We start from the raw sequence: 57,671 nt of genomic DNA, 5'->3' as shown, positions 1-57,671 counted from the left end.
CACGAACACGCAACGCGTGACGCTCGACACCCACGCAATCGCCTACCGTACGGCCGGTGCGGCCACCGGCGCGCCGGTGATCCTGTTACACGGGCTACTGGATACCTCGGCGACGTTCGCGAACCTGGTTTCAGCACTTGTCGCCCAGCGCGGTCCCGGCGATCGGTTCGTGGCCCCGGACTGGCGCGGCCACGGGGAAAGTGAATGGACGCCGGGGGATTATCACTTTCCCAATTATCTGGCCGATCTCGATGCCCTGCTCGATGCCCTGTGCCCCAACGAGACGGTCACGCTGATCGGCCACAGCATGGGCGGCCAGGTCGCCAGCCTCTACGCCGGTGCCCGCCCGTCACGCGTGGCGTGTCTGATCCTGCTCGACTCGATCAATGTCCCCGATGCCGACACCGCGCAGGCGCCCGACCGCTACGCGGAGTGGCTGGATACACGACGCGCGCCGCCCGCGCCGAAGACCTACGCGGATATCCCGGCCTTCACTGCCCGACTGGCCAGACGCTACCCGGAGCTCTCGGCCGAGCAGCAGGCGCACCTGGCACGGCTCTGGTCGACGCCGACCGATGACGGACGCATTCGCCTGCGTGCCGACCCGGCCCATATGAAAAAGAACGCACAGGGGTTCCGGGCGGCCGAGGCCAAGGCGGTATGGCAGGCCGTCGTGGCGCCGACACTGCTCATCGACGGCGGCGCGTCGCCGGCGGGTGCGCTGGTCCAGCCTGCGGAAATGGCCGAACGACGCGCCTGCTTCACACACCGTCGACACGTGGTTCTGGACGGCCTGGGTCACATGATCCACTGGCAGGCACCGGAGGCCGTGGCCGAACACATCGCGGCCTTCATGACGGCCCTCGGCGACTCGCCTGGCGGCGTTTCAGAGGTTTGAATACACCGCCTCCACGCCCCTCGGCCCTTCGCTCGGACCCGGCTGGCCGGGCGCGCAATGGTCTATCGCGCGTCGTCGGCGACCGACGCGCGAGCCGCGCCTGATCCAGTTGCGGCGGCCATGCGCCGCCGCCTATGCTCGAAGCCAATCTTTTACCCACCGTTCGCCCCGCCGCGGCGATGGAGGACTGTCATGCTTGCACTTCTGTGGCTGGTGATCTTTATCGCCGCGTTCATCGCTCTCGCCTACGCGCGAGCGCGACTGCGCACCGCAACCGGCCTGATCGGCGTGCTGCTGGCCGTCTGCACGGTCACCAGCTGTGGTTGGCTCACGGCGCTGATTCTCTGGGTAGTGTTCGGGGCCATCGCCGTCACACTGCACGTCGGCCAGGTGCGCCGAACACTGATCACGGCCCCGGCCCTGAATCTGTTCCGGCGCGTTCTGCCAACCCTGTCGGCCACCGAGCGCACGGCACTCGATGCCGGGACCGTCTGGTGGGAAGGCGAGCTGTTCTCGGGCCGGCCCGACTGGCGGCGTCTCGAGAATCTCCCGGGCGCCGAGCTGACGGCCGAGGAGCAGGCTTTTCTCGACGGGCCGGTCCAGACCCTGCTGGACATGTGTGACGAATGGCAGATCACGCACGAAGATGCCGATCTGCCGGCCGAGGCCTGGCAGTACATCAAGGACAACCGATTCTGGGGCATGATCATCCCGCGCCAGTACGGCGGGCTGGCGTTCTCGGCCTATGCCCATTCCTGTGTCCTGGCCAAGATCGGCTCCGGCCCGGCCGGCGGCACGGTCGGCCCGATCGTGGCGGTACCGAACTCGCTCGGCCCGGCCGAGCTGCTCATGCACTACGGTACCGGTGCACAGAAGGACCATTACCTGCCGCGCCTGGCCCTCGGCGATGAGATCCCCTGCTTCGGTCTGACCAGTCCGCATGCCGGCTCGGACGCCGGGGCGATTCCGGATCGCGGCATCATCTGTCATGGCGAATGGCAGGGCGAGCAGGTTCTGGGCATGCGCCTGACCTGGGACAAGCGCTACATCACCCTGTGCCCGGTGGCGACCGTACTTGGCCTGGCGTTCAAGCTCTATGATCCCGACGGTCTTCTGGGCACCGAACGCGAGCTGGGCGTGACCTGTGCCCTGATCCCGACCGATACGCCCGGCTGTCACACCGGTCGCCGCCATTTCCCGGCAAGCGCCCCGTTCCAGAACGGCCCGACCTGGGGTGAGGACGTGTTCGTGCCACTGGACATGATCATCGGCGGCCAGCAGATGATTGGCCAGGGCTGGCGCATGCTCATGGAGTGTCTGTCCGTCGGCCGGGCGATCTCGCTACCCTCCGGCTCGACCGGCGATGCCATCTCCAACGCCCGCCATACCGGCGCCTATGCCGTGATCCGCCGTCAGTTCAATGTCTCGATTGGCGCGTTCGAAGGCGTGCAGGAGGCGCTGGCGCGTATCGGCGGCAAGACCTATGCCTGTGAATCGGTCCGACGTTTCACCGCCAATGCCGTGGATCTCGGCGAAAAGCCCTCGGTGTCCTCGGCGATCGCCAAGTTCCATGTCACGACAATGGCCCAGGACGTGGCCAAGGACGCGATGGATGTACATGCCGGCAAGGCCGTCATGCTGGGCCCGTCCAATCCCGTCGCCCGCAGCTTCCAGGCCGCCCCGGTCAACATCACTGTGGAAGGCGCGAACATCCTGACACGGTCGATGATGATCTTCGGCCAGGGCGCGATTCGTTGTCATCCGTTCGTACTGGCCGAAATCGAGGCCGCCAACAATCGCGATCAGGAAGCCGCACTCACGGACTTCGACGATCTGCTCTATGCCCACATCGGCCATGATCTGGGGGCGGCCGCCCGCTCTCTGGTGATGGGTTTCACCGGCGGGCTGGGCTCCGCCGTCGGCGAACACGGCGATCTCAAGCCTTTCTATCAGGCCATGAATCGCTATTCGGCCAACCTCGCCCTGCTGTCCGATATCGCGATGGCCACGCTGGGCGGCAGCCTCAAATTCCGCGAATCGCTGTCGGCACGCCTGGGCGATGTGCTCTCACAACTCTATATCGTCAGTGCCACGCTCAAGCGATTCGTCGAGGACGGTGCCCACGCCGAGGACCGGCCCTACGTGGCCTGGGTCTGCGAGCAGGCCTTCGCGGATATCGAGACCGCCCTGTCCGGCGTGTTGCGCCATCTGCCCAACCGCGTCGCCGCCGCGATCGCTCGGGTGCTGATCTTTCCGCTCGGCCGCACGGCACGGGTGCCGAGCGATCATCTCGGGCGCCGGGTGGCACGGCTCGTACAAACGCCCGGGGCGGCACGCGACCGGCTCACGCCGCGCTGTTATCTGTCGGCCACCAAGACCGACACGGGTCTGACCCTGTTCGAACGTGCGATGCAGGCCACGCTGGATACCGCCGAGCCGATGCGCGATGTGATCAAGGCCCGCAAGGCCGGCACGATCATCGCCGATCATCCGGCCGACCAGATCGACGAGGCCGAAACCGCCGGCGTGCTGTCCGCCGAGGATGCGGCTCGCCTGCGCGAGGCGCATGCCCTGCAGATGGCCGTGATCCGGGTCGACGATTTCGATCCGACCGATATGCGGGCCGGTCGTGCGAGTCCGGCCACCGACGGAGCCGAAAACGCCGCCTGAAACCCCGCCGGCCCGCCTCGACAGCGGGTCGGCACCGCCCGAGAAATCGGTTTTACCCTACGCTGTATCAAAACCCGAAAGGAACGCGTACGGGCAGACATCGACACATCCTGCTTGCCGATTGGCAGCGCCGTCAGATCACCGGCCGTGGCAGCACATCCTGCGCCGGTACCACGGATGCGGCTCACCGAAATCATAAATTTTCAGATAAGCGCGTTTTGCCGCCTCGAACGCGGTCGGCGGCCTCATTCCGACTAAGGTATAAGCCATCGTTTGCGGCCATCGCGCGCCTCCCGACAAGCGACGTCAGGTTGCCATATCGCTTGCAAACACGGGCTTTCGGCGTGCCCTGTCCGGCTGTATTCGGTCACGGTACGCCACCGACACGCGCTGGTTGGGCGCATGCGGCTACTGCGGCCTCGCGACATTCGCTACTCTCGATCGCGGTAGAACAAAAAAACGACGCTCTACCGGCTTCGATGCCGCAACAAGGGAGACACAAACGTGAATAGTCAGCGTTTCTGCAGGGGGCACGCGCGCACCGTTCCAGCGCCCGGCGCCGACCGCGCGAAATCCATCATCCGCCACGCCGGGCTGGCGCTCTGTCTGGCTGCTGCCAGCGGGTTCGCGCTCACGGGCTGCACCAGCGGCGACGGCGGCAGCAACGGTAACCCGGATTATGAGAGTTCGGTCGACAACGCGACCGGCCTGCTGTTCAGCTATCCGTACAACGGCCAGCAGAACGTGACCCTCACCTCCCAGATCGCTCTGCGAGCGGCTTCATCCTTCGACGGCCAGGCCGACGGCGCATTCCGGCTGCAGGCCGGCAGCGGCGACGAGGCCCGTAACACGGACATCACCGTCACCCAGGATGATGACCAGCCCGGCATCTATCGTATCGACACGTCCCAGCCGCTGCGCGGCAGCACGACCTACCGGATCGTGGCGGCGCGCAACCTGACCGCCGGCAATACGACGTTCGACAGCGGCGATGTGTTGTTCCAGTTCACGACCGCCCCCGCCCCGGGCCGCCCCGCGGCCGGCGCCTTCCGGGTGACCGAGGCCTCGCCGGGCGAGACCAATCCGGCGACCGGGCGTACCTCGGTCTTCGCCCAGTTCAACACCGTGCACGTCTCGCTGTCGGAAACGATCGACCCGACCAGCGTCGTGGACGGCGACTCGTTCCGTTTCACCAACAGCGACGGCGATGAAGTCCGCGGCGCGCTCACGGTGTCCGGACACGAGATCACCTTCGATCCGGCCGAGAATCTCGCGCCGGGCACATACACGCTGGCTCTGACCGACGATGTGAAATCGGCGTTCGGCAAGAGCCTTCGTGCCTTCAACGCGCAGCGCACCGTGCTGGATTCCGGCAAGATCGTGCAGCAGAACCTGCTTGTCGATAACGACGAGGGCTTCTCCGGCGATGCCGACGACAGCATCCTCGACGGCCAGATGGACAATCTCGTCACGCTGCGCAATCAGTTGATCGGCGTGAACCAGCAGCCGGCGCGCAATCAACCGGCGCGTCAGGGTGTGCTGTCGAATCTGGCCACGCCCGGCATGCCCGGATTCGGCGACGTCTTCCCCAACAGCATCCCCGCCGGCCAGGTGATCCAGCTCAAGCCGCTGTCCGTGCGCCTCAACGGGGATATCCAGACGCCGGTCAACAGCGGCCCCATCCAGGTTCAGTTCGGCACCGATGCCAACGTCTACCTGATGTCCAACGACTATCGCAGCATCACGACGCCGACCGCCGTACGTCTGCGTTTCGACCTGAACAACACCACGCTGATATCGGCCGCTCCCGGCACGCCGGAATACATCGTTCAGGCTCTGGCCAACGGCGTGTTCAACCAGTCCGCACTGAACATCCAGGCCTCGGGTCTGGCGATCCCGCAGGACAACGGCGACCTGGTGATCAGCACGGTCGGTACCTTCCCGCTCACGGTCAACCGGACCGATGATCTGACCATCGACTTCTCGCTGACGCTGCGCCTGCCGGAAAGCACGCAGACGCCGGTGCAGTCTGATGATGTCCCGCCCTTCATCACCGCACAGGTGCCCAGCGCCTGTCTGTATACCTTCGGCACCCCGGCCTATGACGCGCTCTATGCGCAGCGCGGCGTTGCGCCTACCGTACTCCCGGAACAGGCCTGCGTGAGCGTCCTCAACGCCGGTAGTGCCCTGAACACTACCTCCGGCATCAGCGACTTCCAGGTCGAGGGCAGCCCGGCGCTGGTGTTCAGCGAACCGATCGATCCGCTGTCGGTGAACTCGGACAGCATCCAGTTCAATGGCCCGAGCGGCACGGTCGATGTCAGCTATCAGATCGACGGCTCGTCGGTGGTGCTGCACCCGGCCGACCTGCTCGAACCGGATACCCAGTACACCATCACGCTCAACGGCGGCGATTCGCTGCGTGATCTGGGCGGCAATGACCTGGTGCCCAACCAGGGTGGCGGCCCCGGCCAGACCATCAGCTTCACGACAGAACCGCGGGTCGACAACAATCCGGCCCCGGCGCTGCTCGGTGAGCTCACGCCGGGCATTCCCTGCGCGCTTGACACGGATCGCGGCGATTTTCGTAACGGCGGCGACACGGCCGGCCAGTGCGCCGGCGATGCCGACAACGGCACGACCAACGATCTCGCTGTATTCAGCAGTCCACGCAACGTGCCGGTCAACGCCTCGTTCTCCAAGTTCGTGCGCCGTGATTCGGTCGTGCTCGCCGACGGCTGCCTGACCGGCGGCTCGGGCGACAGCAACAGCGTTGACGGCGCCACGGTCGCGCTCGAGCAGATCGACGGCTCCGGTCAGTGCACCGGCGTTCCCGAGGCCCGTCTGGCCTTTTTCAACACGCGTAGCGATCTGGTCCGCGGATTCTCGATTCGCCCGGTCGACGATCTCGAGGTCGGCAGCCGTTACTGGGTTGTCGTCTGCGGCGACCAGAACTCGGTCTGCAGCCGTACGATCGTCGATGCCGACGGTCTAGCGCTGAACACCGATCCGCTCAACGGCACCGGCTCGACCGTCGCCCCGGACGATGCAGCCGGCGGGCCGGATATCATCGTGCCGTTCGATGCCACCGCCTACTCGGCCGACTACTACGCCGATCAGTTCACGCTGCCGACGACCGATACCAACGGGAACGGTCAGTTCGATGATGCCGACGGCAACGGGGTCTACGACTCGGGCGATGAGCGCCCGCAGGCGTCCAATCGCAGCCTGGTGGCGCTGAGCCTGCTGGGTCAGCAGATCACCAACTCGGATCAGGTTGGCCAGCAGACCAACGGCGCGTATCCGTCGTATCTGTCGCTCACGCGTCCGGTGGCGATCCGCAAGACACAGACGAACTGCGGCGATCGGCTGTCCGGCGTCGTCACCGATGACGGCGACAGCGCGGTCGGCGAGACGCCGCAGGAATGCATTCAGGTATCGCTGTTGCCCGGCGGCATCAGCGCGCTGACCGGCATCGGTATCAGCCTCAACGAGGCGTTGCCGGGCCTGTCCGATCTCCTGGGAACACTGGCCGAAGTGCCGGATCAGACACCGATCGGCGACATCCCGGTTCTCGGGCCTTTGCTCAGCGGTACGCTCAATGGCGTCGCGTCGACGGTGGCCGAGCTTGAAAACGGGCTCAACCAGGCCATCGGCCAGGCACTGCAGGGCGGTGGCACCACCCTGGATCCGATCAACACCGGTCGCATTCTCCTGCGCTTCCCGGACCTGGCCTCCAACGGCGACGACGATGCCGGCACGCAGTCGGGCTACATCATTCCGAAGTGCGAAGGTACCCGGGCCGATGGATCGACCTATGACTACGAGCCGTGTTTTGCGACCTCGCTCAATCTGGTCGCCAATGCACCCGACGGTCAGGGCGTGACGCTCGATCAGCAGGACTTCACCATCAATCTGGTCGGCCCCGTCTCGTTCCAGCAGAACGGTCGTCTGGTGATCTCGTTGCGCAACGTCAATACGGTCAATCTGCAAGCCCAGGCGCTGGGCCTGCTGCCGGCCGCGGCGACCATCAACCCCGGCGCGCTGAACTTTCAGCTGACCGGCAACGAAGCCCACGGCGGACGCGCCTTCCCGTCCCGCTAGACGGCAGACGCTTCGCGAGTGCGCTCGCAGCCCCCGATCTCATCGGAGATCGGGGGCTTTTTTGTGGGCCGTCGTCGATCTGCCCCTCGGCGGATCACGCCCATCAGACCCAACGGGGCGACCATGCGCGCGGGCCCGCGCCATAGCGCCATCGATACGTCCAAGAGAACAGTCACGACCGGTACCTGGATCGCGGCCGAGGTCTTACGGCGATCATGCCGCGGAGCGAGCTCGCCCGGACGCCCAAACCCGTGCCTTCAAGACACACAGGCCTCATATGGGCTCGGGCGATGGTACCGACACGAGCGCGCCCCGATCGGCTCCGACCCCATGATCACCGTGCGCATCCCCTACGACACGCAAGCACTTTCCGGATCGGCTCGACGACCGTCAATCAACCTCGGCTTTCGAACCGAGCAAGGAATGGCACAGCGCCCGTCAGGCCTAACGCGGTACTGCCCGCATCAGGTCATCCCGGCGCTTCGATCCGCACCGGCATAGGGCATACGCCAGCGGCCTCGGCCGGCCGCTCGGGTCGATATCGGTTCGATTCAGCCCGCGCGCGAGAGGATCTGCATGCCCAGCTCGCGTACCGCCGACGACATCGCACGACCGACGGCTTCCGGGCGATGTGTGGCGCCGGCCGGCAACGGCTCGGTGATCAACGCGCTGTCACTGGCGACCACCCGCTGGTCGTCGGTCACACGCCACTGGGCATTGAGCACGACGTTTCCGGAGGGCTGTGGCTCGAACGTATCCACCGAGACATGCACCACATAATGCCGGTCGCGACCGGTAAGCAGTTTCTCGTTGATCGTCTGCTGCAGCAGATTCGTCATCGCGACAGGCAGGCGAACCGCCCATTTCGCGTCGGCCATTCGATCGATGACGTAGTCCTCGGTGCGCAGCTGGATGTCGTAATTGTCCAGATATTCCGGCACCAGGACCCGACGGACAGTCCATTCGCTCGGCTGCGCGCTGGCCCGGTCGGTCTGTGGCGGGTTCAGCGTCACGCGCTTGAGCGGCGGCGCGCTGGCGCAGCCAGCGAGTACGGCCGCCGTGCAGACAACGGCGAGAATTTGACGAAGCGTCGATCCGGCCATTAGCGGGAGCCTTTTCCGTAGAGCAGCGCATGCGGGTTGCGCTCGATGGTCTCAGAGAACTGGCGAAGCGATGCCGCCGTGGCCGACAGGTCGCGAATCGTGCTCTGTATATCCTGTCGCGTGCCGGAATCCGGCGCCGTGATGTTCTGCAACTGGCGCGACATCTGCGCAAGACTCGCGCTCGTCTGCTGGACGTTGGACAGAATCTTGGCGACCTGTTGATCGTGATTGTCGATCTGGTCGTTCGCGGTGTCGGTCAGACGCTGCACGCTGGCCAGCGTCTGCTTGAGCTGCTTGTCGTTGTCGCTGACCGCCTCGCGCACCGCGGCCAGCGTCTTCTGCGTCGACTCACCGGTCTGATTCAGCGTCGGTGTGAGCGTATTCACGGCCGAGTCCATGTCCTCGGCCAGCTTGACCATGGTCTTCATCGCGTGATCGACACGCTCCATGGTCTGCTTCCAGGGCAGATCGGCCACCGTATCCTTGAGCTGGTCGAGCTGCGAGGGCACGGCCGGTATCTCGGGGACATCGAGCGCGGATGGGTCAACCACGAAGTTCGGCTGACTGTCCGGGCGGAAATCGAGGTTCACAGCCAGCTGCGAGGTGACGTAACTATAGACCACCAGCTGCGCGCGCAGTCCGCGCTGGACCATTTCATCCACGGTCAGATCCTGCGACGTCGCCTGACCGTTGAGCATGGTCAGGTTGTCGCCGCTCATGTCGATGGTCACCGCGATCCGGGCCCCCTGCCCGCTGTCGGCCAGACGCAGCTGCACTTTCTTCACGGTCCCCACCTGCACGCCGCGAAACAGCACGCGCGAGCCGTTGGTCAGGCCCAGAACCGATTGATTGAAGAAGATGATGGCCTGGCGATCCTGGCGAAACAGCCCGGTGTTGCCGAAGGCCAGAACGCCGGCGGCCGCCAGGATGATCGCGCCCAGCAGAAACGCGCCGATGACGGTGTAGTTCCGATTGCTCGCCATGAATCGTGATTACCGTTTGCAAACCCGGACCGGGCGACGATGCTCATGCATCGGCATCTGCCTCGATCGGCTCGCGTTTGAGAAAAGCCTGGACGCGATCGGGGCCGTTGCGGACCAGCTCGTGCGGATCCCCGTGGGCGATCGCCGTCTTCGATTGATTATCCAGATAGATACTGTCGTCCGCGATCGAAAAGATGCTCGGCAACTCGTGGGTCACCGCGATCACGGATAGTTTGAGCGCATCCCGCAGCCGCAGAATCAGGGCATCCAGGCGCTGCGAGGTGATCGGATCCAGCCCGGCGCTCGGCTCATCGAGAAACAGATAGTCCGGGTCAAGCGCGATCGCCCGCGCCAGCCCGGCGCGTTTCTGCATGCCACCCGACAATTCGCTCGGCATGCGCTGCTCCTGTCCCGCGAGCCCGACCAACGACAGCTTGAAGGCCACCTGGTCGCGAATCTCGGCCGGTCGCATGGCGGTATGCAGCTGCAGTGGCAGTGCGACGTTCTCGCCCACGGTCATCGAGCTCCACAGGGCGGTCGACTGGAACAATACCCCGATCCGACGTTGCAGCGCCGCCCGCGCCCGCGGATCATCGCTGGTCAGTCGCTGGCCGTCGAACAGGATCTCGCCCTGATCGGCGCGGGCAAGATCGATCATGTGGCGCAGCAGCGTGCTCTTGCCGCAGCCCGACACGCCCATGATCACGAACACCGAAGCCGGGGCGACCGTGAAGTTCAGATCCTTCTGCACCACGGTATCGCCGAAGGCAAGCTGCAGATCGCGCACGACCACGCCCTGCTCCGGATTGTCGTTCGAGCTGAGTTTCGCCATCGCAGAAAACGGTTACGGCACGCGGACGCTCAGATACCCAGCGCATTCGTGCATAGAGCGGCCACGGCATCGATCGAGATGATACCGATGATACAGACAACCACCGTTCGTGTTGCCGCACGGCCGACTTCGGCCGCATTGCGCCCCGCGTTCAGGCCGATGTAGCAGCTCGTCAGCGCAATCAACACGCCAAACGCGATCGATTTGACGAACCCGATCACGAACTCGGTCAGGCCCATCGCATCCTGCAGGCGTTCGGCGAAGGCGGCCGGTGGCGTACCGAGCACGATATTGGCCACGACCATGCCACCGATGATCGCCAGCGTTGCGCCGTAGAGAAACAGCAGCGGCATCATCAGAGTGAGCGCGGCCAGACGCGGCAGCGCCAGGAATTCGAACGGCGAGACCCCGATCATGCGCAGGGCGTCGATCTCTTCGTTCGATTCCATCGTCGCCAGATGCGCCGCAAACGTGGCCCCGATCCGGCCGGCCATGATGAACGCGGTCATGATGGCCGCCATCTCGCGGGCCGAGGCAATGCCCACCAGATCCGCCAGATACATGCCGGCACCGAAGGTCTGGAGCTGAACGGCACCGATGAACCCGAGAACCGCGCCGATCAACAGATTGACCACGGTCACAACCGGCAGCGACGCCGCCCCGGTTTCGCGCACGAGCTCGATGAAATCGCGCCAGCGGGTCTGGGCCCGCCCGGAGACCAGGGCCGGCGTCGTGGCCAGCGCGTGGCCGACGAGATTGGCCGTGTCACGTGCGGTGACCAGACGCCGGTTCAGTCGCAACCCGAGCCGTGCCAGCAGTCCCGGCGGACGCGCTGGCGCGCCACGGGGCGGCGCCGCGCTGGACAGCGCCATCAGCGCCGCCACATCCGACGGCAGTGCGCGATGTTCAACCGCGCGGTCGGCATCGTCGAGGCGTAGTCCCAAGCCGTGAACGAAAGCTGCGACACGCGGATGGCCGGTCGATAGCCCCTGGCCGTCGATCACCACCGCACCGGTGTCGCCGAGCCGCGCCGCGACATCCCGCGAGGCAGGCGGTCGCGCCGCCTGCCCCCAGTCGCCCTGCAGACGCAGTATGGTCCGGCTCTCTTCGCGCGAGACCTCGTAGAGCGACCGGGATTCTGCCTGGCTCAAGCCGTGGGCTCCCGGCTACGGATCGTTGCCGGGCACGGGCAGATTGGCCGTCGCGGCGTGGGCGCCGTCCTTGGCGTCCGGCACCGGGTCGTAGTCATGCGCGACTTCTTCGAGCGCCGGATCCAGCGAATCGCTCTGCTGCGTCCAGCCGCCGCCGAGCGCCTTGTACAGGTCAGCGGTCGCGGTGAAGCGATCGGCAATGGCCTGGGCAAGATTCAGCTGGCTGGAAAACAGATTCCGCTGGGCATCGAGCACGTCGAAATAATCCGTCCGGCCGACCTGATAACGCAGATTGGCCAGTTGCAACGTATCGCGATAGGAAGCGACCTGTTCCTGGACCGCGACGAAGCGCTGTCGACTGTACTTGACCTCATCCAGGGCGTTGTGGACGTCCTGGAACGCCTGGCGCACGGTCTGACGATACTGGATCTCGGCCTGGGCCTTCTGTGCCTTGGCACTGCGATACTGCGAGTTGATACGACCGAAATCGAGAATCGGCGCCGTGATCGAACCGCCGACCTGTTCGATTTTCGAGTAAGGCTCGAACAGATCGTCGACCGAAAGGGCCTGTGTACCGATCATCGCCGACAGATTGAAGGTCGGGAAGAAACGGGCCTTGGCCACACCGACGTTGGCATTGGACGCGATCAGGCTCGCCTCGGCCGCTCGAACATCCGGGCGACGCTCGATGAGCTGCGAGGGCAGCACCTTCGGCAGATCCTGCGGCAACGTGATGTCGTCGAAATCACCGTCCGGAATATCGGTGGCGGTCATGATCTGACGCGGCGTCTTGCCGGTCAGCACGGCGAGTGCTGTCTGCAGCTGGCTGGCCTGTTGTTCCAGCGGCGGCAGCTGTGCCCGGGCCGAGTCGAGCAACGACTTGGTCTGGAGCAACGTCAACTTGTCGATCGCGCCGTACTGATAACGCTTCTGATCCAGGGCGTAGGCCTGCTCACGCGTACGGATCGTCTTCTTCGTGACGTCGATCTGACGCTGATAATTGCGCAACGACATGTAGTTCGTCACGACGTCGGAGACGACCATCAGCCGCACCGAGTCCTCGGTGTAGGCCGAGGACAACAACTGCGCACGCGCCTGCTCGTCGGACCGTCGCAGCGCGCCCCAGATATCCAGCTCGTAGTTGAGCGTGCCGGCCACGGAATAATAGTTATAGCGCTGGGCGCCAGCCGAGGCGCCAGCAGCGCTCGAACTCGAGCCGCCGCCCGCACCGGCACCGCCACCAGACGACGATCCACTCCCCGCGCTGGAGCCACCACTGGCACCACCGGTAGCCGAACTGGCACGCTCGCGAAGCCCCTGGGCCTGGCCCTGGATGGTGGGATAGAGCTGGGCATTCTGATAGCCCAGCTCCGCCCTTGCCTGACGAACGCGCTGGAACTGCAGCGCGATGTCGAGGTTGGAATCCAGTGCCTGGTCAATGAGCTTGTTGAGCGTCGGATCCTTATACCGGGTCCACCAGTAGGCCAGCTTCTGCTGTTGATCGGCGGACAGGAGCGTCGAATCCAGCTGCGACTGCGGCAGGTCCATGTCGGGACGCTCATAGTCCGGACCGACCGCACAGCCTGCCAACAACGCGGCCGCACAGAGAATCAGGGCACTACGCATTGTCGTCTTCCCTGTTCCGGGTCTGATCGTCGTCGTGCGACAGCTGGCGGGAATCATCGTCGAACTCATCGTTTTCATCTTCGTCCTGAGTCTTGCCACGCGCGCGGGCGAGTTTCTCCGATCCCTTCTCGATCAGATCGTAGAACATCGGCACGAACAGAATGGCGAAGAACGTGGCGAACAGCATACCGCCGATGACGGCCGTACCGATGGCGATACGGCTATTGGCGGCCGCCCCGCTGGCCACAGCCAGCGGCACGGAGGCCAGCACGAACGTCATCGACGTCATCACGATCGGTCGGAAACGCAGTTTGGCCGCCGAATAGGCCGCATCGGCGGGGGATTTGCCGGCTTGTCTCTCAAGAACAGCGAACTCCACGATGAGAATCGCGTTCTTCGCCGCCAGTCCGATCAGCACCAGCAGGCCCACCGTGAAGTAGATGTTGTTATCCACCCCGCGCAGCCAGACCGCCATGTACGCGCCAAGCGTGGCAAACGGCACCGCCGTCAACACCGCGATCGGCAGACTCCATTTCTCGTACTGGGCCGCGAGGATCAAAAACACCATGACCACGCCGAACACCAGCGCGATGATTGCAGCATCCCCGACGTGCTGGGCCTGATACGCCGTCCCGGTGAAGGCAAAGTCGTAATTCGAGCCCAGAACCTGAGAGGCGACCTGCTGAATGGCCGCATTGGCCTGACCGGAGCTATACCCCGGTGCCGCAGCCCCCTGAACCTGTGCCGCCGGGAAGACGTTGAAACGCTGCACCACGTCGGCCGAGGTCGTGCGCTTGGTACTGACCAGCGACGACACCGGGATCATCTCGTCTGTCTTGTTCGATTTGACGAACACCTGACGCAGATCATCCGGTTGCATGCGATACGCGGCATCGGACTGCAGATTGACCTGCCAGTTACGGCCCAGGAACGTGAACTGGTTCACGTACAGCTGACCGAACGTCGACTGCAGCGTCGAGAACAGGTCGCCGATCGGCACACCCAGTTCCTTGGCCTTTTCGCGGTCGACGGTGACCTTGTAACGCGGCACGTCGGTGTTGAGCGTTGTACGGACCCGCTGGAGCTCCGGTCGCTTGTTGGCGGCCGCGATCAGCTTCTGCGTCTGCTTGAACAACGCGTTGTAATCCGAGCCTTCCTTGCTCTGGACATAGCCTTCGAAACCGCCCGTCGTCGACAGGCCGATGATCGGCGGCGGGTTGAAGGCGATCACCTGTGCACCGGGCACCTGCGCGCCGAGTCCGAAGGCCTGATTGACCAGGTCGAACGACGACGAATCGCGTTTACCCCAGTCCTCCAGTGTCAGGAACATGACGCCGGCCCAGGTGCGCGGTGCGCTGGCCAGGAAGTCGTAACCCGGCACGCTGACCACGCCGGACAGCCCGTTCATGTTGGCTCGTGCCTTCTTGTAGAACTCTTGGCTGACCTTTTCCGTACGTTGCAGCGACGCGCCCGGCGGCAGCTGGTAGTAGGCAAAGATATAGCCCTGGTCCTCCTGCGGGATGAGACCGCTGGGCACCTGGGTCGAGAAGAACCAGGTCGCGCCGATCACACCGGCAAACAGCAGCAGGCCGAGAATCGCGCGCTTGAGCAGGAAGTTCACGCCCCAGAGATAGGCATCGGCGCACTTGTCGAAGCCCTGGTTGAACTTGCGGAAGAACCAGTTCTTCTTATCGCTACTCGGTTTTAGGAACAGGGCACACAGCGCGGGCGTGAGCGTGAGTGCGACAAAGCCGGAAATGAGCACCGAGACCGCGATGGTGATCGCGAACTGGCTGTACATCTGCCCGGACAGGCCGCCGAGAAAGCCCACGGGGACAAACACTGCGTTCAAGGCGAGCACGACAGCGATGACCGGGCCGGTCACCTCCTCCATAGCCTTGATCGCCGCCTGCCGCGGTGGCGCTTTCTCCTCGGTCATGATGCGTTCGATGTTCTCGATCACGATGATCGCGTCATCGACCACGAGACCGATCGCCAGAATCATGCCGAACAATGTCAGCAGGTTGATCGAGAAGCCGAGCATGTAGATGCCGGCGAATGTCCCGACCACCGCGACGGGCACCGCCAGCATCGGAATGATGGTCGCCCAGAAGTTCTGCAGGAACAGATAGATGACCAACAGCACGAGAATCAGCGAGATGAAGAAGGTGAAGATCACCTCTTCGATCGACGCGTGCACGAACTGGGTCGTGTTGTACGGGATCTTGTATTCCAGACCCTGGGGCAGATTCTTGCCCAGGTCCTCCATCAAGTGCCGTACACGCTCGGCCGTTGCGAGCGCGTTGGCCCCGGGTTGCAGATAGATGGCTGCGGGCACGGCCGGCTGGCCGTTGAAACTGTGCAGCGTCGCATACGACTGCGCCCCGAGCTCGACTCTTGCCACATCCTTGAGCCGCAATACCCGCCCGTTGTCGAGCGACTTCAGAATGATGTTTTCGAACTGTGACGGTTTGGAGAAACGCCCGGCCGTGCTGGCCGTGTAGGTGAAGGCGATATCCGCGCCACCGTAGGGCCGCTCACCGAATTTGCCGGCCGCGAACTGCGAGTTCTGCTCGCGAATCGCCGACTCGACGTCGCTGGCGGTGATATCGAAACGTGCCATCTTGGCCGGATCCAGCCAGATGCGCATCGAGTAGTCCTCGGTCGAGAACAGACGCGCGTCGCCGACCCCGTCGAGTCGTTTGATGGGATCGATGAGATACACCAGCATGTAGTTACTGATGTAGGTCGTATCGAACTTCTTGTTCGGCGAGTACAGCGTGACCACCTGCAGAATACTGGTGGACTGCTTGCGCACGGTCACGCCGGTCTGTTGCACGGTGTCCGGCAACTGCGACAGCGCCGATTGGACGCGGTTGTTGACGTCGATCGTCGCCTGCTCGGGCTCGGTGCCGATCTTGAACGTGACGTTGAGCTGCATCTGCCCCGAGTCCGAAGACGTCGAGGTCATGTAGATCATGTTCTGGACACCGTTGATCTCGGTCTCCAGGGGCGCGGCCACCGTCTTGGCAATATCCTCGGCACTGGCGCCGGGATAGTTGGCACGCACGACCACTTCGGGCGGCACGACGTCCGGATACTGCGAGATGGGCAGCGAACGCATCGCCAGCACACCCGACAGCGTGATGATGATAGCCAGGACGGTCGCAAAGACCGGCCTGTCGATGAAGAATTTAGACAGCACGCGTACGTCCTCGCTTAGCTGTTCTGCCCGGACTGGCCGCCGCTACCGCCGCCGGACGCATCGCCCGACGACTGGGCGCCACCATTCGAGGCCGGATCGCCGTTCTTATTGCCGGCGCCCTGCTGAATCTTGATCGGCGCGCCGGACTGCAGCGAACCGATGCCGCTGACAATGACCTTGTCACCCGGCTTCAGGCCGCTGGAAATGACACGCCCGTCGCTGGTGTTCGGGCCGAGCTTGACGGCCTGGGTCTGTGCCTTGCCATTGCGAGCAACGAACACCTGAACCTGCTGGCCGCTGTCCGAAATCGCGCTGTCCGGTACGGTCAACGCCTTGTCCAGCGTCTGAATACGCAGACGCGTCCGAACATAACGCCCCGGCATCAGTTCATTGTTCGGATTCTTGACCACGGCGCGCAGCTGCACGGTGCCGGTATCCGGATCGATCGTGCTCTGGGTGAAATCCACCTGCGCCTTGTACGGGAAAGGCTGGCCATTATTGAGCAGGATCGTGGCCTCGCGAGTCGAGGCATCGGACGATTCCTTGCCCATGTCGGACAGCGCCTTGCGTCGGGCGAAGGCATCGTCCTCGGGTAGCGCGAACAGGACATAGACCGGATCGAGCTGCGTGATCGTGGTCAGCTGGGTCTGGTTGGCCGTGACCAGCGAACCGAGATCGATGTCGCGCAGACTGGTCACGCCGGTGATCGGTGCTTCCACGTGCGTATAGCCGAGATCGATCTGAGCCGAGTCGAGATTCGCCTTGGCCTGCTGAACGCTGGCGCGATCCGAATCATAGTTCGACAGAGCCTGATCCCGTTCGGCCTGACTGACCGCGTTGGAATCGTAGAGTTTCTTCGTGCGATTCCAGATACGCCGCGAATTGGCCAGCGACGCCTGTGCACTGGACAGCTCGGCCTTGCGCTGATTGACCGTGGCCTGGTAGGGCTTCGGATCGATCGTGAACAGCCGATCGCCTTTGTGGACGATTGACCCCTCTCGATAATTCTTGTCCAGCAACACGCCGGTGACACGCCCGATGATGCGCGCGGTCTGCTTGCCCTCGACGCGTCCCGGATACTCGGCGTACACATCGACCTGATGCGGCTGGAGTGTCTTGACTTGAACCGGTGTGGGCGGCTGTTGCTGCCCTCCGCCGCCCTGCGCCTGTCCGCCGTCGCCCTGACCGCATGCGGCCAGAGCAAGCGACGCCATGACGACGAACAGCGCACGGTGTACTGGAAGGCGCCGAGCGACGCCGAAATGGTAATCACGCATACCGCGAATCCCTGAGGTGGACTTCCCTGACCGTTCGCATCATACATACATTCGCGTATGTATGTAAGATAGGCGTCACGGCGACGGAGACGCGGCGCGAACAGAGCGAGTTATGGCACGTAAAACGAAAAGCGAGTCCGAGCAGACCCGCGAACACATCCTTGATGCGGCCGAAGCCGAAATGCTGGATCGCGGCGTTGGCAAGGCTTCCCTGGAACGCATCGCACAGCGCGCCAATGTCACGCGCGGTGCGATCTACTGGCATTTCGAGGACAAGAGTGCGCTGCTGGCCGCCATGGTCGCCCGGACCAAGATGCCGATGCGCGATCTGCGTCAATGCCTGAGTGAACACATCCCGGGGGCCGCGCCGCTCGAGCTGCTCAAGGAGATGATGCTGCACGGCGTCAACCGCCTGGCCACCGACGATCAGCACCGGCGCGTCTGTCATATCGTGCTGCATCGCTGTGAGATCGACCAGAGCGAAGCCGCCAGCGCCCGCCTTCTGGCCGCCATGTTCGACGAGACCCGGGCCGCACTCGTGGCGATTTCCCACGAAGTCGCCGAGCAGCGCAGCCTGCCGGCGGGACTGACAGCCGAAGACATCGCCGACATGATCATGGCGTACATGGCCGGCCTGTATGAATGCAGCCTTCGTCATCCGGATACCTACCGCGTCGAACACGGCGCGGAAACCAAGATCGAGGCGCTTCTGAATGGCCTCTTTCCCCTGCCAAGCCCCGAGCAAACCGCGACGTCGTCCTGAGCGACAACGTCCCGCCAGCCGGCGGCAAGCGATCGACACGTCGGCGGCGAGTCCACCTGTCGCCGGCCGGGCTGACCCGCTGCGGCATCGTGTTCGACCTCGACACGGTCGGCATGCAGCACATCGCGCGACCGTCGCATGTCATTACGCTCGCTGCGCGTAATAGCCACTCATGTCGGGTGGCTGCAGATTGATCGGCCGCTTCGGCCCCAGAAACCGCGGCGCGGTATGAAAGACGAACAGGTCGAGTAACGCCTTGATCCGCGCGAAATACTCGCGGGCTTCAGTACGCAGCGGCTGGCGCCGATCCTCGTCCGGCCATGTATAGCCGATCGCGCTCAGCCCCGTATGACGGGCGATGAACAGGGCCCGGTATTCATGGTAGCGCTGCGAGACGATCACCACATGCGTGAGCGTGAACACCCGTCGGGCCCGCATGACCGAGTCCAGCGTGCGGAACCCGGCGAAATCCAGCGTCATCGCCTCGTCCGGCACGCCCCTGCGGCGCAGCGCCTGATACATCTTCTGTGGTTCGTTATACGCCTTGCTGGGGTTGGCGCCCGACAGCAGCAGATGACGAACCCGCCCCGTACGATAGAGCTGCGCAGCCGCCTTGATACGATTTTCGAACAGCAGGTTCGGATTCCCCGTATGGGTATACGGGCTGGTACCCAGCACGAGCGCGATATCGAAGACCGGCATGTGTACCGGCGTATCGTAGATCTGGCCCCGCGTCGACTCGATGACCCAGGCGTTCACGGCGATGGCGATCAGGGCCAGCGACCCCACCAGGCTCACGAGCGCGCAGAGCGCGGTGCGCACAGCGCTTGCGCGCCCTCGGACCAGCCGTGCGGCGGCGCGCATCATCGCCACGACATGGCGCTGGCCCATTCGAATCGTCCCTGCCGCACTACGGCGCTTGCCCATACGGCTCCGAGAATCGTCGCGCAGCCGCGGCTTGTCAACGCACCGCCTGAGCCGGGCTCGACAATTCGTTGATCGCCAAATCGAGTCCGGCCGGCGTCAGCGCGAACATACGGTCGCCCATCAGCTCCCGCGTCATGCCGATCGATGGCGTGGCCGCCCAGCGCGCGGCCGGCACGGGGTTGAGCCAGACGGTGCGCGGAAAAGCGGTCAGCAGATGCCGCAGCCAGCTCTCGCCTGATGCAGCATTGAAATGTTCGACGGAGCCGCCGGGATAGGCGATCTCGTAGGGACTCATGCTGGCATCGCCGACGATGATCACGCGGTAATCCGAGCCGAAGGTTCGGCACAGGGTCGATGTATCCCATTGCTCACTGTGGCGCCGGGCATTGTCCTGCCAGACGGATTCATAGATGAAATTGTGAAAATAGAAATAGGACAGATGGGCGAACTCGGAACGCGCGGCAGAAAACAGCTGTTCGCAGATCGAGACATGCGCGTCCATCGATCCGCCGACGTCGAAGAGCAATAACAGCTTCATGGCATTGCGCCGCTCCGGACGCATCACCAGATCGAGCTGGCCGCCCTGTCGGGCCGTGGCCCGGATTGTCGCCCCGAGATCGAGCTCATCGGCAGCGCCTTCCCGAGCAAACCGCCGCAGTCGTCGCAACGCGACCTGAAGGTTGCGCACGCCGAGCTGTCGATCGTCGGCCAGATCGGCGTATTCACGATTATCCCAAACCTTGACGGCACGCTGTTCCCGGCTGGTGTGCTGACCAATGCGCACCCCTTCGGGATTGTAGCCATAGGCACCGAACGGCGAACGACCGGCCGTGCCGATCCATTTATTGCCGCCTTGATGACGCTCGCCCTGCTCTGCCAGGCGCTCGCGCAGGGTCTGCATCAACGCTTCCCAGCCACCGAGCGCCTCGACGCGGCGTTTCTGTGCATCATCGAGCTCGAGCTCGGCCATTTTTTCCAGCCATGCGGCCGGTACCTCGCCTTCGGGCTCGGCGAGCGATTCGATACCCCGAAAATAATGGCCGAAGATCCGGTCGAACAGATCGAATCGAGTCTCGTCCTTGACCAGGGTCATGCGCGCCAGCGCATGGAAGGCCGTGACGCTCGTGCCGGCCAGATGCGCATCGAGTGCTTCGAGCAGGGTCAGAAACTCACCGACCGAAACCGCGAGCCCGCCGCGACGCAGTTCCTGGAAGAACGCGATGAGCACGGGTGAGCGCCGACTCAGCGTCGACCGCGACGCGCCATGAAGGCGAGACGTTCGAACAGATGCACGTCCTGCTCGTTCTTGAGCAGTGCCCCGTGCAACGGCGGCAAGGAATTCGCCGTGTCGGCAGCGTGCAGCGCCTCGGCCGGCATATCCTCGGCGACGAGCAGCTTGAGCCAGTCGATCAACTCCGAGGTCGAGGGCTTTTTCTTGATGCCCGGCACCTCGCGTACATCAAAGAACAGATCCAGCGCATCGGATAGCAGGCGCTGTTTCAGCCCCGGGAAATGCACATCGACGATGGCCTGCATCGTCTCGCGATCCGGAAACGCGATGTAATGAAAGAAACAACGGCGCAGAAACGCGTCCGGCAATTCCTTTTCATTGTTGGACGTAATGATGATGATCGGCCGATGCCGGGCCTCGATCGTCTGACGTGTCTCGTAGACATCGAAGGCCATACGATCTAGCTCGCGCAGCAGATCGTTCGGGAATTCGACATCGGCCTTATCGATCTCGTCGATCAACAACACCGGCTGTTCGTCACAGGTGAAACACGACCAGAGCGGCCCCGGCACGATGTAGTTGGCGATATCGTGGACCCGCGCCTCGCCCAGCTGCGAGTCGCGCAGCCGCGCGACCGCATCGTATTCGTAGAGCCCCTGAGCCGCCTTGGTCGTCGATTTGACGTGCCAGGCGAACAGAGGCTTGCCCAGCGCGGCGGCGACTTCCTCGGCGAGCATGGTCTTGCCGGTGCCCGGCTCGCCCTTGATCAGCAGCGGACGCGACAGCGTGGCAGCAGCGTTGACCGCCATCTTGAGCGCATCGGTAGCGACATAGCGCTCGGTGCCGACAAAATCCATGCTCATGCCCCCTCAGCCAGCGCGGTCGCGCAGCGCGGCAATCGCGGGTAGCGTCTTGCCCTCGAGAAACTCGAGGAAGGCACCGCCGCCGGTCGAGATATAGGAGACATCGTCGCCGACGTCGTATTTCTCGATCGCAGCGAGCGTGTCGCCGCCGCCGGCGATCGAGAACGCCGCGGATGCAGCGATCGCTTCGGACAAGGCCTTGGTGCCGCCGCCGAAGGCATCGATCTCGAACACGCCGACCGGGCCGTTCCAGACGATCGTGCCGGCCGACTTGAGCACGTCGGACACCACCGCACGCGCCTTCGGACCGACATCGAGGATCATCTCGTCGGAACCGACCGCGTCGATGGCACGCTCGGCTGCCTTGGCATGCTCCGACAGCTCGTTAGCCACGATCACGTCTTCCGGCAACGGAATATCGCCGCCGCGCGAGCGGATATCGGCCAGGATGGCCTTGGCCTCATCGACCAGATCGGCCTCGTAGAGTGATCCCCCGACGTCATGCCCGGCCGCGGCGAGGAAGGTATTGGCGATCCCACCGCCGACGATCAGCTGGTCGGCCAGCTTGGACAGGGACTTGAGCAGCGCCAGCTTGGACGAGACCTTGGAGCCGCCGACAACCACGACCAGCGGCCGCTTCGGATCATCCATCGCCGCCGTCAACGCCTCGACCTCGGCCATCAGCAACGGGCCGGCACAGGCCACCGGCGCAAAGCGGGCCACGCCTTCGGTCGAGGCCTGGGCACGATGCGCCGTGCCGAACGCGTCCATGACGAACACATCGCACAGCGCGCCCATCTTCCGGGCCAACGTTTCATCGTTGCCCTTCTCGCCCACGTTGAAGCGCACGTTCTCGCAGACCACGAGCTGCCCTTCGGCCACATCGACGCCGTCGAGCCAGTCACGGACCAGCGGCACCTCAAAGCCGAGTTCGGCCGACAGCCAGCGCGCCACCGGCGCCAGCGAATCGGCCTCCGAGGGCTCGCCTTCGGTTGGCCGGCCCAGATGAGCCGTGACCATCACGCGCGCGCCCGCCTCGATCGCTTTCTTCATCGTCGGCAGGGACGCCCGCAGGCGGGCGGCGGAGGCGACTTCGCCGTTCTTGATCGGGACGTTGAGATCCTCGCGGATCAGCACGCGCTTGCCAGCGAGTTCGACATCGTCCATCGAAAGCAGGGTCATGTCTTACACCATTCTTGAATTCGTGATCGGCCGCGTCGGCGCGGTGGCGCAGCGGCCGGCAAGGGGTATCAGAGGCCCACAAACGCAAAGACCGGACAGTGTCCGGCCTTTGCAGTCTGGGCGATGAACCGGTCGATCAGCCGGCCTTGGCCATGGCCAGTGCCGTGTCGAGCATGCGGTTGGAAAAGCCCCATTCGTTGTCGTACCAGGAGCAGACCTTGATCAGGCGACCGCCGGCCACCTTGGTCAGCTTGGAATCGACCGTCGAGGACACCGGATTGTGGTTGTAGTCCTGCGACACCAGCTCTTCGTCGGTGTAGGCCAGCACGCCCTTGAGTTCGCCGTTGGCAGCGTTTTTCAGGACTTCGTTGACCTGCTCGATCGTGACGTCCTGGCGAACCGTCGCCGACAGATCGACGAACGAGACGTTGATGGTCGGCACGCGCACGGCGAAGCCGTCGAGCTTGCCGTCGAGATCCGGCAACACCATGCCGACGGCGGCCGCCGCGCCGGTCTTGGTCGGGATCATGCTCTGAGTCGCGCTGCGCGCCCGACGGATGTCCTTGTGATAGACGTCCGATAGCACCTGGTCGTTCGTGTACGAGTGGATGGTGTTCATCAGCCCGTACTCGATACCGAAGGCCTCATGCAGCGGCTTGACCAGCGGTGCCAGGCAGTTCGTCGTGCAGGAGGCGTTGGAGACGATCTTGTCGTCGGCGGTCAGCGTTTCATGGTTCACGCCGTAGACGATCGTCTTCATGTCGCCGGCCGGCGCCGAGACCAGCACCTTCTTGGCGCCGCCCTTCAGATGCGCACTCGCTTTCTCTTCGCTGGCGAACAGGCCGGTGCACTCCAGCACCACCTCGACACCGAGATCGCCCCAGGGCAGATCCGCCGGATTGCGCTCGGACAGCACCTTGATCTTGTCGCCGTTGACGACGAGATCTTCGCCCTCAGCCTTGACTTCGCCCGGGAACTTGCCATGGGCGGTGTCGTACTGGGTCAGATGCGCATTCATGTTCGCATCGCCCAGATCGTTGATCGCGACGATTTCGAGCTCATTCGTGCGGCCGGCCTCATAGAGCGCCCGCAGCACGTTGCGCCCGATGCGGCCGTAGCCATTGATTCCGATCTTGACTGCCATGTGGATTAACTCCTCACGTTGATGACGTTTGAAAATCTGGCGCAGGTGGCGGGGTCGATCAACCCTTGACCTGACGACGCAGGGCGTCGGCCACGGCATCGACGGTCACACCGAGCGCATTGAAGACTTCGTCGCCCGGGCCGGACATGCCGAACTGGTTGACGCCGACCACTTCGCCGGTGGCACCGACATAGCGGAACCAGGAATCGCTGACCCCGGCCTCGACGGCCACGCGCGCGCTGATGTCGGCCGGCAGGACCGATTCGCGATAGGCCGTGTCCTGGTCGACGAACACATCCAGACACGGCATGGACACAACGCGCACGGCCACGCCTTCACCGGCGAGCCGGTCGGCTGCCTTGACCGCCAGCTCGAGCTCGGTGCCGGTCGCCATGACGATCGCATCGGGCTTGCCCTGGGTGTCCTTGATCACATAGCCGCCGCGCGCGATGTTGGCCACGGCCTCGGCATCGCGATCCTGATGATCGGTGTCCTGACGCGACAGCGCGAGCGCCACCGGACCGTCGGCGCGCTCGATGGCGGCACGCCAGGCCACGGCCACTTCCACATCGTCGCCCGGACGCCAGACGTGCAGCCCCGGAATCAGCCGCAACGAAGCCACATGCTCGATCGGCTGATGCGTGGGCCCGTCCTCGCCGACCCCGATCGAGTCGTGGGTATAGACGAACACGTTGCGCGCCTTCATGAGCGAAGCCATGCGTACCGCGTTGCGCGCATAGTCGGAAAAGGTCAGGAACGTGGCACCGAACGGAATCAGGCCACCGTGCAGCGACAGACCGTTGGTGATCGCCGACATGCCGAACTCGCGCACGCCGTAGCAGACATAGTTGCCGGTCTTGTCGGCAGCAGAGACCGGCTGGTAGCCGTCGAAATCCGTGCCGTTCGACCCGCTCAGATCCGCCGAGCCGCCGAACAGTTCCGGCAGGACCGTCGCATAGGCGCCGAGCGCAGCCTTGGAGGACTTGCGCGTTGCAGTGCGCTTGCCCTCGGCCTGCGTCTGCTCGATGAACTGCGTGGCGGTCTCGGCCCAGTTGTCCGGGAAGCGCTCGTTGGTGCGACGCACGAATTCGGCCGCAAGCTCGGGGGCGGCCCGGGAGAACGCCTCGTAACGCTGATTCCAGTCCGATTCGGCCTTCTGGCCGGCGTCGCGATGGTTCCAGGCCGCGTAGATATCGTCCGGGATCGCAAAACGGGTCTCGTCGGACCAGCCCAGTTCCTTGCGGGCCGCGGCGATCTCGTCGTCGCCGAGCGCGGCGCCGTGAGCCTTGGCCGTACCGCCCAGGTTCGGCGCGCCGAAGCCGATCACGGTCTTGCAGCAAACCAGTGTCGGCTTCGACGATTCGTTCTTGGCCGCCTCGATGGCGGCATTGATGGCATCGGCGTCATGCCCGTCGACATCCCGCATCACCTGCCAGCCATAAGCCTCGAAGCGCTTGGCGGTGTCGTCGGTGAACCAGTTCTTCACTTCGCCGTCGATGGAGATGCCGTTGTCGTCATAGAAGACGATCAGCTTGCCGAGCCCCAGTGTGCCGGCCAGCGCACAGGCCTCGTGGGAGACCCCTTCCATCATGCAACCGTCGCCGGCGAAGCAATAAGTGTAATGATCGACGACTTCGTGGCCGTCCTTGTTGAAATGCGCCGCCAGGCTGGCTTCGGCCAGAGCCATGCCAACCGAGTTGCCAAGCCCCTGACCCAACGGGCCGGTGGTCGTCTCGACACCGGGCGTTTCAGTATTCTCGGGATGGCCCGGCGTACGCGAATGCAGCTGTCGCAGCTGCTTGAGATCGTCGATCGACAGATCGTAGCCGCTCAGATGAAGCGCGGCGTACTGCAGCATCGAGCCGTGACCGTTGGACAACACGAACCGGTCGCGATCGAACCAGTCGGGATTGGTCGGGTTGAACTTCAGGTGGTCATTGAACAGTACTTCAGCAATATCGGCCATGCCCATCGGCATGCCGGGATGACCCGAGCCGCACTGCTGGACAGCGTCCATCGAAAGAATACGGATCGCATTGGCGAGATCACGACGTTCTGGCATCTCCACTCCACGGCTAGTTTTTTTGAAGAGGGCCATTGTCAGGCAACGCGCCCACCCGAGCAACAAGCAGCCTGTCAACCGCCGTCACCGGGCCCGATGGAGGAAAAACCGGTACCAGAAGCACCTCCTGGCATTGCTTTTCGCAATCGAAAAACGAGCTGCGATAGCCGAATCAAAACGACCACCAACCGGCGGATACTCTCGGATCAACCAGTTAGCGCGACACCATTTAAACGGCAACTATTAGAATGTAATTAAAAATATTTTCCACGACCAATGATTGACTTTTAATATTTTTTATTGTGCTAGCGTCGATCCGACAGGCGATCTGGCGATCGCCCGTGACATCGACGCCGGCCAGGCGCGTCGACGTTATCCAAAGAACATACGAATAACCCGACTCGGGGGAGGATCAACACATGACGGACCCGGCACGCACGAACGACAGTCCGAAGATCATCGACAGTACGACCGGTGGCCCACTGAGCCGTAGTCGGCGCCGTTTTCTGGCCCACAGCGGCATGTATACCGCCGGCCTGGTCGGCAGCGCCCTGCTCGGCGCCTGTAGCGACAGCAACAGTGTCGCTGTGGCCCAGAACAACGACGACACACCGGATGACGGCCCGGGCGATGCAGCCGTTCTGCAGTTCGCACTCAACCTCGAATATCTGGAAGCCGAATACTATCTTCGCGCCGTCACCGGCATGGGCCTGCAGACAGACGACATCAACGGGTCCAGCCAATCGCCCGGCGATGTGGTCGGCGGACGACAGGTCGATTTCTCGAGCGAGCCCCTGATCGGCCGATACGCCGCCGAAATCGCAGGCGACGAGCTCGATCATGTGCAATTCCTTCGCTCCGGCCTCGGCGATGGCGTAATCGCCCGCCCGGCGATCAATTTCACCGACGCCTTCAACGCCGCGGCCCAGGCCGCCGGCCTGAGCAGTTTCGACCCGTTCGCCGGACCGATCAATTTCCTGATCGGGGCCTTCATCTTCGAGGATGTCGGCGTGACGGCCTACAAGGGCGGCGCGCGCTTCTTGCGCAACCGGGACCTGCTGACCGCCGCCGCCGGCATCCTGTCCGTCGAGGGCTACCACGCGGGCCTCGTGCGTACGGTGCTGACCTCGCGCATGGACCAGTCGCTCGGCGACACCGGCCTGTCCATCGGCCAGGCCATCAATGCCATTTCCGACGCCCGCGACAGCCTCGACGGCGACGACGATCTCGATCAGGGCATCGGCAACGCCGACACCATGGTCTCGATTTACGGGGCAAACTATCGTGCGACCAACATCGTACCGACCGACGACAACGGCATCACGTACAGCCGATCCCCGCAGCAGGTTCACAACATCGTCTATCTGACGCCGCAACAGAAACCGGGTGGCGGCGAGATGGGCAGCGGCGGCGGCTTCTTCCCGAACGGCACACGAGGCACGTTGACCGCCAGCGCCGATCAGAGCGGCGACGACAGCTGATCCCGCGCTGTGGCTTGAAGACGGCAGCGTCCGCGGATGCCGTCGTTGCCACAATACGACCCGGCCATTGCGACCGGGTCGTTTTTCGTCGCCAATCCGCTGCGGCCCCTTCAGGGATGGGCTATACTCGAAACCGTCTTCAGGGCGGGGCGCAATTCCCCACCGGTGGTATGGCTTTCGAGCCGAGCCCACGAGCGCTTTCGACGTATCGAAAGGTCAGCAGATCTGGTGAGAGGCCAGAGCCGACGGTCACAGTCCGGATGAAAGAAGACGCGGGATCGCGCATCGCGACGACGCTCGTCGCAGGGCGTGCTCGCATGCCCTGAAACGTTGACTCAAAACAGCGAGAACGTTTCATGTCCGATCATTCCTTTGCCGATTACCCGCGTATCGCCGCCGCGGTGGCGGCCTATCAGGCCGGTCTGCCGGTTCTGCTGCTCGACGACTCCGATCGCGAGAACGAAGCCGATATCGTGGCCGCGGCCGAGAACCTGCGTCTCGACACGATGGTCAAGATGATCCGCGATGGCTCCGGCATCGTCTGCCTGTGCTTTCTGCCCGACGATGTCGATGCGCTCGGCCTGGTGCCGATGGTGTCCAATAACCAGAGCAAGAATCACACTGGCTTCACCATCAGCATCGAAGCCGCTGACGGCGTAACCACTGGAGTCTCGGCCGCCGACCGGCTCGTGACCATCCAGGCCGCCCTGGGCGCGCTCGATGGCAGCGCTCGCATCGTGAGTCCGGGCCATATCTTCCCGCTTCGGGCCAGCGACGAAGGCGTGCTCGCCCGACGCGGTCATACCGAAGGTGCCGTGGATATCGCCCGGCTGGCCGGCATGCGCACGGCGGCCGTGCTCTGCGAACTGATGAATCCCGACGGCACCATGGCCGACAACGACGCGATCACCGCATATGCCGAACGTCACGATATGCCGGTGCTGACGATCGACGAACTCGCCCACTATCGACGGCAGGCCGACGAAGACCGTCTTCGCGCGTGACAGCGCACACCCCGCCGGGATGACGCACGTTATCCCGGCGGCTATCCTTGGGTGATGACCGAACCCTTCCCTGACATCGCCGGTCCCGACACGCTGGCCCGCCCGGAATTCTCGATCGACGAACTGGCCGCCAAGACCGGTTCGACCGTGCGCAACATCCGTGCCTACCAAGATCGCGGCCTGTTGCCCCCGCCGGAACGCCGGGGACGCAAGGGCATCTACAACGACGCGCATCTGTCGCGACTGCGCATCATCAACCGGCTTCTGGAGCGCGGCTACACGCTGTCGAACATCGGCGAACTGATCGAATCCTGGGAGCGTGGCAACGATATCGGCTCGCTGCTCGGACTCGAGACGGCGGTCGCCACGCCCTGGTCCGACGAACTGCCGGACTACATGACCATGCCGCAGTTGCTCCGGATGTTTCAGGGCAACTTTTCGCGCCGGGCGCTCAACAAGGCGATCGAGCTCGATGTCCTGCGTCCTGAAGGTATGCGATTCCGGGTGCCGAGCCCGCGCATGCTGCATGCCGGCGCCGAGCTGGTACGCGCCGGCATCCCGTTGGAAGACATGCTGGATGTGGTCGGCCATCTGCGCGCCAACGTCGAACAGGCCTCCGATGCCATGGTCAAGCTGGTGGCCCGACATGTCTTCGATCGTTACGGCGAAGGCCAGCTGCCCCCCAGCGAGGATCTGTCATCGCTGGCCGATCTGGTATGGCGGCTGCGCCCGCTCGTCGAGATGGCCGTATTGCCGGAAGTCGCGCGTGCCATGGCCAACTCGGCCGATCAGCATCTCGGCGACCGGCTCGCCATGATCATGGAACATCTCCACGACAAGGACGGTTCCGACAACACGACAGACTGATATCGACACGAGATGCGCGGCGCGGGGAATCGGGCATCGCATCCGGATGACGATATCCTGCCAATGTCGAGAGACCCGCGGGAACGCGAGCCGACGCCGTGTCTTGCCGCTCTGGACCCTCTGTGCCATTTTTCGATGTCAACATCGCATCGAGATTCGACATGCCCGATTCGGAACCCAACCGGATACGCACCGAACGCGAGCCCGATGCGCTGATCGATACCGGGCACGTCACGCTGGCCTGCTACACCGACGGTGACCCCGGCCATCCGAGGGTCGTCATGGTGCACGGTTATCCGGATACCGCCGGCGTCTGGGACCGGCTGACGCACGAACTCAGCGGCGACTACTACTGTATAAGATACGACGTGCGCGGCGCCGGGCGCTCGTCGCGACCGCGAGCCACCCGGGCCTATCGGCTATCCCATCTGCGAGACGATCTCGCGACCGTTCTGGACTGGGCCTGCCCGGACGGGCGCGCCGTGCATCTGATCGGCCACGACTGGGGCTCGATCGGCAGCTGGGAGGCCGTCACGGACACGGCCCTGAGCCGCCGGATTGCAAGCTATACCAGCCTTTCCGGGCCGTGTCTCGATCATGTCGGTCACGGTCTGCGGCGACGCTGGACCGATGAGCGTGCCAGGGTCATGCGTCAGCTGCGCCGATCCTGGTATATCGGCCTGTTCCAGGTACCGGGTCTCGGCGCCCTGGGATGGCGGCATTTCATCGCCCCGCGCTGGCCCGCCTTGCGGGCGAGTCGCTGCCGGTCGCCCCCACCTGGGTGTCGGACGGCGCCTACGGCATCAAGCTCTATCGCGCCAATGTACTGCCCCGACTCTGTCGCCCGCGGCACCGCCCGACACACTTGCCGGTGCAGCTGATCGTCGCCACGCGCGATCCATTCGTCGGCCGCGGCTTCGTGCGTGATGTCGCCCCCTGGGTCGAAAAGCTGCGCGTCGACGAGATCGAAGCCGGTCACTGGGCGGTGATGACTCATGCCCCCACGGTGGCGGCGCGCTGCCGGGAACACTTCAAGGCCAACGCCGGTTACGCGGCCTGATCGACGACCGGGTCGGCGCACAGCCGCGCTCGGATGAGTGCCGGCCGACTGGCTGACGGTAGCGGACCATGGCCGTCGCTCACCGGTCGGGCATGCGCTGGCGTGCGTCCCCCGCCCCGGACGCCCGCCTCACTCGCCGATATTGATCGAGTCGGCCAGCGCGCGATAGACCGCGAGCGCCGAATTGACCACATCGTCGTGTGATTCGCGATAACCGTTGAGGTTCCAGTACATCGCGATATGAATGGTTGAACCGACGAGCCCCATCGACAACAGGCGCGGCGTGGCGCCGTGATGTTGCAGGGCCTGCGGGTCGAATATCCGGGCCGTCAGTTCCTCGGTCAGGCGCGCGAAATTGAGCGTGACCGCGCGATAGGTCCGGTCGATCGTCGGGCTGATGCCGAAGATCTCGATCAGCACGATTCGCGCGATCAACGGATCGGCCATGTGCCGGAAATAGACATCCAAAGCCGCCCGAGACATGGCCTCGGCATCGTCGGGGGCCGCAGCCACGGCGGCGCGCATCGCGGTCTCCAGCGCCGCGATCAGGCGCTTGTAGACCGTGGCGAACAGGTCCTCGTTGTTGACGAACGACTCGTAGAAATATCGCTCGGTCAGACCCGCTTCGCGACAGATCGCTTTCACGGTCGCCGCCCGGAAGCCATCGCGGCCGAAGACCGTCACGCCGGCACCGATCAACGCATCACGTCGTGCAGCACGACGCTGGGCAAGCGACCTGCCAGCGTAGTCGCGACCGCCACGCGCCGGTTTGTCGGTTGTCGTATCGGTCATGACCTACACGGCATCGTTTGGACGACCGGCCGGCCGGACACGCGCAAGCCGTTTCGACTCGCGTGCGGCGACCATCGGGCCCGGCAGCCGGCGAACGGCGCCGACTGTCGAGCCTTGGCCGCAGTCAGGCCGCCTTCCATTTGATCGAGCACCCCTGGCTCGGCACCTGGGCCTCTTCGGGGATCAGATCCCCGTCCAGCACCGCGTCCAGCGAGGCCCGCAGATCGGCCCCCGTGACCGGTTCGCTGTTCTTCGGACGCGAGCCATCGAACTGGCCGCGATAGGCACAGCGCCCGTCGGCACCGAACAGGAAGAAATCAGGTGTACAGACAGCGTCGTAGGCCTTGGCCACGGCCTGACTCTCATCGTAGAGATAAGGAAAGATGAAATTGTTCTGTTCGGCGAATTCGGCCATCTGCTGCGGGCCGTCTTCCGGGCGCTCGTCGACGTCGTTGGAGGAGATCGCGACGAACCCGATGCCTTTCGGATCGTACTCGGCGGCCACGGCCGCCAGCTCGCGGGCGATATGAATCACGTAAGGACAGTGATTGCAGATGAACATCACGAGCGTGCCGTTCTCGCCGGCGACATCCGCGAAGCGCTTGGTCTTGCCGGACACGGCATCCGGCAACGAGAAATCCGGTGCCGGCGTGCCGATCGGCATCATCGTGGAATCGGTCAGGGCCATGATTTGTGCCTTTTCTGAACAGGATTGATGCCACAAGTCTACCGTTTCAGCCGGGCACGCTGTGACCTGATTGCCGGGTCGGTCATGGTTTGTCGCCGGCCCAGGAGCGGCTCGGGGCTGCGGGGAACGTACCGATGACCGACCTGTCACATACGGCAAGCCACGGCCGCTGCCGGCCACAACGCCCGGCTTGCCCGATGCCGCTCGAACGCGAGGCCGACCACACGGATGCGTCGTTGCTGTAGCAACACCCCGATAGATGCCGTATAGTCCATCCGGATATCCGGATGGAGAGATATAGACTATGAGTCGTACCCTGTTTACTTCCGAATCGGTGACCGGTGGCCATCCCGACAAGCTGTCGGACCAGGTCTCGGACGCGATTCTCGACGCCTATCTCGCGCAGGATCCGACGGCCAAGGTCGCCTGTGAAACCGCCACCAAGACCGGCATGGTCATGGTCTTTGGCGAGATCAAGACCGATCCGAACAAGAACGTGAACGTGCCGGTCGAGCACATCGTGCGCGATACCATCCGTCGGATCGGTTACACCGATTCCGCGATGGGCTTCGATGCCGACACCTGCGCCGTGATGAACGTCCTGGGCGAGCAGTCCAAGGACATCAACCAGGGCGTCGAACGCTCGGCTCCCGAAGAACAGGGTGCCGGTGACCAGGGCCTGATGTTCGGTTATGCCTGCAACGAGACCGATGTGCTCATGCCGGCACCCATCACCTATGCTCATCGACTGGTGCGCAAGCAGGCCGAACTGCTCGCATCGGGCGAGCTGTCCTGGCTGCGGCCGGACGCCAAGTCCCAGGTCACCTTCGAATACGAAAACGGCAAGCCGTCGGCCATCAATGCTGTCGTCCTGTCGACACAGCACGATCCCGACATCTCGCAGGCCGACCTGCGCGAAGCCGTGCATGAACAGATCATCAAGCCGGTGATCGGCGATCTGTTGACCGACGATCCGACCATCCACATCAATCCGACCGGCAAGTTCGTGACCGGTGGCCCGCTGGGCGACGCAGGTCTGACCGGTCGCAAGATCATCGTCGACACCTACGGCGGCATGGCACGCCATGGCGGCGGCGCCTTCTCCGGCAAGGACCCGTCCAAGGTCGACCGTTCGGCCGCCTATGCGGCGCGTTACGTGGCCAAGAACGTCGTCGCGGCCGGCCTCGCCGACAAGTGCGAAGTGCAGCTGTCCTATGCCATCGGCGTGGCCGAGCCGACGTCGATCTGGGTAGAGACCTTCGGCACCGGCAAGGTCGACGACGAGAAGATGACCCGCCTCATCCGTGAGCATTTCGACCTGCGTCCCTACGGCATCCTCGCGATGCTCGACCTGCAGCGCCCGATCTACGCGCCGACGGCCGCCTACGGCCACTTCGGTCGCGAAGACATCGACCTGCCATGGGAGCGCACCGACAAGGCCGATGCCCTGGCCAACGACGCCGGTATCCAGGCGGCCTGAGCCGGCTGCCCGCCCTCGATTCGGATCGGGCCGACGGCCCGGTCCGCCTTCCCTGATTTCAACGACAGGAAACAACGCATGAGTGCACCTGCCGAGAAGATGAACGAAGATTTCAAGATCGCCGATATCAGCCTGGCCCAGTGGGGCCGGCGCGAGATCGAGATCGCCGAGACGGAAATGCCCGGTCTTGTGGCGATCCGCGAGGAATACGGCGCACAGCAGCCGCTCAAGGGCGCGCGCATCGCCGGCTCGCTGCACATGACGATCCAGACGGCGGTTCTGATCGAAACCCTCGTCGCCCTCGGCGCCGAAGTGCGCTGGGCCTCCTGCAACGTGTTCTCCACGCAGGATCATGCCGCCGCCGCGATCGCCGAACAGGGGATCCCGGTGTTTGCCTACAAGGGCGAAACCGCTGAGGAATATTGGGAATACGCGCACGCCATCATGGACTGGCATGACGGCGGCCTGCCCAATCTGATCCTGGACGACGGCGGCGATGCCACGACGCTGGCCACCTTCGGCGTCAACGCCACCGACGATCCGTCGCTGCTCGACAACCCGGGCTCCGACGAAGAGCGGGCTCTGTTCAAGGTCATGAAGAAGCGTCTGGCCGAACAGCCGGATTTCTACAAGAAGCTCGGCGAATCGATCACCGGCGTTTCCGAGGAAACGACCACCGGCGTGCATCGGCTCTATCATCTGGCCAAGCAGGGTGGTCTGACTTTCCCGGCCATCAACGTCAACGATTCGGTCACCAAGTCCAAGTTCGACAACCTCTACGGTTGTCGCGAGTCGCTGGTCGACGGCATCAAGCGTGCCACCGACGTGATGGTCGCCGGCAAGGTCGCCATCGTCTGCGGCTACGGGGATGTCGGCAAGGGCAGCGTCCAGTCGCTGCGTGGCCTGGGCGCGACGGTCTGCGTGACCGAGATCGACCCGATCAACGCCCTGCAGGCAGCCATGGAAGGCCTGCGCGTGGTGGATCTGGAAGATCCGGGCGTGGTCGAGTCCGCCGATATCTTCGTGACCGCCACCGGTAACTATCATGTGATCAATCACGATCATCTGAAGCGCATGAAGAACGAGGCGATCGTCTGCAACATCGGTCACTTCGACAACGAGATCGATGTCGCCGCGCTGCGCCAGTACGACTGGGAAGAGATCAAGCCGCAGGTTGACCACATCACCTTCCCCGACGGCAAGAAGATCATCCTGCTGGCCGAGGGCCGTCTGGTGAACCTGGGTTGTGCCACGGGCCATCCGAGCTACGTGATGTCCAACTCCTTCACCAACCAGGTGCTGGCCCAGATCGAACTCTGGAACCATCGCGAGCGCTACGACAACGACGTCTATGTGCTGCCCAAGCATCTCGACGAGAAGGTCGCGGCACTGCACCTGGAGCGCGTCAACGCCAAGCTGACGAAGCTCACCCCCGACCAGGCCGAATACCTGGGCGTGCCGGTGGACGGCCCGTACAAGCCGAACCACTACCGCTACTAAGCGCCCCGGGGCTTAAAGCCCTGTCCGGCAAGCCCGGCCCGCGGCCCGCGTGGGCCGGGTTTTTTATGCGATTCGCAAACGATCTTTCGGAGATGCCATGAGTGAGGATGTCTCACACAACGATTTCTCCATCGAGCTCTTTCCGCCGAAGGGCCCCAAGGGGCGTGCACGGCTGGAGAGCGCGCTGGCCGAACTCGGCGGTCTGAACCCGGCGTTCTTCTCGGTGACCTTCGGTGCCGGCGGCACCACGCGCTCGGGCACGCTCGACACCGTCGAGTTGGCGATGGATATCACCGGCCGCCCGGCGGCGCCGCACCTGTCCTGCATCGAGGGCACGCGGGAATCCATCGAGGAGTTGCTCGACAATTACAAGGCCGCCGGCGTCTCGCGCATCGTCGCGTTGCGGGGCGACCTGCCCGAGGGCATGGAAAAACCGGGCGTGTTCAATCACGCCAACGAACTGGTGTCGTTCATCAAGGAACGCCACGGCGACGATTTCCATCTCGAAGTGGGCGCCTATCCGGAATTTCATCCGGCTGCCGCCTCACCCGAGACCGATATCGACAACTTCGTGCGCAAGGTCCGAGCCGGCGCCGACTCGGCGATCACGCAGTATTTCTACAACGCCGACGCGTACTTCAATTTCGTGGACGAGGTCGCCGCCCGCGGCATCGACGTACCGATCGTGCCCGGCATCATGCCAATCAATGACTTCGGCCAGATTTCGCGCTTCTCGGCCATGTGCGGGGCCGATATCCCGCGCTGGGTCCGTCAGAAGATGGAAGGCTACGGCGACGACACGGCTTCGGTCCGTGCCTTCGGCCGGGAACTCGTCTACAACCTGTGCGAACAGCTCCTGGCCGGTGGCGCCCCCGGCCTGCACTTCTACGCACTCAACAAGGCCGAGCCGACAGCCACGCTATGGCACGATCTCAAACTGCCAGGCACCGACAACAAGGCCGCCTGAAGGCGCCTCGGCAAGACAAGAAACGATGACAACCCGGCCATGCGCCGGGCTCTGTCCGCTCGGTGAATTGAAGCTGCTCGAGTCGGCCGACCTGCGCCATGGCAGCTGGCTGGCCACGCCACAGGAGCCACCGGTCTCGCGGATCGGGCGCGCGAACCGCGGCCATCCATTCACGCCTTGGTCGCGATAACAAGAGACGCCGGCAAGCGACCCGCTACCTCGCCACGCCGCCTGCCGCCCTCTTTCTCAACCCGATCGGATATCGCGGCGGCAGCAACGTGGCGTAATCACACGCTGGCGAACGCCAGACGCTGCCGGCCGCCCTCAATCTTCGTTGAGCATGTCTCGCAGCGCATCGTTATGACGCGCCATGAGACGGGCATAGACCCGTCGATCCTCGTCACTCCAGCTGGAGAAGGCCTGCTCGATCCGGTCCAGGCGGCGCTCGCGCACCTCGACGGCCGCATCCCGGCCGGCTTCGGTGATCGTGACGAAACCGCCCCGGCGATCATCCGGGTTGTCATGCTTGTCGACCAGCCCGGCACTTTTCATTGCCGCCACCTGGCGGGTGACGGTCGACGCATCGAGATTGACCTGCTCGGCGAGCGCGCCGACCGATTGCCGGTCGTTTCGCTCCAGCAGGATCAGCAACAGATAATGTGCCCGCTCCAGTCCGTAGTGGAAGCGACGGCGCGCTGCCTCGAGCCGACGCACGAGAAACGCGAGTTCATATTCAAGGGCTTCCACCGACGGGCAGGTGCTCGGCAGATGGTTGCCCAGGGACGGATCCTGTTGCTCACTACGACGTTGCATCGTCTGGCTGTTCCTGAAAAGTGGGATTCAGTCAAATTCAAGTGGACAAGATTCCAGCATACCGGAACTGAACCCGGCATTGCGGAACACATTGGTCGTACGGGGTACCATGGCCAACCGTTCAGCCGATTGGGACCTTTCACGTGATGCATGGCGTTTTTCTCGATGCCGGATCGACCGGCGATGCCCTGGACTGGTCCCGTCTCACCGCGGCGCTCGACAGCTGGACCTGGCACCACAATACGGCCCCGGCCGAATGCGATGCCCGCCTGATCGAAGCCGACGTCGTGGTGACCAACAAGGTCGTGCTGGATCGCGACACCATCCAGGCCGCCCCCGCGCTCAAGCTGATCTGCGTGGCGGCCACCGGGGTCAACAACGTGGACCTGGCAGCCGCCACCGAGCGCGGCATCCCGGTCATCAACGTGACCGGTTACGGTACACCGGCTGTCTCCCAGCATGTGCTGGCACTGATGCTGGCCTTCGCCACGCGCTGGTCCAGCTATGCGCGTGATGTCGCCGACGGTGCCTGGCAACGATCCGAGTTCTTCTGTCGGCTCGATCACCCGATCGAGGAACTGGCCGGCAAGACACTCGTCATTGTTGGCCACGGGGAACTCGGCGCGGCCGTGGGCCGGCTCGCCGAGGCATTCGACATGACCGTATGCGTTGCCGAGCGCCCGGATGCCCAGACGATCCGGTCCGGCCGACTCGCTTTCGATGACGCGATCGCCCGGGCCGATTATCTATCCCTGCACTGCCCGTTGACCGATGCGACTCGACACCTGATCAATGCGACGACGCTCGAACGCATGAAGCCAACCGCGTATCTGATCAACACCGCCCGTGGACCGGTCGTGGACAGCCATGCACTGATCGACGCACTGCGTGCCGGGACGATCGCCGGCGCCGCCGTCGACGTGCTGGATACCGAGCCGCCGCGAGACGGCCATCCCCTGCTCGATGCGGCACTGGACAATCTGATCGTCACGCCGCACGTCGCCTGGGCCTCGCGATCGGCACGACAACGCATGATCGACGGCGTCGCCGCGAACATCGAAGCCTTTCGCCGTGGCGACGACAGCGGCCGAGTGAATCGCGCGCCATGATGCAGCCACGGTACCGGCATCCTGCAAGGCGCCCGCGCCGATCGACACCTCGAAGACCGGGCCACACGTTCGGTCCATCGAGCCACGGCCGGCGAAGATGATGGCCGCGATCGAGATCCTGCACATCACCGATTGTCATCTGTTGCACACACCCGGTGCCCGGCTTGCCGGCCACGATGTGGCCGCGCGGTTCGACGCCGTGTGTCGCCAAGCCCTGGCCGACCACCCCGCCGCCGATGCCGTGGTGCTCGGCGGCGACCTCGTCGACGACGAAAGTGCTGCAGGTTATCGCTGGCTCGATGCCTACGTCGCGGCCTGGCATCGCCCGGTGCTGGCAGTGGCCGGCAACCACGATGCGCCGCAGACGATGGCGGACTGTCTGTCACATTGCGTTGTGCACGACACGCTCGCGCTGCCCGGCTGGCGGCTCATGGGCTTGAATAGCCATGTGCTCGGAGCCGCCCACGGTCGGCTCGGAACCGCCGCGCTCAGCGCGCTCGACGCCACGCTGGGCGCGGACGCGACACCGACGCTCGCGGTCGTCCATCACCCGCCGGTCGCGGTCGGCACGCCCTGGATCGATGCCATGGGTCTGACCGATGCCGCCGACCTGGCCGACGTGCTGGGCCGGCACGATCACGTGCGCGGCATTCTGGCCGGCCATGTCCATCAGGACAGCACGACGGCTCTTGGCGCCTGCCCGGTCTGGACCACGCCTTCGACGATGCGACAGTTCCGGCCCGGCAGTCCCGACTTTGCCGAAGACCCCAGCCGGAATCCGGGCTATCGTCATCTGCGACTCGGCCCGAACGGCGAGATCGAGACCCGTGTTCATCGACTCGACACGGCTCGCCTCGCCCCCTGATCAGGCGCGTCGAAATCTCTTGGGCCAAGCCCCCCGGATACGAGCACAGGAACCACCGGCCACGATGCCGCGACCGGTTTGAGGGCATCGGGCCGGCCGGCGCTTGACGCAATCATCGAACGGTCGTCCGATGACCCGCCGGATCAATCGTTTATCAATCGTTTAACAGACAGGACGATGAACTATCAGACTGTTTGCGGATCGACAATGGATTGACAATTAGTGCATATCGCCGGTCCGGATCGGTCGGCGCTGCCCGAATCTCGCTAAAATCCTGACGCCAAACGCGAAAGCGTCGTGATTCACAAACGCTGTGGATAACTCTGTGGAAACGCGCCGGTTGACAGGCAATCCTCCGCGCCAACTCAGGCATTTGCACAAAGCGGCGAATTTGTAACCAATACGACACAGGATTGGCGGATCAAGAGGTTGCGACAGTTTCGGTGGTCTCTGTCAATGGGCGCGAAAAAATTTAGACCGCCCGAAATTCAGCGCACCGGCTTTGTGCATAACCCAGGCCCTGGCACGAAGCCGTCACGGCCATGAATCAACACGTTAGAATCATCATATGTCGAGACCCAACGTTCTGGTCATCGCCGGGCACGACCCGAGCGGTGGCGCCGGTATCCAGGCGGACATCGAGGCCATCGGCGCCTGCGGTGCCCATCCCGCAACCGTGGTCACAGCCCTCACGTGTCAGGACACCGTCAACGTACATGCGGTCATGCCGACCGACGAGGCGTTCTTCGATGACTGCCTGACGCGCCTGCTCGACGACATGACCTTTGCCGCGATCAAGACCGGGGTACTGGCCGATGTCACCCAGGTCCGGCGGGTCGCGGCCGTGGCCGAAGCGCTGCCGGAGATCCCTCTCGTCGTCGACCCGGTGCTCGTGGCGGCTGGCGGCGGCCGTCTGGCCGCCGACAGCGTCGCTGCTGCGATGGTCGATGATCTGCTGCCCCGCGCGACGATCAGCACGCCCAATGTCCGCGAGGCGCAGACGCTGTGTGACGGCGAGACGGATATCGCTGCCTGCGGTGCCCGACTGACGCGCCATGGCGGTCATGTGCTGATCACCGGCGGCGACGAAACCGAAGACACGCATGTCCACAATCAGCTCTACGGTCGGAACGGCCGGCTCAGGGCCTACGACTGGCCTCGGCTGCCGGGCACGTTCCACGGCTCCGGCTGTACGCTCGCCGCCACGCTGGCGGGCCTGCTCGCCGGCGGCCGGTCACTCGAGGACGCCGTGATCGAAGCCCAGCATCGCACCTGGAACATGTTGTCCTCGGCCTTCGCCGCCGGACAGGGTCAGGCGATTCCGAGCCGGTACGCGCGATGAACACGCGCGGCGTGTATGCCATCTACGACCGGGCCAGCCTGCCCGACGATCGGCTGGACCACGTGAACGACATCCTGGCCGCCGGTGTGGTCTGGCTGCAGTATCGGGACAAGCGCGAACAGGCCCCCGATCGGGCTTTGATCGCCTCACTGCAGTCGCTCTGCCGGGCGCACGGCGCGCTTTTCATCGTCAACGACGACTGGCGTCTCGCCGCAGACATCGGCGCCGACGGCGTCCATCTCGGTCAGAGCGACGGCGACCCGACCGCGGCCCGACGGGCGCTGGGGCCGGATGCGCGTATCGGAGTGAGCTGTCAGGACCGGATCCCGCGTGCCGAAGCCGCCCTGGCGGCCGGCGCCGATCACGTCAGCTTCGGCCGTTTTTTCACCTCACAGACCAAACCGGACGCCCCGGGCGCCGACCCGGCGGTACTCGGCGCGGCCCGACGTCTCGGCGCCCCGGTCGTGGCGATCGGCGGCATCACCGCGGCCAATGCCGGTACCTTGATCGCCGCCGGCGCCGATCTGATCGCCGTTTCCGGCGCGCTGTTTCATGCCGAGGCCCCGGGCACGGCCGCGAGCGCGCTTGGTCGCCTGTTCCCCGCGGTCGAACCAGACACATGACCCGACTGGCGTCGCGCGGCCACGTCGTCTCGACCGGCCGCCCGGCAAACGGTAGATTCGGGCCGACCGGCACCCCGGGATGGCCGACGCCGAGACAGTGACGACAGACTCGTACGAAACACGAACAGGCTCCGGGGCCTGTTCGTGTTTCGTGCGAGTCCGCGCCAAGCGCGCTCTGAAATTGACGATGGGCGGCAAGACGAGGCGTAGCACGCATAGCGTGTCATTCTGCGCCAGCGTGCTAGAACGCTGTATTGCCGTCGTGTTTTTGATTTTGGGTCACTTGTCCTTTCGGGTTGGGCCGCCCATGAAAAATCGACGATGGGCGCCCTGCGGCGTTGCGAGCCTTGATCGTGGCACGCCACGATACGGCGACTCGCGCCTTGCCGGACACGATTTGTGGCGCCAACGCGGCGCTCGAACGAAACCTCAACACGCCCTAGAATGGCCGTGACACGTTTTTGAGGAGCTCTCGATGGCCGCATCGCACGCCCGCCCCGGCCCCCAGTCCCAGCAATGGTTCGAGCGCGCACAGCGTTTCACGCCGGGTGGCGTGAACTCGCCGGCCCGTGCCTTCAACGGTGTCGGCGGCGGCGCCCCGGTGTTCATCGATCACGCCAAGGGCGCCTGGATCACCGATGTCGATGGCAACCGCTATGTCGATTACGTCGGCTCGTTCGGCCCGATGATCCTCGGCCACGCCGATGCGCAGGTGGTCGAGGCGGTCCAGAACCAGGCCGCCAAGGGCCTGTCCTTCGGCGCCCCCACCGGCCTCGAGGTCCAGCTCGCCGAACTGATCACCGACATGGTCGACTCGATCGAGTCGGTGCGTATGGTCAATTCCGGCACCGAGGCCGCCATGACCGCCGTGCGGCTGGCCCGTGGGTACACGGGGCGCAAGAAGATCCTCAAGTTCGCCGGCAATTATCACGGCCATGTCGATGCCCTGCTCGTCAACGCCGGCTCCGGCGCGCTCACGCTCGGCATCCCGGGCTCGCCCGGCGTCCCGGAATCGGTGGTCGCCGACACGCTGGTCGCCACCTACAACGATCTGGCCTCGGTCGAGGAGGCTTTCGCCCAGCACGGGGACGATATCGCCTGCGTGATGGTCGAGCCGGTGGCGGGCAACATGAACTGCATCCCCCCGGTGCCCGGTTTTCTCGAGGGCCTGCGCGATCAGTGCACGAAACACGGGGCACTTCTGGTCTTCGACGAGGTGATGACCGGCTTCCGGGTTCACCCCGGCTGTGCCCAGGCGCACTTCGGCGTCACCCCGGACGTGACCGCGCTCGGCAAGATCGTGGGCGGCGGCATGCCGGTCGGCGCGGTCGGCGCCTCGAAAGCCGTGATGGAGACACTCGCCCCGACCGGTCCCGTGTATCAGGCCGGCACGCTCTCGGGGCACCCCCTGGGTATGGCAGCCGGCATCGCCACGCTGGAGCAGATCCGCGATGGCAGCGTGCACGAGCAGATCGCGCCCCGCGTCGAGACGCTGCGACGCGAACTCAAGGCCCGGGCGGACCATCACGGCGTGCCATTCATGACCCAGGCTGCCGGCGCGATGTTCGGCATGTTCTTCACCGAAAGCGAGGCCGTCACACGTTTCGACGAGGCCGCGGCCTGCGATCTCGATGCGTTCTCGCGTTTCTTCCACGGCATGCTCGACAACGGCGTGTATCTGGCCCCGGCGGCCTTCGAGGCGGCTTTCGTCTCTCGCGCCCACGACGACGAGGCGATCGAGGCCACGCTGGCGGCGGCCGACAAGGCATTCGCGGCCGCCGCCGCTGGCGACTGAGTCGACCGTCGCACATGCCGGACCGATCGCCTGCCTCCAATGACGCCAGTCATCGCTGACCTGTCGTGGCTCATGCCCTGATCGCCGATATCCTGGCCTGGGTCGGTGCCCATCCCGGCCCGGCGATCGCGGTGGTGTTCGCGATCGCGGTCGCCGAATCGATCTTTCTGTTCGGTCTTCTGATACCGGGGGCGATCTTCATGTTCGCCTTCGGGGCACTGGTCGGCACCGATGCCCTGTCGGGCACCGCTGTCTTCGCGGCCGCGATCCTGGGGACGTTGATCGGCGATTCGACCAGTTATGCCCTCGGCCGGCGTTACATGGGCCGGCTTTCGGAATTGCCGGGCCTGGCCCGGGTACCGGGCGGAGTGGCGCGCGGCGAGGCGTTTTTCGCCCGCCACGGCGGCAAGGGCATCGTGCTCGGCCGGCTGATCGGCGCCCTGCGACCGGTCATGCCGACCATCGCCGGAGCCGCCGGCCTCTCGATACCCCGTTTCGTGATCATGGACGTCATCGCGACCGCGGTCTGGGCACCGATCTATATCGGGCCCGGCGTGGTCTTCGGGGCCTCGCTCGATCTCGCCGCCCAGGTTGCCACGCGTCTGGCCATCCTGCTGATCGGGGCCGCTGCCGTGGTCTGGGTTCTCACCTCGCTGGCGCGCTTCGCCCTGGTGGCCGGGCGGTCGGCAGGACGGCGCTACGCCGATGCCCTGATGGCCTGGAGCGCGCGTCATCGACGGCTCGGGCTGCTCGGCCCGGGCCTGGCCGATCCGCGCCAGCCCGAGATTCCCGCGCTCGCCGTGGCCGCCACGCTGCTCATGCTGATCACCGGCGCGATCTATCTCGCCCTCTGGGGGCTGGGGCCGGCCCGGTATCCGACCACGTTCGATGCCGTGGTCTTCTACCTCGTCGGCGGACTGCACAATCAGCCGACCGATCAGATTGCCCGCGTCCTGGCCGAGCTGGGCTCGCCGATCGTGTATCTGCCCTTCGCGGCGATCATGGGCGGGCTGCTGGTCGGGCTCGGCAACTGGCGCGCAGCCACGCACTGGGCCGTCGCCCTGTTGTTCTCGGCCTCGGCCACGCTGCTGTTGCGCTGGCTGTTGGCGATCTCGCCGCCGGCGATCTTCTTTCATGGCATCGCCGCAGACCCGGTCTCGCTGGCCGGCGGTGGCCAGGATCTGATCCTGGCCGCCACCGTCTACGGTCTGACCGGCATGATTGCCGGTGCCGGGCAGCCGGAATATCGACGGCCGTATGTCTATTCCGGCACCGTGGCCGCGATCGTGATGATTGCCCTGGCCCGGCTGTATCTCGGTCTCGACTGGGCCAGTGACAGCCTGATCGGCCTCGGCGTGGCCTTCGTCTGGATCAACCTGCTGACACTCGGCTATCGCCGTCAGCACCCGAGAAAGGTTCGCAGCGGCCCGCTGGCCGGCATGGCCGGTGTGTTTTTCATCGCCGCCGCGATCATGGCGCTCTGGCCCGGCAGTGCCATGCGACGCGTGCCCGGGCTGGCGGCCCAGGCCGCCGACACGCGCCACATCGCCGACTGGCGGACCGACGGCTATCGCGATCTACCGGTCCGGATCCAGACCCTGCGCGGGCGCGACGGCGCGCCCATCAATATCCAGGCCGCCGGCGATCACGATGCACTGGTCGATGCGCTGACCGTCGCCGGCTGGCAGGAACCGCCCGGCCTGGGTTTCGCCCAGGCGCTGACGAGCCTGGCACCGGATACGCCGATCGACCGACTCGCAGTCTGGCCGCGTATCCACGACGGGCGTATGGCCGGTATCGTGCGCGTGCATGCCGTGGCCGGTACGGGGCGACGCTGGGTCGTGCGCCTGTGGCCGACCACCACGGTCACCGGGCCGCACGACAGCCCGGTCTGGATCGGGATCGTCGATGCCCAGCGCGTCGATCACGAGCTGCGTCTGGTCACCACCGCCCGCGATACCGCCGGCTACAGTCAGGCCGCGGACTATCTCGCGCGCAGCCTCGCCGGCCACGATATCGCCCATCTCTGGCCGGCCGGGCAAGGCCGGCCTCCGTTGCTGTTCTGGGCAGCGCCGCTTTCCAGCGATGCTAAAGTAGCGCCGCGCTGAGCACGGCGCGTCTCCATTTCCCGTCGTCTTCGATCGCCATGGCCAACCCAGAAAAACGCAAGACAACCAAACTCAAGCAGCCGGGCTTTCTCACCCGGATGCGGGCCAGCCTCAACAAGGGCGATTCCTGGCTGACCTATGACCTGCGCAACCTCTTGCCCGGCGAGACCGTCGACCAGGACGCGCTCGATGAGCTCGAGACGCGTCTGTTGCTGGCCGACGTCGGCGTCGATGCCACCAGTCAGGTGATGAACCGCCTGCAGACGCTGTTCGACGGCGGCCGGCTGCGCAGTTCCAAGGATCTGGGCAAGGCGCTGCGCGAACATCTGGGTAACGTGCTCGCCCCCTGCGAGCAGCCGCTGGAGATTCCCGACGACACCCGCCCATACGTGATTCTCATGGTCGGCGTGAACGGCGTCGGCAAGACCACGACGATCGGCAAGCTGGCCAAGAAGCTCCAGGACTCCAAGCTCTCCGTGATGCTTGCCGCGGGTGACACCTTCCGTGCCGCGGCGGTCGAACAGCTCATCGGCTGGGGCGATCGCAACGATGTACCGGTCGTCTCCCAGGGCAGCGGCGCGGATTCGGCATCGGTGGTCTATGATGCCTATTCGCGTGCCAAGGCCCGCGGCATCGATGTCCTGATCGCCGATACCGCCGGCCGACTGCATACGCAGGGGCATCTCATGGAGGAGCTGAAGAAGATCAAGCGCGTCATGGGCAAGCAGGACGAGACGGCCCCGCACGAAATCATGCTGGTCGTCGATGCCACCACCGGCGGCAACGCGCTGCAACAGGCCGTAGCCTTCAACGATGCGATCGGGTTGACCGGGATCACGGTGACCAAGCTCGACGGCAGCGCGTCCGGCGGCATCGTGTTCGCGATCTGTCAGAAGCTCGGACTGCCGCTACGCTTCATCGGCGTGGGCGAGACCGCCGATGATCTGGGCGTGTTCGAGGCCGACAATTTCATGGATGCCCTGTTCAACAAGAGCTGAGCCGCGCCGCGATCCCGGCCTTGCGCTCGCGCCCCGGCTCGCGGACGATTCGATGAAACCGCCCGTGCAGCGCCTTAAAGGTTTCCGATGACCGATATCGTGGCCTTCGACAACGTGGTCAAACGCTATCCCGGCGGCAAGCTCGCCCTCGACCGGGTCTCGCTGACGCTCGCGCGCGGTGAGATGGCGTTTCTGACCGGCCACTCCGGCGCCGGCAAATCGACGCTCATGAAGCTGATCGGCCTCATCGAACGCCCGACCCGCGGCCGGGTGGTGATCAACGGGATCGATCTGGCCCGGGTGCATCGTCGCCAGGTGCCGCGCTATCGACAGCGGGTCGGGTTGATCTTCCAGAATTACAATCTCTTGTTCGACCGCACGGTCTTCGACAACGTTGCCCTGCCGCTCGTGATACGCGGCCTGGCACATCGGGACATCACGCGGCGCGTGCGGGCCGCACTCGATACCGTGGGCCTGCTCGCCCACGAGAAGAAATTCCCGATCACACTTTCGGGCGGGGAACAGCAGCGCGTCGGCATCGCCCGGGCGGTGGTCAATCGCCCCTATCTATTGCTGGCGGACGAGCCGACCGGCAACCTGGATCCGGATCTGTCGGCCGACATCATGCGGCTGTTCACACGGCTCAACGAAACCGGCACGAGCGTGATGATCGCCACGCACGACATCGATCTCGTCCAGCAGATGGGCTATCGACGCATCATGCTCGACCACGGCCACCTGGAGACGCACTGACCGATGGCAGACGCTTCCCCCCGCCGGGCTTCATCGCCCAAGCAGGCCTCGCAGTCCTCGCTTTCCGAAGCCGCCAGCGGCTGGGCCGGCTCGCACGCCCGCTGTCTGCTGGAAAGCCTCGGCCGTCTGCATCGACGCTGGGTCGCCAGTCTGCTCACCGTGCTGGTCATCGGCATTGCGCTCGCGCTGCCCACCGGGCTGTATATTCTGGTCAAGAACATGGACCATCTGGCGACGAACTGGCACGAATCGGTACAGATCTCGGTCTATCTGAACACCGATCTGTCGGCCGACCAGGGCGCGTCGCTGGCCCAGCGGTTACGCGACGATGCCGATATCGACAATACGCACTTCATCTCCGCCGAACAGGGGCTGGCCGAGTTCAAGAAGGCGAGTGGCTTCGGCGATGCCCTCGATGCGCTCGGCCACAACCCGCTGCCGGGCGTGATCCAGGTCACACCGCGAGCCGCGATGCCGCCAGCCGCGGTGGGCGAGCTGGTCGACCGGCTCGCCGACACCGATCATGTGGCCAAGGCCCAGCTCGACCAGGCCTGGCTACGACGCTTGAGCGCGATCCTCGATCTGATCTCGCGGGCCAGCTGGGTCATCGGGCTGCTGCTGTCGGCTGCCGTGGTCTTCATCGTGGGCAACACGATTCGCCTGGACATCGAGAATCGACGCCAGGAAATCGAGGTGATGAAACTGCTCGGCGCCCCCGATGCCTTCATCCGTCGCCCGTTTCTCTATAGCGGGCTGTGGTACGGCCTGCTCGGCGCCGTGGTTGCCCTGGTCGTTCTCGGCGGCTGCTACATCGCCCTCGGCGGCCCGCTGGCCACGCTGGTCTCGTCGTATAACGGTGCGCTGGCACTGGAAGGACTCGGCCTGTCGGGCATCGGGCTCGTGGTGCTGATCGGGATCCTGCTCGGCTGGGTGGGCTGCGCGATCACGGTCAATCGACAGCTCGCCGCCATCGAACCAGGGTGAATGACACCGGGCCGTTCAGCCGGGCGCCAGTCGCACCGAGTTATCAATCGGGCAACGATTCTTTAAAGGCACGAGGGCAGTCGCGCTCGCGGGAACTTCGCGATCACGGGCGTTGTCTATCCCGCAGACCGTGCACACTGCCGTGACGGGCGTATTTTGCTAAAATGCGTTCATACGCCAGTGGCCCAATGGAGGCTAGCAAATGGCCAGTGAAGTGACTGTTCCGACCACGACGAACATGAACCTGCCGACCCTGTCGTCGGCCAGCATCGAATCCTATCTTCAGGCTGTTTCCAACATTCCTGTCTTGGAACAGGACGACGAACAGCAGCTGGCACGCCGGCTGCGCGACGAAGGCGATATCCAGGCTGCCCAGAAGCTCATTCTCTCGAACCTGCGCTTCGTCGTGCACGTAGCACGCGGCTACTCCGGCTACGGGCTGCCGCTGGCCGATCTCGTGCAGGAAGGCAACATCGGCCTCATGAAGGCCGTCAAACGGTTCGACCCGGACGTCGGCGTACGGCTGATCTCGTTCGCCGTGCACTGGATTCGTGCCGAGATTCATGAGTACATCCTGCGCAACTGGCGCATCGTCAAGGTGGCGACCACCAAGGCACAGCGCAAACTGTTCTTCAACCTGCGCAGCTCGAAGAAACGGCTCGGCTGGATGAACCATGCCGAAGTCGAGACGGTTGCCGGCGATCTCGGCGTCAAACCGGAGACGGTACTGCAGATGGAGCGTCGTCTTTCCGGCGGCGACCAATCGTTCAACGCACTGCCGACCTCGGACGAGGAAAGCGCCTACGCACCCGAGGACTATCTGTCCTCCGGCGAAGGCGACGATCCGGCCAACGATATCGAGAACGATAACTGGCAGAGTTATCAGCACGACAATCTGGGCCGTGCAATGACGTCACTCGACGATCGAAGCCGGGATATTCTGGAGTCCCGTTGGCTGCGAGAGGAAGGCAAGATTGGCCTGCAGGAGCTCGGGGACAAATATGGTGTGTCCGCCGAGCGCATCCGCCAGCTCGAGGTTGCTGCAATCAAGAAACTGCGCGGCGCCATGGCAGCCTGACCGCCCCGGCATCGCATTCCGATGATGCCGACCCGCCGGCGTCTACTCCTGTCCTGTGCGGCATGGGCGGGCGCCGGCTTTCTTTCGTCGCTGGTCGCCTCGCCCCGTGCCTTCGCCACCGACGCCGGCGCACCGTGGGCTGACGGCCAACCGTTCTCTTTCGAAGCGCTCGTTGCGCTCGCTCGCCGACAGGCTGCCCAACCCTACACAGCACCGCCGGCGCCCGACAGCAAACAGCTTGCCGCGCTGAACTACGACACATCGCGCCGCATCCGCACCACCGACGCCGGCCGACGTTGGCAGAACGCCGAATCGCCATTCACGCTCGAACTCTTGCCCGTGGACGCCGGCGCGGACACGCCGGTCGAAATCAATCTCGTCGAGGACGGCATCGTTCGCCGACTGCCCTATGATCCGGCCGCGTTCACGTTGCCGGACAGCGACGGTGGCACCGCGCTGCCAAATGATCTCGGCTACGCCGGTTTTCGGCTGCGCGACCGACGTACCGATGATCACGAATGGCTGGCCTTCAAGGGGGCAAGCTATTTCCGTAGCCCGGGATCACGCGATCAGTACGGTCTGTCGGCCCGTGGTCTGGCCGTGGACACCGGCCTGGCCGATCAGGAGTCCTTCCCCGCGTTCACCCGTTTCTGGATCGAAAAGCCGGCCCTTAACGACACACACATCACGATTCATGCCCTGCTCGACGGGCCGACCGTGACCGGCGCCTATCGCATGCGATGCACGCACCCTGGCGATGTGGTCATGGATATCGAGACCCGGCTTTTCCAGCGGGCCGACATCGCACGGCTGGGCATTGCCCCGCTGACCAGCATGTTCTGGTTTTCCGAAACGAACGGTCGTTTCGGCCAGGACTGGCGCCCGGAGGTCCATGACAGCGACGGTCTGGTCATCGAGACCCGCGACGGCGAGCGGCTGTGGCGTGCCTTGAACAACCCGCCCCGGCCCGATACCAGTCTTTTTCAGACGCCGAGCCCCCGCGGCTTCGGATTGCTGCAACGCGACCGACGCGCCGCGCATTATCTCGACCCGGCCGTGGCCTTCGAGCGCCGTCCCGACGCCTGGATCACCCCGCGCGGCGACTGGGGCGACGGCCAAATCGCCCTGTATGAATGGCCGACCAACGTTGAATACAGCGATAACGTCAACGCGTTCTGGATCCCGCAGGTAGCGGCCCGCGCCGGCCGTCACTGGGCTTTCGATTATCGCCTCACCTGGACGACATCGCCGACGTTCGCCCGGCATCTGGCCCGGGTGGTCGCCACGCGCACCGGCCGGATCGGCGTGCCCGGCAAGCCGGGTTACGTGCCGCAGAATCGGGAATTCGTGATCGACTTCACAGGCGGGCCGGTCAACGGCGACAAGCCCGACAAGCACGTCAGTCTGGAGATCGACGCCAGCACGGGACACATCAGCAACCCGTACATCAAGACCGTCGAGAATGACGGCCCGGTATGGCGCGTCTTCTTCGGCTGGCGCGGGCCGACGCCGGCAGCCGCTGATACGCCGGTCGTGCTGCGCTGTCGCATTCGGCGCGGCGATACGGCCCTGTCCGAGCGCTGGGTCTACAGCTATTATCCGCAGCCCCTGCCGGCGCCCGCACGCGCCGGCTGATCAATCAGCTCGACGGCAGGCCGGGCGGCGTATCGGGCTGCCCTCGAGCCTCGTCATCGTTGTCGTGCGCATCGCGATGTGAAAACACGCTGCCCACCGATTGATCCACAGAGCGCAGATGCAGATCGTGCTGCGGGTAGACGATCCGGATGCCGTTGGCCTTGAAAGCGCCATGGACACGACGATAGAGGGCGTGCTGTAGCGGCAGCAGGTTGTACAGATCGTGATAGAACACGCGGGCTTCGTAGATGATCGCGCTGTCGTCGTAGCCCACCATGAAAACCGAGGGGGCAGGCGTTTCCAGCGCGACCGGTTCGGCGTCGATCGCCTCGTTGATGAGCCGTTCGACGAGATCGCCGTCGGAATCCAGGGCCACGCAGAAACGCAGGATCAAACGCGTGATGTCGTCGGTCAGCGTCCAGTTGATCACGGTTTCGGTGATGAACGTCTGGTTCGGGATCACCACTTCCTTGTTGTCCCAGTCCGTGATCGTCGTCGCCCGGATCCGGATACGCGACACCGTGCCGGTCAGCGTACCCACCGTCACGGTATCGCCGACGCGCACCGGTCGCTCGAACAGAATCAGGATGCCGGAAATGAAATTGGCGAAGATCTGCTGGAGACCGAAACCCAGACCGACACCGATGGCCGCGACCAGCCACTGGATCGAGGACCATTTCAGCCCGATCAGATTGACCGCGACCAACAGCCCCAGAATGACGATGGCGTACTGGAACAGCGTGGCCATGGCATAGCGGCTGCCGGCGTCCATCGAAAAACGGCGCAACACCGTGATTTCGAGAAAGCCCGGCAGGTTGCGCCCCGCCAGGGCCGTGACAACACCCACGGCCACCGAAAGCAGCAATGCCCCGAGGGTGACGTTGGTCACCGTGGTCTGGCCGTCGACCCGACTGGTGTGCTGCCACAGGGTGATGTTATCCAGAAGCTGCAGCGCCGGCAGCGTGCCCGACCAAACGAACCAGAGCCCGGCACCGATCACCAGGGTGATCACCACCTTGATCAGTCCACGGGTCTGCTCGCTGATCTGCACGAGATCGATCTCGAGGGCTTCGAGATTTTCCGGCGCGCTGTCGCCGGAGACCGCCGCGGCCTCGCGCGAGGCCCGCGCTTCGCGTGCCTCCTCACGGCGCCGTAGCGCCCGCGCCAGCGCCAGCCGACGCTCGGCGACGGTCAGCCAGCGCACGATCAGACTGTAGAAGATGACCGCACCGCCCAGCAGTGCCGACGAATAGAAGAAGCGCGTCTGTAGCTGCAGCGCGGTGTAGTAATACCCCATCGCCGCCAGACCGGACAACGCCAACGGGACCGCCGTGGCTACCGGTAGCCAGAGATAGCCGAGACGCCAGTGACCGCCATCGTCTTCGGTCATGACATCGGCCAACGCCCCGGTTACCGGATGCAGAACGCGCCAGGCGAAGATGGCGATCGACACCTCGCCGAGCATGAAGGCCGCGCGGCCGAGCGTCTCGCGCTTCGCGTCGTCGTCGAAGACCTCGGTCATGGAGATGACCATGATCGGGATAATCAGCGCGAACAGCAGCCACCGCAGATTGCGATGCAGCCCCCGGCGCGCGCTGGCCGGCCAGCGGAAGTGCCGATCGGCCAACCCGTAGGGCCGACAGATCGTGGCGAATGGCTCGATGAACAGCCACAGCATGCCGAGCTGAAAGATGCCAGCCGCCACCGCGCGCGCGAAACGGGTCGCCCCCGGCGCATGCCCGGTCAGATAACCGATGATCAACGGCAGTACGATCGACGGCAGCGACAGCATCACCGTGATCACCGCCACCCGCAACGTCAACCAGATCGTATCCCGGCTGACGTTGCCGACCGGCTCGCCGAGCCGGCGCATCTGCCGGCGCATCGGGCGACGGAGTGCGATCAGTATGGTGATGAAGAACGCCGACAACCCGGCGATGAACGGCCGAGCCGTCACCCCGGAGACGAAGGCCATGAGTGCCGACCGCCAGGATCGCGGGTCGATCAGCCACGGCAGATCCGCCACCATCCGCATCGGCCAGTCAAGCCAGATACCCCGGAACGACGGCAGCCAGAACAGGCGCTCGTCCAACAGCCGGTTGAACGAAGTGAGGGTGTCATTGTACTGCTGCGACAGCGCTTTCAGCTCGCGCCCGATGTCGACGTAGCGGCCCTCGGCATCGATGAGCTGATCGACGATCGCGCGCCGTTGCTGCAATAGATTGACCAGGGACTCGCGCTGTCCGGCCGTGAGCGTGACACCGGCCTGATCGGCCATGCGATCGGCCAACCGATCAGGATTGTCGAGCTCCGTGCGATCCTGCTGCAACTGGAAACGATCGAGCTCGGCGCTCGAGACATCCGGCAGGCCGGACAGTGTATTGCTGGACAGAAACGACAGCGACGGACTGGCAAGCCGACGACGCTGGTTGCGAAGCACATCGCCCAGGGCTACCGAACCGCCGCCGATCTCGAGCTGACGCTGAACCAGATTGAGTCGACGCTCTAGATTGTCGACTTGGGCGCGCTGATCGGACTGGCGCTGCGAGAGCGCTTCCGTGTTCTGTGTGAACTCGGCGAGCTGGTGCGTCAGCTCGACGTTCTTCTGTGCCGCCTGGCTGATCGGAGCCAGGGCCGTGCGCAGCTCACTGAGCTTGTCTTCACTGGCGCTTTGAAGCGACTGTGCAGAGGCCGATTGCTCGCGCGAAAGCGCGGTCTGTGCCGTGGCCAGCGCTTCATTGAGCCGCGCGACCTGGGCCTCGGCCAGCGAGCGCTGGGCCTCGAGCAGACGTTCACGGGCGTCCAGACCGGAAAGCGCCTGCTGAAGCCGCTCGATTTCGGCGTTGAGTGCTTCGCGCCGGGCCGAGGCGAGCGCACTCTGCGCCTGACTGCGAATACTGTTGGTGTTACCGATGTCGCTGGCGTTGTCGTTGGCCAGAGACTGCAGCTTGCTGCGTGCCTCGGCCAGAGCCTGACGCAGCTGTTCCGGCTGCTGGGCGATCCGCGTGAGCTTGTCGCGCAGGTCCGACAGGCGGGCCTGGGCATCGGTCAACTGGCTGCGGATGTCATCAGCACGCTTGGACAGCCGCTCCAGCGGCATCGATGACAGGGCCTCCAGCGACGGCGGCTGGTCGAGATTGCGCAACTGGCCCTGCGTGGCATCGATCTCGCTCGGCGCGTTGTCGGCCGCCTTGCGCAACGCATCGGTCTGGCGCCGATCAGCCTGGGCGGCCTCCAACGCCGACAGCGTCTTCTGGTAGGTGTCGAGTGCGTGGGATTGGGTGGCCTCGTCCAGATCCTTGCGCGACTTGAGCGTCTCGATCTCGTTCTTGACGTGGTTGATCTGCGACGCGCTGTCCAGATTCGAGGACGCACTCGACGGCGCCGCCGTGGCAACCGCTGACGACAACATCGCCAGCAGACATGCCACAAGGACGAGCGCCGCCTGACAGCGCAGGGATCGACACGGAACAGACGGGGCCACCGGCGCCACTCTCATCGGCTGCAAAAGCCTAATTATGCAACGGCAAGCCGTACACGCCAGCTTACGAGAGATCGCCGATCACGAACGATCCCGCTCGGCGAGACGGCGCGCACGCGCATCGTCGATGATCTCGAACACATCGGTACCGAACGCGCCGAATTCACGGTTCACACCGCGCATGACGTCGTAGATGCTCGGCCCGGTCACGCGCTCACCCGTGCCCGATGACCGGTCGCGCAACGACGTGATGCGCCGCGCCTGGCGCGCGATATACCCACCCACCAGTCGATGGCTGTTCTCCAGATGTACCGTGGCCGAATCAACGGCGGCTTCGGTTGAATCCTTGATTGTTTCAAGCAGCCTGAGCATGGTGGCGCGCCGAACGCTGCAAAGAAATTCCTGTCTTGAGCTTAGGCTCTTTGGCGCAGCCCGGCAACGCCGGCACAACACCTGCCCGCGGCTTGCCACCCCGAGTCCGGGGCGCCCGGGTACACCGGCATGACGGACCTGTGCCGACGGCAAGCAGGAGCCGGCCCTGGATCGCCAACGCTGCCGTTCGTCATCGTCCGGCGAGAAAATATCGCCAAGGGCTTACAATGTCCCGCGGGTGGCCTCACCCGCCTCCGTTTCAACCGCAGCCGCTGATCGACCCAACATGCCCGGTGCCGCCTCAACGCCTCGTCGCCCGAGCCCCCGCCGCGGAGAAGCACGTGCAGCGCTCATGCAGGCTGCCCTGTCGCTGGTGGCCCGTGAAGCGAATTTCTCTGCGCTGTCGCTGCGCCAGGTCGCGCGTGAGGCCGGCGTGGTCCCCACCGCGTTCTATCGTCATTTCGCCGACATGGACGCGCTCGGGCTGACGCTCGTCGAGGATACATTCGCCGAGCTCCGCACCCTGCTCCGCGATGCCGACCTGCCCTCGCTGCCGCTCAAGGGCATGACACGTTACGCGGTATCTCTTTTTGCCTATCACGTGCGTGACCGACGGCTATTGTTCCAGTTCCTCGTCAAGGAGCGTTTCGCCGGGACCGTTCCCATCCGGCGCGCGATCGATGCCGAAATCGACAGCCTGGTCATCGAGCTCGCCCGCGACTTCGGCCATTTCGATACGTTCGGCAGCATCACCGACGAGGATCTGCAGATGATCGCCGGCCTGGTGGTCAACGCCATCATCGCCCTGTCGGAACGCATCCTGGACGTCGACCCCGACGCTGCCGAGAACGCAGCTCTCATGCTGCGCGCCGAAAAACAGCTGCGACTGATCTTTCTCGGCGTCGGCCGCTGGCAGAGCCAGCCGGACGACGATGCCGCCCCGGGCGACTGACCCCGGATTGATGCATCTTGGCATCCGACAAGACGCTGCGGTGCCGTCAGCACACAGGGCCTGTTAGGGCCTGTTATTAATCCGGCACCCAAACAGCTGACGACGTCAGCTGTTTTCAACGCCATCGAAAGAAACGCCGGCACTTGTCCGTCTTTTTATTTTCAATGGCTTCACGGCCGTTGGCCGTGGCGCGCGCGCTGTCGCACACGCGCGTCATCAACCCGAAAAATCATCTATTTTTATCCCGGGTCAATAACACGTCCCACGTGCGCCGCGCCGGCGCTCATTTTCTTGCAAGACAAGGCATCGGGCGCGTACGGCCGTCATTCCGGCGTCGCGAACGACAACGCCGGATTGCACAAAAAATGACCGTCGTCCCGTTGGGTGGCACCCCAAAAAACCGGCCATGCGGCGTTGCGAGTCTGGATCGTGGCACGCCGCGATCGGCGACTCGCGCCTTGCCGGACACACTGTGGTCTCTCGACGAAAAGGCGCTCGAACGAAACCTCAACACGCCCTAGAACGCAAACGACATCGTCGCTCGCGCCGCCGGTCGTGTTTCGGGCGTGTCGTCACGCCCAATGCGCGGAAATGAACCGCTTGCGGCCAGGTTGCGTGCCGAGATTCACCGCGCGGCGTGGCCCGTTGAGCGCTGGTCTCATCCGCTATCGCTCTCGCGCCTGGCCCTGGCCAGGCTTGGCGAATGTCTGCCCGCCATGTCGCGATGGGCGTTGATATTCAGTACGCCTCTTCGGGCTCGCGCTGCGGCATCGGCTCGCCGCGACGCTGCGCCCGCACGCGAGAGACGATCTCGGGCACCAGCGACAGCCCCCACTGCTGGCCGAGATCAAGCGATTCGGTCAACAGCTGCGGCGATATACGCACCAGTTTCTGCCCCAGCGGCGACTGATAGAAATTCACGAGCTGGTTGAGCTCGATCAGATTGAAGTGCTTTTCGTAGATCGGCGCGAGAACGGTGTACAGCGCATCGCCGTCGGCGATGCGCTCCGATACCACGGCCCGGGTCTGCTGCTGGATCGCTTGCAGCGTGGCCTCGTCGAGCGACCCGCCGAAAAGCGACATGGCACTCGTGACCCGATCGATGAACTGGTCGGTGAAGACATTCTGCAGCTGGGCGCGATCGGTCAGCCGCACCAAGGTATGCACCAGCGCGTCCTTGCTGGCCTGGACGTCGGCCGGCTGATCGCCGGCCTGCGGGCTCGTCGCTGCCGGCGACGACGGATCGCTGCCCTCGCCGGATGCCGCCGCCCATCCGGGGGCAACACTACACAGGATCGAAAGCGCGGTGGCTGCGATCAGCCGATCAAGCCGCTTCTGCCGGGCCGACGTCGTCATGAAAATCCCTGCCTTCGCGCGTTGCCGCGATGATACCCACACGGACCACGAAATCGCCGAAGTGCTCGTTGGGTTCCCGCTCGGCTGCCCAGCGTTCGATCATCGGAGCCAGTTCGGCCAGGATCTCGTCTTCGCCAATCGTCTCGCGATAAAGCTTATTCAGACGTGAACCGTCGAACGCCGCGCCGAGATACATGTTGTACTTGCCGGGCGCCTTGCCGACGAAGGCGATCTCGCCCAGAAACGGCCGCGCGCAACCGTTGGGGCAGCCCGTCATGCGGACCACGATACGTTCGTCACCGAGACCGGCCTCCTGCATCAGGGTTTCGATCTTGCCGACCAGGTCCGGCAGATAGCGCTCGGATTCGGCCATCGCCAGACCGCAGGTCGGAAAGGCCACGCAGGACATCGAGGCATGCCGCAGCGCGCTGTTGCGCTCGGTCGAGCCGTCGTCGATGCCGTAATGCGACACGATCTCGGCGATTGCATCGACATCGGCCGGCTCGATACCGGAGACCACGACATTGTGATTGCCGGTGAGCCGGATCGTGCCCTTGTGGATCTTGGCGATCTCGCGCAGACCAGTGCGCAGTTTGTAGTTGGCCGGCCCCATGTACTGGCCGTGATGCGCACGCCCGTTGTCATCGAAATCCGCGATGCGCCCGTTCTCGATGAACAACGTGACGTGATGCTTGCCGTCGTCGTCGACGAACCAGCCGATCGGGTCGCCGTTGCGTTCGAAGTGATAATCGCGCGCCGGGTCGAGATGCAGGTTCGCGCGTTCGGCCAGCTGTTCGTGGATGAAGCCGATGCCGTGATCGTCGATCGTGTACTTGAAGCGGGCATGCTTGCGGTTTTCGCGATCGCCGTAATCGCGCTGGATCGTGACCAGCGTCTCGACCGTTTCGAGCACCTTGTCCAGCGGCGCGAAGCCGATGACGCTGCCAAGCCGCGGATAGGTCGCCGGCTCCCCGTGAGTAGTGCCCATGCCGCCGCCGATCGCCACGTTGAAGCCGACCAGCTCGTCGTTGTCGACGATGCCGATCAGACCGATGTCGTTGGCGAACAGATCGACATCGTTTTCCGGCGGCACGGCGATCGCGATCTTGAACTTGCGTGGCAGGTAGGTCGTGCCGTAGATCGGCTCGTGATCCGCCTCCCCGGTGGCCTGCTGCTGGAGAAAGATCTCCTCATAGGCACGCGATTTCCAGGCCAGATGCTCGGAGAGCTTCGTCGACCAGTCGTGGAGTGCGGCATGCACCGCCGACTTTTCCGGAAACGCCGATGCCATGACGTTGCGATTGACGTCGCCACAGGCACCACGGGCATCGATACCGATGGCATAGGCGTCCTGCAACAGCGGACGCAGATGTTTCTTGGCCACGTGGTGATATTGAAAGGTCTGGCGCGTGGTCAGGCGCAGCGTACCGTTGGCGTATTCGTCGGCCAGACGGTCGATCTCTAGATACTGCTCGCCGGTCACCACCCCGGCCGGCAGCCGCAGGCGGAGCATGAACTGATAGTGCGGCTCCAGCTTCGAGGTCTTG

General features: G+C 64.5%; 44 protein-coding genes and 1 riboswitch (2 of these 45 cut by a window edge). Of the genes, 24 read left to right on the top strand and 20 right to left on the bottom strand.

Annotated elements, in window-relative coordinates; translation table 11 throughout:
- From D3260_RS04530 to D3260_RS04520, 3 genes are all read left to right on the top strand, one after another.
- Positions 1-898, top strand: partial view of an alpha/beta fold hydrolase gene (locus D3260_RS04530; protein WP_120097384.1) — the 3' portion only. 29 nt of this gene lie to the left of the window's left edge; the window shows 898 of its 927 coding nt (coding positions 30-927); the start codon falls outside the window, past its left edge; the stop codon is at positions 896-898.
- Between the two features lie 192 nt (positions 899-1,090).
- A complete protein-coding gene (locus D3260_RS04525) occupies positions 1,091-3,568 on the top strand; it encodes an acyl-CoA dehydrogenase (protein WP_120097383.1) in 2,478 nt (825 codons plus the stop codon).
- Between the two features lie 504 nt (positions 3,569-4,072).
- Positions 4,073-7,672, top strand: coding sequence for an Ig-like domain-containing protein (locus D3260_RS04520; RefSeq protein ID WP_120097382.1), 3,600 nt, complete (start codon positions 4,073-4,075; stop codon positions 7,670-7,672).
- 551 nt (positions 7,673-8,223) lie between these two features.
- Here the strand turns inward: D3260_RS04520 and D3260_RS04515 are convergent.
- The 7 genes from D3260_RS04515 to D3260_RS04485 are packed head-to-tail and all read right to left on the bottom strand — an operon-like array spanning position 8,224 to position 17,849.
- On the bottom strand, positions 8,224-8,775 hold the full coding sequence (locus D3260_RS04515; RefSeq protein WP_120097381.1) for a membrane integrity-associated transporter subunit PqiC: 552 nt from the start codon (positions 8,773-8,775) through the stop codon (positions 8,224-8,226).
- The gene (locus tag D3260_RS04510) at positions 8,775-9,758 is read right to left on the bottom strand and encodes an MlaD family protein (protein WP_120097380.1); all 984 of its coding nucleotides are present in this window, start codon (positions 9,756-9,758) and stop codon (positions 8,775-8,777) included. Before D3260_RS04510 ends, D3260_RS04515 begins: the two co-directional genes overlap by 1 nt.
- A 43-nt stretch (positions 9,759-9,801) precedes the next feature.
- Entirely contained in the window at positions 9,802-10,590 is a 789-nt protein-coding gene (locus tag D3260_RS04505) for an ABC transporter ATP-binding protein (RefSeq protein WP_120097379.1), read from the bottom strand.
- Positions 10,591-10,619: 29 nt separating this feature from the next.
- Positions 10,620-11,741: an ABC transporter permease gene (locus D3260_RS04500; protein ID WP_120097378.1), complete on the bottom strand. Its 1,122-nt coding sequence runs from the start codon at positions 11,739-11,741 to the stop codon at positions 10,620-10,622.
- Between the two features lie 15 nt (positions 11,742-11,756).
- Complete coding sequence (locus D3260_RS04495) at positions 11,757-13,367, bottom strand: efflux transporter outer membrane subunit (RefSeq protein WP_158583392.1); 1,611 nt, start codon at positions 13,365-13,367, stop codon at positions 11,757-11,759.
- Positions 13,360-16,572: an efflux RND transporter permease subunit gene (locus D3260_RS04490; RefSeq protein WP_120097376.1), complete on the bottom strand. Its 3,213-nt coding sequence runs from the start codon at positions 16,570-16,572 to the stop codon at positions 13,360-13,362. Before D3260_RS04490 ends, D3260_RS04495 begins: the two co-directional genes overlap by 8 nt.
- A gap of 14 nt (positions 16,573-16,586) precedes the next feature.
- Positions 16,587-17,849 carry an efflux RND transporter periplasmic adaptor subunit gene (locus D3260_RS04485; RefSeq protein WP_120097375.1) on the bottom strand — a complete coding sequence of 421 codons (1,263 nt, stop codon included), beginning with the start codon at positions 17,847-17,849 and terminating at the stop codon, positions 16,587-16,589.
- A gap of 112 nt (positions 17,850-17,961) precedes the next feature.
- Between D3260_RS04485 and D3260_RS04480 the strand changes: the two genes are divergently transcribed.
- Entirely contained in the window at positions 17,962-18,612 is a 651-nt protein-coding gene (locus tag D3260_RS04480) for a TetR family transcriptional regulator (protein ID WP_120097374.1), read from the top strand.
- Between the two features lie 144 nt (positions 18,613-18,756).
- Here the strand turns inward: D3260_RS04480 and D3260_RS04475 are convergent, their stop codons facing one another.
- The 6 genes from D3260_RS04475 to tkt form a co-directional block, all read right to left on the bottom strand.
- Positions 18,757-19,503 carry a vancomycin high temperature exclusion protein gene (locus tag D3260_RS04475; RefSeq protein WP_158583391.1) on the bottom strand — a complete coding sequence of 249 codons (747 nt, stop codon included), beginning with the start codon at positions 19,501-19,503 and terminating at the stop codon, positions 18,757-18,759.
- Positions 19,504-19,573: 70 nt separating this feature from the next.
- Entirely contained in the window at positions 19,574-20,767 is a 1,194-nt protein-coding gene (locus D3260_RS04470) for a VWA domain-containing protein (protein ID WP_120097372.1), read from the bottom strand.
- A gap of 14 nt (positions 20,768-20,781) precedes the next feature.
- Entirely contained in the window at positions 20,782-21,627 is an 846-nt protein-coding gene (locus D3260_RS04465; RefSeq protein ID WP_199671366.1) for a MoxR family ATPase, read from the bottom strand.
- Positions 21,628-21,639: 12 nt separating this feature from the next.
- Complete coding sequence (locus D3260_RS04460; RefSeq protein WP_120097370.1) at positions 21,640-22,815, bottom strand: phosphoglycerate kinase; 1,176 nt, start codon at positions 22,813-22,815, stop codon at positions 21,640-21,642.
- A gap of 136 nt (positions 22,816-22,951) precedes the next feature.
- The gene (gap, locus tag D3260_RS04455; RefSeq protein ID WP_120097369.1) at positions 22,952-23,959 is read right to left on the bottom strand and encodes a type I glyceraldehyde-3-phosphate dehydrogenase; all 1,008 of its coding nucleotides are present in this window, start codon (positions 23,957-23,959) and stop codon (positions 22,952-22,954) included.
- Positions 23,960-24,017: 58 nt separating this feature from the next.
- Positions 24,018-26,021: a transketolase gene (gene tkt / locus D3260_RS04450; RefSeq protein ID WP_120097368.1), complete on the bottom strand. Its 2,004-nt coding sequence runs from the start codon at positions 26,019-26,021 to the stop codon at positions 24,018-24,020.
- Between the two features lie 419 nt (positions 26,022-26,440).
- On the opposite strand from tkt, the gene D3260_RS04445 reads away from it, so the two are divergent.
- The 5 genes from D3260_RS04445 (at position 26,441) to D3260_RS17625 (ending at position 30,433) form a co-directional block, all read left to right on the top strand.
- Positions 26,441-27,502, top strand: coding sequence for a ferritin-like domain-containing protein (locus tag D3260_RS04445; protein WP_199671357.1), 1,062 nt, complete (start codon positions 26,441-26,443; stop codon positions 27,500-27,502).
- 131 nt (positions 27,503-27,633) lie between these two features.
- A riboswitch (FMN riboswitch) is annotated at positions 27,634-27,778 on the top strand.
- 80 nt (positions 27,779-27,858) lie between these two features.
- Positions 27,859-28,506, top strand: a complete 648-nt coding sequence (ribB, locus tag D3260_RS04440; RefSeq protein ID WP_120097367.1) for a 3,4-dihydroxy-2-butanone-4-phosphate synthase — start codon at positions 27,859-27,861, stop codon at positions 28,504-28,506.
- A gap of 54 nt (positions 28,507-28,560) precedes the next feature.
- A complete protein-coding gene (locus D3260_RS04435; RefSeq protein ID WP_120097366.1) occupies positions 28,561-29,373 on the top strand; it encodes a MerR family transcriptional regulator in 813 nt (270 codons plus the stop codon).
- Positions 29,374-29,534: 161 nt separating this feature from the next.
- Positions 29,535-30,254 carry an alpha/beta fold hydrolase gene (locus D3260_RS04430; protein WP_199671356.1) on the top strand — a complete coding sequence of 240 codons (720 nt, stop codon included), beginning with the start codon at positions 29,535-29,537 and terminating at the stop codon, positions 30,252-30,254.
- Positions 30,245-30,433 (top strand): hypothetical protein, encoded by a 189-nt coding sequence (locus D3260_RS17625; RefSeq protein ID WP_199671355.1) that lies wholly within the window; start codon positions 30,245-30,247, stop codon positions 30,431-30,433. The genes D3260_RS04430 and D3260_RS17625 overlap by 10 nt, the downstream gene beginning before the upstream one ends.
- 129 nt (positions 30,434-30,562) lie before the next feature.
- Here D3260_RS17625 and D3260_RS04425 read toward each other — a convergent pair whose 3' ends face one another.
- Together D3260_RS04425 and D3260_RS04420 are read right to left on the bottom strand one after the other, a co-directional pair.
- The gene (locus D3260_RS04425) at positions 30,563-31,225 is read right to left on the bottom strand and encodes a TetR/AcrR family transcriptional regulator (protein ID WP_120097365.1); all 663 of its coding nucleotides are present in this window, start codon (positions 31,223-31,225) and stop codon (positions 30,563-30,565) included.
- A 124-nt stretch (positions 31,226-31,349) separates the two neighbouring features.
- A complete protein-coding gene (locus D3260_RS04420; RefSeq protein WP_120097364.1) occupies positions 31,350-31,913 on the bottom strand; it encodes a thioredoxin family protein in 564 nt (187 codons plus the stop codon).
- 304 nt (positions 31,914-32,217) lie between these two features.
- Here D3260_RS04420 and metK point away from each other — a divergent pair, with 304 nt between their 5' ends.
- From metK to metF, 3 genes are all read left to right on the top strand, one after another.
- Complete coding sequence (metK, locus tag D3260_RS04415; RefSeq protein ID WP_120097363.1) at positions 32,218-33,393, top strand: methionine adenosyltransferase; 1,176 nt, start codon at positions 32,218-32,220, stop codon at positions 33,391-33,393.
- Positions 33,394-33,471: 78 nt separating this feature from the next.
- On the top strand, positions 33,472-34,893 hold the full coding sequence (gene ahcY, locus D3260_RS04410; protein WP_120097362.1) for an adenosylhomocysteinase: 1,422 nt from the start codon (positions 33,472-33,474) through the stop codon (positions 34,891-34,893).
- A gap of 97 nt (positions 34,894-34,990) precedes the next feature.
- Positions 34,991-35,860, top strand: a complete 870-nt coding sequence (gene metF, locus D3260_RS04405) for a methylenetetrahydrofolate reductase [NAD(P)H] (protein ID WP_120097361.1) — start codon at positions 34,991-34,993, stop codon at positions 35,858-35,860.
- A 324-nt stretch (positions 35,861-36,184) separates the two neighbouring features.
- On the opposite strand, the gene D3260_RS04400 is transcribed toward metF, so the two are convergent.
- Entirely contained in the window at positions 36,185-36,673 is a 489-nt protein-coding gene (locus tag D3260_RS04400) for a MarR family winged helix-turn-helix transcriptional regulator (protein ID WP_120097360.1), read from the bottom strand.
- A 146-nt stretch (positions 36,674-36,819) separates the two neighbouring features.
- On the opposite strand from D3260_RS04400, the gene D3260_RS04395 reads away from it, so the two are divergent.
- The 11 genes from D3260_RS04395 to D3260_RS04345 all read left to right on the top strand — a co-directional run bounded on the left by D3260_RS04395 (position 36,820) and on the right by D3260_RS04345 (position 49,963).
- Positions 36,820-37,782: a D-2-hydroxyacid dehydrogenase gene (locus D3260_RS04395; RefSeq protein ID WP_120097359.1), complete on the top strand. Its 963-nt coding sequence runs from the start codon at positions 36,820-36,822 to the stop codon at positions 37,780-37,782.
- 100 nt (positions 37,783-37,882) lie between these two features.
- A complete protein-coding gene (locus D3260_RS04390; protein WP_158583390.1) occupies positions 37,883-38,647 on the top strand; it encodes a metallophosphoesterase in 765 nt (254 codons plus the stop codon).
- A gap of 568 nt (positions 38,648-39,215) precedes the next feature.
- Positions 39,216-39,989, top strand: a complete 774-nt coding sequence (locus tag D3260_RS04385; protein ID WP_120097357.1) for a hydroxymethylpyrimidine/phosphomethylpyrimidine kinase — start codon at positions 39,216-39,218, stop codon at positions 39,987-39,989.
- The gene (gene thiE, locus D3260_RS04380; RefSeq protein WP_120097356.1) at positions 39,986-40,612 is read left to right on the top strand and encodes a thiamine phosphate synthase; all 627 of its coding nucleotides are present in this window, start codon (positions 39,986-39,988) and stop codon (positions 40,610-40,612) included. The genes D3260_RS04385 and thiE overlap by 4 nt, the downstream gene beginning before the upstream one ends.
- Before the next feature lie 475 nt (positions 40,613-41,087).
- Complete coding sequence (hemL, locus tag D3260_RS04375) at positions 41,088-42,407, top strand: glutamate-1-semialdehyde 2,1-aminomutase (protein WP_120097355.1); 1,320 nt, start codon at positions 41,088-41,090, stop codon at positions 42,405-42,407.
- A gap of 65 nt (positions 42,408-42,472) precedes the next feature.
- The gene (locus tag D3260_RS04370) at positions 42,473-44,515 is read left to right on the top strand and encodes a VTT domain-containing protein (RefSeq protein WP_120097354.1); all 2,043 of its coding nucleotides are present in this window, start codon (positions 42,473-42,475) and stop codon (positions 44,513-44,515) included.
- Between the two features lie 38 nt (positions 44,516-44,553).
- The gene (gene ftsY / locus D3260_RS04365; RefSeq protein ID WP_233543957.1) at positions 44,554-45,513 is read left to right on the top strand and encodes a signal recognition particle-docking protein FtsY; all 960 of its coding nucleotides are present in this window, start codon (positions 44,554-44,556) and stop codon (positions 45,511-45,513) included.
- 87 nt (positions 45,514-45,600) lie between these two features.
- Positions 45,601-46,266 (top strand): cell division ATP-binding protein FtsE, encoded by a 666-nt coding sequence (gene ftsE, locus D3260_RS04360; RefSeq protein WP_120097352.1) that lies wholly within the window; start codon positions 45,601-45,603, stop codon positions 46,264-46,266.
- A 3-nt stretch (positions 46,267-46,269) separates the two neighbouring features.
- Positions 46,270-47,250, top strand: coding sequence for a permease-like cell division protein FtsX (gene ftsX / locus D3260_RS04355; protein ID WP_120097351.1), 981 nt, complete (start codon positions 46,270-46,272; stop codon positions 47,248-47,250).
- A 202-nt stretch (positions 47,251-47,452) separates the two neighbouring features.
- Positions 47,453-48,328, top strand: a complete 876-nt coding sequence (gene rpoH, locus D3260_RS04350) for an RNA polymerase sigma factor RpoH (RefSeq protein ID WP_370456278.1) — start codon at positions 47,453-47,455, stop codon at positions 48,326-48,328.
- Positions 48,329-48,349: 21 nt separating this feature from the next.
- Positions 48,350-49,963: a glucan biosynthesis protein gene (locus tag D3260_RS04345; RefSeq protein ID WP_120097350.1), complete on the top strand. Its 1,614-nt coding sequence runs from the start codon at positions 48,350-48,352 to the stop codon at positions 49,961-49,963.
- 4 nt (positions 49,964-49,967) lie between these two features.
- Here D3260_RS04345 and D3260_RS04340 read toward each other — a convergent pair whose 3' ends face one another.
- Together D3260_RS04340 and D3260_RS04335 are read right to left on the bottom strand one after the other, a co-directional pair.
- The gene (locus D3260_RS04340; RefSeq protein WP_158583389.1) at positions 49,968-53,393 is read right to left on the bottom strand and encodes a mechanosensitive ion channel domain-containing protein; all 3,426 of its coding nucleotides are present in this window, start codon (positions 53,391-53,393) and stop codon (positions 49,968-49,970) included.
- A 132-nt stretch (positions 53,394-53,525) separates the two neighbouring features.
- Entirely contained in the window at positions 53,526-53,816 is a 291-nt protein-coding gene (locus tag D3260_RS04335; RefSeq protein ID WP_120097348.1) for a hypothetical protein, read from the bottom strand.
- A gap of 352 nt (positions 53,817-54,168) precedes the next feature.
- Here D3260_RS04335 and D3260_RS04330 point away from each other — a divergent pair, with 352 nt between their 5' ends.
- On the top strand, positions 54,169-54,768 hold the full coding sequence (locus D3260_RS04330) for a TetR family transcriptional regulator (RefSeq protein WP_233543956.1): 600 nt from the start codon (positions 54,169-54,171) through the stop codon (positions 54,766-54,768).
- A gap of 738 nt (positions 54,769-55,506) precedes the next feature.
- On the opposite strand, the gene D3260_RS04325 is transcribed toward D3260_RS04330, so the two are convergent.
- Both D3260_RS04325 and D3260_RS04320 read right to left on the bottom strand, forming a co-directional pair.
- Complete coding sequence (locus tag D3260_RS04325) at positions 55,507-56,124, bottom strand: DUF2059 domain-containing protein (RefSeq protein ID WP_120097346.1); 618 nt, start codon at positions 56,122-56,124, stop codon at positions 55,507-55,509.
- On the bottom strand, positions 56,093-57,671 hold the 3' portion of the coding sequence (locus D3260_RS04320) for an NADPH-dependent assimilatory sulfite reductase hemoprotein subunit (protein WP_120097345.1). The gene runs 185 nt beyond the window's last position; the window shows 1,579 of its 1,764 coding nt (coding positions 186-1,764); its start codon lies off the right edge, out of view; the stop codon is at positions 56,093-56,095. The genes D3260_RS04325 and D3260_RS04320 overlap by 32 nt, the downstream gene beginning before the upstream one ends.

Source organism: Salinisphaera sp. Q1T1-3 (genome assembly GCF_003602005.1).
GTDB lineage: Bacteria > Pseudomonadota > Gammaproteobacteria > Nevskiales > Salinisphaeraceae > Salinisphaera.
Note: the sequence above shows the minus strand (reverse complement) of the source record. Positions and strands in the feature narration are given on the sequence as shown.

Coding starts and splice junctions, on each gene's coding strand:
- D3260_RS04525 (WP_120097383.1), top strand. CDS start 1,091: ATGCTTGCACTTCTGTGGCTGGTGATCTTTATCGCCGCGTTCATCGCT.
- D3260_RS04515 (WP_120097381.1), bottom strand. CDS start 8,775: ATGGCCGGATCGACGCTTCGTCAAATTCTCGCCGTTGTCTGCACGGCG.
- D3260_RS04510 (WP_120097380.1), bottom strand. CDS start 9,758: ATGGCGAGCAATCGGAACTACACCGTCATCGGCGCGTTTCTGCTGGGC.
- D3260_RS04505 (WP_120097379.1), bottom strand. CDS start 10,590: ATGGCGAAACTCAGCTCGAACGACAATCCGGAGCAGGGCGTGGTCGTG.
- D3260_RS04495 (WP_158583392.1), bottom strand. CDS start 13,367: ATGCGTAGTGCCCTGATTCTCTGTGCGGCCGCGTTGTTGGCAGGCTGT.
- D3260_RS04485 (WP_120097375.1), bottom strand. CDS start 17,849: ATGCGTGATTACCATTTCGGCGTCGCTCGGCGCCTTCCAGTACACCGT.
- D3260_RS04480 (WP_120097374.1), top strand. CDS start 17,962: ATGGCACGTAAAACGAAAAGCGAGTCCGAGCAGACCCGCGAACACATC.
- D3260_RS04475 (WP_158583391.1), bottom strand. CDS start 19,503: ATGGGCCAGCGCCATGTCGTGGCGATGATGCGCGCCGCCGCACGGCTG.
- D3260_RS04465 (WP_199671366.1), bottom strand. CDS start 21,627: ATGGATTTTGTCGGCACCGAGCGCTATGTCGCTACCGATGCGCTCAAG.
- D3260_RS04460 (WP_120097370.1), bottom strand. CDS start 22,815: ATGACCCTGCTTTCGATGGACGATGTCGAACTCGCTGGCAAGCGCGTG.
- gap (WP_120097369.1), bottom strand. CDS start 23,959: ATGGCAGTCAAGATCGGAATCAATGGCTACGGCCGCATCGGGCGCAAC.
- tkt (WP_120097368.1), bottom strand. CDS start 26,021: ATGCCAGAACGTCGTGATCTCGCCAATGCGATCCGTATTCTTTCGATG.
- D3260_RS04445 (WP_199671357.1), top strand. CDS start 26,441: ATGACGGACCCGGCACGCACGAACGACAGTCCGAAGATCATCGACAGT.
- ribB (WP_120097367.1), top strand. CDS start 27,859: ATGTCCGATCATTCCTTTGCCGATTACCCGCGTATCGCCGCCGCGGTG.
- D3260_RS04435 (WP_120097366.1), top strand. CDS start 28,561: ATGACCGAACCCTTCCCTGACATCGCCGGTCCCGACACGCTGGCCCGC.
- D3260_RS04430 (WP_199671356.1), top strand. CDS start 29,535: ATGCCCGATTCGGAACCCAACCGGATACGCACCGAACGCGAGCCCGAT.
- D3260_RS04425 (WP_120097365.1), bottom strand. CDS start 31,225: ATGACCGATACGACAACCGACAAACCGGCGCGTGGCGGTCGCGACTAC.
- D3260_RS04420 (WP_120097364.1), bottom strand. CDS start 31,913: ATGGCCCTGACCGATTCCACGATGATGCCGATCGGCACGCCGGCACCG.
- metK (WP_120097363.1), top strand. CDS start 32,218: ATGAGTCGTACCCTGTTTACTTCCGAATCGGTGACCGGTGGCCATCCC.
- ahcY (WP_120097362.1), top strand. CDS start 33,472: ATGAGTGCACCTGCCGAGAAGATGAACGAAGATTTCAAGATCGCCGAT.
- metF (WP_120097361.1), top strand. CDS start 34,991: ATGAGTGAGGATGTCTCACACAACGATTTCTCCATCGAGCTCTTTCCG.
- D3260_RS04400 (WP_120097360.1), bottom strand. CDS start 36,673: ATGCAACGTCGTAGTGAGCAACAGGATCCGTCCCTGGGCAACCATCTG.
- D3260_RS04395 (WP_120097359.1), top strand. CDS start 36,820: ATGCATGGCGTTTTTCTCGATGCCGGATCGACCGGCGATGCCCTGGAC.
- D3260_RS04390 (WP_158583390.1), top strand. CDS start 37,883: ATGGCCGCGATCGAGATCCTGCACATCACCGATTGTCATCTGTTGCAC.
- D3260_RS04385 (WP_120097357.1), top strand. CDS start 39,216: ATGTCGAGACCCAACGTTCTGGTCATCGCCGGGCACGACCCGAGCGGT.
- thiE (WP_120097356.1), top strand. CDS start 39,986: ATGAACACGCGCGGCGTGTATGCCATCTACGACCGGGCCAGCCTGCCC.
- hemL (WP_120097355.1), top strand. CDS start 41,088: ATGGCCGCATCGCACGCCCGCCCCGGCCCCCAGTCCCAGCAATGGTTC.
- ftsY (WP_233543957.1), top strand. CDS start 44,554: ATGGCCAACCCAGAAAAACGCAAGACAACCAAACTCAAGCAGCCGGGC.
- ftsE (WP_120097352.1), top strand. CDS start 45,601: ATGACCGATATCGTGGCCTTCGACAACGTGGTCAAACGCTATCCCGGC.
- ftsX (WP_120097351.1), top strand. CDS start 46,270: ATGGCAGACGCTTCCCCCCGCCGGGCTTCATCGCCCAAGCAGGCCTCG.
- rpoH (WP_370456278.1), top strand. CDS start 47,453: ATGGCCAGTGAAGTGACTGTTCCGACCACGACGAACATGAACCTGCCG.
- D3260_RS04345 (WP_120097350.1), top strand. CDS start 48,350: ATGATGCCGACCCGCCGGCGTCTACTCCTGTCCTGTGCGGCATGGGCG.
- D3260_RS04335 (WP_120097348.1), bottom strand. CDS start 53,816: ATGCTCAGGCTGCTTGAAACAATCAAGGATTCAACCGAAGCCGCCGTT.
- D3260_RS04330 (WP_233543956.1), top strand. CDS start 54,169: ATGCAGGCTGCCCTGTCGCTGGTGGCCCGTGAAGCGAATTTCTCTGCG.
- D3260_RS04325 (WP_120097346.1), bottom strand. CDS start 56,124: ATGACGACGTCGGCCCGGCAGAAGCGGCTTGATCGGCTGATCGCAGCC.